The organism is Rhizobium sp. WSM409 (genome assembly GCF_057653825.1).
In genome coordinates this window covers 3920001-3975109 of sequence record NZ_CM172794.1, presented here as the reverse complement: position 1 = coordinate 3975109, position 55109 = coordinate 3920001, and the positions used below count along the sequence as shown (strand labels likewise).

The window sequence follows — 55109 nt, the reverse complement described above, 5'->3', positions numbered from 1 at the left end:
ATCAACGGGCAACTCAGTCTGTTGTGGGTTTCACCGCACGACTTGTTAACCAACACCGTTAACAGCCGGTAAATTTTGCTGGAAAGACGCCCGTTTGATGGCGATCTTTGCGAAGCATTAACCATTAAAATTTACGACTGAGCAGGATTCGTTTCAATGCCAAGATTTCCCCTGGCAGCGAAACCATGTGGACATCTGCGAGGCAGCCACCATGGAAGCATCCTCCTTCAGTCGCCGGACGCCGGGCCAGGCCTATGATTTCCTGCCGCCGGAACCTGCCAACCGTCAGTACCGCTCTGCGCGTCCTGCCGATATCTCCGACGCCGAATTCGTCACCCTCGGCAAAGTTCGGCCCAGGGAATTCAATGCAAGGACCTATAACGACAACCGCAAGCGTATGGCTGCCGCAAACGCTGCACCGCCGCCGTTCATGCTGGCAATCGCGAATTCCGTTCTGCAGACCGCGGAATCCTGGCTGCAGCGCGCGTCGATGCGGAGCTTCGCAGCGCTGGTGCTGGCGCTCGTCGTGCTTGTCTTCGGGCTAACGGGTGGCTTTTCCGGCGTTTCCGGCGAGCGAGCCACGTCCGGAGCGTCGCTGCATTTCACCCATGTCACGGTGACGCCGCGTGATGCGAACGGCATGCGCGTGCTGGTCATCAACGGCATCATCGAAAACGACAGCGGCACGACGCAGACGGTGCATCCGATCCGTGCCGATCTCGTGACCGACGAGCGGCTGACCGCAAGCATCGTCATCAACCCGCCGGCCGATGTGATCTATGGCGGCCAAAGCCGGGGCTTCTCGGCTCGCGTGCAGCATGCCGGCGGAAAGATGCCGGAGGTCCGGCTTTCCTTCCTGCCACAGACGTAACAGGACACGGGATGGGCCGACTTTCGCGCCACAGGTCGTGCCAATCGCGCTAATTTCATAGCCGGCGAGGCTGTTTCAAGCTCGCATATGTGCTAACGGCTTACCTTCTTTTTCATGGAGCAAGCCCTTATGCCTGTCGTGCGCGGAAAAAACATCGAGCCGCTCTTCACCGCCGAGCAGATTGCCGAACGCAATCATTCGATGGCGCGGGAGATCGCCAGCGGCCCGACCAAGGACCTGCTCGTCATCGCCGTGCTCAAGGGCTCATTCATTTTCGCCGCCGATCTGATCCGGGCCCTGCATGACAGCGGGCTTGCCCCGGAGGTCGAGTTCATCACGCTGTCGAGTTACGGCATCGGCACAGTTTCGCAGGGCGTGCGCATCGTCAAGGATATCGACAGCGACGTGCATGGCCGCGACGTCCTGCTGATCGACGATATCCTTGAATCCGGCCGGACGCTGCTCTTTGCCAAGGAACTGCTTTTCGAGCGTGGTGCGCGCAACGTCACGATCGCCGTGCTGCTCGACAAGCGCGTCAAGCGCAAGGAAAAGCTGGAGGCCGACTATGTCGGCTTCGAATGCCCTGACTATTTTGTCGTCGGCTATGGCATGGATGTCGCCTATGCCTTTCGCGAACTGCCCTTCGTCGGCGTGGTGACCGGGGACGCCTGAGCGACTGCAAAGTGTTGCAGCGCTTTTGCGCGTCTGAAAGACCCGTTGCGCTACTTTGCCGTTCGAGACGGGTTGTTAACCATCTCGTCCATCGCTTCCTCATCTTTACCGATCGAAAAGGAAAGTCTGGTGATTTCCGTCGCGGGGCTGATACGGAGCGATGCACATATGGCAAGAATTCTGATTACGGAAGACGAGGACTCCCTGCGGTCCTTCGTGGCCCGGGCCCTGCGGCTTGATGGCCACGAAACCGATGAGGCGGCCGATGGGGCCGAGGGGCTGGAGAAGCTCAAGGACGGGGTCTACGATCTGCTGCTTTCAGATATCCGCATGCCGGTGATGGACGGCATTGAACTCGCCCATCAGGCAAAAGACGCTTTTCCCAGTTTGAAAATCCTGCTGATGACCGGCTATGCCGAACAGCGCGAACGGGCCGACGATCTTGCCGAAAAGATCATCGATGTCGTCGCCAAGCCATTCGCGCTTCCCGAGATCCGCAAGGCTGTCGCCCGAGCGCTTGTCGCTTAGAGCCAGGATACCAAAAGGCGTGATTTGGAGCGAAATCATGCTCCATTTCTTTGATTGAGATCACGATTCAGATTCCAGGCCGGTTCGGCCTGGAGTGAATTTGTTCTAACGCGCCTGCTGTTGATCGCGTTGCGGTGAGTGGCCTACTGGATGTCCAGCAGTCGTTCGAGATAGCGCCGTTCCATTTCCTGCGGCGGATTGTTGCCGAGCTTTTCGCGGATCGCGTCAAGGATTTCTCGCGCCCGCTGAACGTCGATTTCGTCAGGCACCTTCACGCTGTTGTCGCCGAACTCCGGCCCCTGGGGGCGGCGCGGCCGGCCGAGCGGGTCGCGGCCGTTCTGGTCGCCCTGGCCCACCTGGCCGTTCGGACCTTGACCCTGCTGGCCCTGCTGCGCCTGCATCATCTGGTTCATCATGTCGCGGGCGCCCTGGCGAAGCGCTTCCAGGGCGCGGCCCTGGCCCTCGACGGCCGGTTGGCCACGTCCCTGGCCGAGTTCTCGGCCGGCGCCTTCCATTTCGCGCTGCGCCTGGCCAAAGCCGGGGCCGGGCTTCATGCCCATCTCGCCGAGGCTCTTCTGCAATTCGCCGAGCTGCTTGCCGAGCGCATCCTGCTGGGCGCGCAGCTGTTTCAACGCCTCCCGCAGCTGCTCGGCCGTCATCTGGTCGGAGGGCTGCTGGCCTTCTTTGCCTTGCTGGCCCTGCTGTTGATCCCGCGGCTCGCCGTTCTCTCCGGGGTTCATCTCGTCGAGCAGCGGATCGTTCTCGCCCATGTCAGGCTCGCCGCGCTGCATGCGGTCCCTGAGCTGCTGGTCGAGCCGGAAGGTCTGTTCCATCAGCTTCTGCTGGTCGCGCAGGATCTCACCGAGCTTGTCGATCTGCTTGCGGGCCTCGCTGTTTTCCTGGCCCTGCTGACCTCGCTGCGGGCGGCCCGCCTGCAGGTTGTTCATCATCCGCTGCAATTCCGACAGCATCTGCTGGGCGGCGTCACGATTGCCGGAGCGGGCGAGATTTTCGATCTGGTCCATCATCCGTTCCAGGTCCTGCTGACGCAGGATATTCTGCGCGTTCTGGTTCGGCTGCATCGGCGCGTTCTGCATGCGTTGGGCGAGCTCGGTCATATAGTCCTGCATCGCTTTGCGCAGCTCGTCCATCAGCTCCTTGATCTCCGCGTCGGGAGCGTTGCGGTCCAACGCGTCGGCAAGCTTCTGCTGGGCTTCGCGCAGCTTGCGCTCGGCGAGCGATAGATCGCCGTCCTCCATGCCGAGGGCGATTTCCCAGAGATATTGGGCCGTATCCTTCAGCGCATCCTCGCCCCTGGCGAGCTTCATGCGCGTCAGGGCGGATTCGAGCAGCAAGTAGTTGGTAAGCTTGGGGATCGTCTCCTCGGGGCGGATAGTCAGCGCCTCGTTCAGGGCGATTGCCTGCGGCATCTTGCGCGTATCGAGCGCGAAAACCTGCCGCTCCTCAGCTACGGCCGCGGCAAGCGGCTCGTTGAAGGGCCGCGACGGCAGCACCATCTCATGCGGCGGGCTGCGGCCGGTCTGGCCGGCGGCATCCTTGGCGACGAGGGTGATGCGCACGCGCTTGCCGGCAAGCGGATGTTCGGTCAAGTTCCGGCTGGTCACGCCCTTGGCGTCGCGGGCGTTGCGGCGGGGAATATCCAGCCGGTATTCCGGCAGCGGATAGAGCGGCGTTGCCGTCGGATCGGTTTCGACGGGGACGATCTCGGCATGCGCCTCCTGGACCCCGTAATCGTCCTTGACGGTGAAACCGATTTCGAGCGCGCCGTTGACGCTGGGCTTCGGCAAACCGTCGAAGGCAATCTCCGGCGCCTTGTCGGGGAGCACGTCGAAGCTCCAGCGGCGGCCGTTGACCTCGAGTGCACCGTTCTCCTGGAGCTTCATCATATGCGTCTGGGCGACGAGAGCCTGGCTGGCCGGGGCTGCTGTCTGCTGCTCGCTGCCTGATGCCGCCGTCTGCTGCGGCTTGGTATCCGCCTGCACGGCAATATCCTGGGCCTCGCCGTTCGCCTTGCGGAACACGACCTTTTCGGCGGTCTTTCCGCCGCTGACGCGGACGGTGAGGCCTGAAAACTGCGGAATGCCGATCGGCGCCTGCTCGCTGCCGTCGGCCGTCAGATAGATCGGGGCTCGGCCGGTATAGGAAGGCGGCGTCACCCAGGCGTCGATGCGCACTGCCGGATCGCTGACCACCTGCTCGGGTGCTGCCTGCAATGCGTCGCGGATCGAGCCGCCGTTGATCGACAGTGAATAACCGAAGGCCGTGACGAGCAGCAGCGCCGGGACGGCGCGCAACGCGAAACGGTCATGCGCGGCGATATCAGGCCGCGGCAGTCCGGTATCAAGCGCTGCGATCTTTTCGGCCATGCGCGCCTGGTGCTCGCGCCAGAGCGCCCGGCCGAAGGGCGTATCGAAGGCCGGCTCGTCTTCCTGGACGGTGACCGGCTGGTGCGGCAGACCGTTGCGCTCCTCCAGCATGCGGTCGGCTTCTGCGATCCTCGGCCAGCGCAGGGTGCGGAAGGGGAGGAGCGAAATGAGAAAAGCGGCGGCAAAGGCGATGAGCAGCAGAATGCGCAGCCAGTCCGGCACGCTGCGGAAGAGGCCGAACCAGGAGGCAGAGAGATAAAAGGCGATGACGGACAGTACCGGCATCAAAGGAGGCAGCAGTTGCTCGAAAAAGAGCACGATTCGCGCCAGCAGTCGTTTCGTCGTCACGAGCCGGGCAAGCGAGGGACGGTAGGCAAATGCGCCTTTCTTCTGCCTCGATGGGCTTGTCATCGGTCCGGTCTCCGCGATCTGGCGTTCTGGAACAGAGGGCGCTTCCGGCGATTGCAGGGCAATACGCTCATGAACGAAAGGATAACACTCTTTGTGGCGAAGGCGAGGGCGAGCGGCCGGCAATACCGGCTTTTCACGTTTATTCGCCAAAAAGTGATGGCTTGTTCAGTCGAGCCAGGCCGGAACGGAGTCGAGGCTGATCAGTTCGGCATAGGTTCTACGCGGTCGAATCGTGTGGAAATCGCTGCCCCTGACCAGAACTTCGGGCACCAGCAGCCGGCTGTTATAGGTGCCGGCCTGGACTGCGCCGTAGGCGCCGGCGGTGCTGACGGCCATCAGGTCGCCGGGCTTCGGCATCGCCATCTCGCGGTCGAGCGCCAGATAGTCGCCGGTCTCGCAAACGGGGCCGACGACATCGGCGCGGATGCGCGGCGCGTTGGCCGCCGAAATCGTTACCGGCCGAATCTCGTGATAGGCCTCGTAAAGCGTCGGGCGGATGAGATCGTTCATCGCGCCGTCGACGATGACGAAGGTCTTTTCGCCGCCATCCTTCACATAGAGGACCTCGGTCACGAGGATGCCGGCATTGCCGACGATCAGGCGTCCGGGTTCGGTGATGATCTTGCAGTTTAGACCGCGCAGCTGGTTCTTGACGATTGCCGCATAGGCGTCCGGCAGCGGCGGCGGATTGTTGTCGTCCTTGTAGGGGATACCGAGGCCGCCGCCGATATCGACGTGATGGATGGTGTGGCCGTCGGCGCGCAGCGTCGCGACAAGGTCGTGCAGCAGCTTGAAGGCGTCGTCGAAGGGCTGCAATTCGGTGATCTGGCTGCCGATATGCATGTCGATGCCGGTGACCTCGATGCCCGGCAGCTTGGCGGCATGGGCATAGATGGCGCGGGCGCGCTCCCAGGAGATGCCGAACTTGTTTTCCTTCTTGCCGGTCGAGATCTTGGAATGCGTCTTCGCATCGACATCAGGGTTGATGCGGAAGGAGACCGGCGCTTTCTTGCCCGCGCTGACGGCGCGCTGATTGAGGATCTCGAGCTCGGGCTCGGATTCGACGTTGAAACAGTAGATACCGGCTTCGAGGGCGAAATCCATCTCGGACGGCGTCTTGCCGACACCTGAGAACATGATGCGGCTCGCTGGAATGTCGGCGGCAAGCGCGCGGCGCAGTTCGCCCTCAGAGACGACATCGATGCCGGCGCCGAGGCGGCCCAGCGTCTTCAGCACCGCCTGGTTCGAATTCGCCTTCATCGCATAGCAGACCATGGAGTCCATGTCGGCGAAGGCTTCCGAAAAGACGCGGTAATGGCGCTCCAGCGTCGCGGTGGAGTAGACGTAGAAAGGGGTGCCGACCGCCTTGGCGATCTCGGGAACGGGGACGTTCTCCGCATGAAGGACGCCGTCGCGGTACTCGAAATGGTTCACGGATTTATGCCTTAAAGAAGGGGATCGAGAAGGAAGGGCTTGTCGACGGTTCCCGGCCGTTTCGTCGGCTTGGAAACGTCGCCTTCCTTGGTTGCCGCAGCGCTCGGCGGATCGAGGTCGCCCTTGCGCCCGCATCCGGCAACGGCAAGGCCGATGACGGCGAGAACCGCCGTCAGGCGGACGAGGTGCGGCAAGCTCTTCATGGATATCCTCTTCTGCGGCATGTGACGGGCATCATTCGTACCGAACGATGGACATCATTCATATCGGATGATGGACATCTTCATAGCGAAGTTTATTCGCCTTGTGCACCCTGATTGTTGGCGGTCTTTGCGCGCCCCGCAGGAAGGGCGCGGCGGCTTTTCGCCACGCCTGGTATCTCTTAGTTGCGGGCGCGCCAGAAGGCGATCTGCCTGCGCACTTCGGACGGCGCGGTGCCGCCGAAGCTCTTGCGGCTGGCGACTGAGGCCTCGACGGTCAGCACGTTGTAGACCTTGTCGGTGATGTCGGGATGGATCGCCTGCAGATCGGAGAGCGGCAGCTCGGCAAGGTCGCAGCCCTTGCTTTCGGCGAGCGCTACGGCGCGGCCGGTGACGTGATGGGCGTCGCGGAAGGGGAGGCCCGCTTCGCGCACCAGCCAGTCGGCAAGATCGGTCGCCGTCGAATAGCCGGAGCCGGCCGCAGCCTTCATGCGCGCGGTGTTGACGGTCATGTCGCGCACCATGCCGGTCATGGCGGCAATTGCCAGTTCCAGGCTCTCGGCGGCGTCGAAGACCTGTTCCTTGTCTTCCTGCATGTCCTTGGAATAGGCGAGCGGCAGGCCCTTCATGATCGTCAGCAGCGCCACCAGCGAGCCGTTGATGCGGCCGGTCTTGGCGCGCACCAGTTCGGCGGCATCCGGGTTCTTCTTCTGCGGCATGATCGACGAGCCGGTCGAGAAGGCGTCGGAGAGACGCACAAAACCGAATTGCGGGGTCGACCAGATGACGATCTCTTCTGCCAGACGCGACAGGTGCATGCCCGCAATCGCCGCGATCGACAGGAATTCGATGGCGAAATCGCGGTCGGAGACCGTATCGATGGAGTTGCGGGTCGGCTCGCGGAAACCGAGCGCCTTGGCCGTCATGTGGCGGTCGATCGGATAGCCGGTGCCGGCAAGTGCGGCGGCACCGATCGGGCTTTCATCCAGATGTTCGATGGCGTGGCGCACGCGCGAGCGATCGCGGCCGAACATTTCGACATAGGCCATGCAGTGATGGCCGAAGGTAACGGGCTGGGCTGCCTGCAGATGGGTGAAGCCCGGCATGACGCTTTCGGCATGTTCTTCGGCGCGGTCGAGGAAAGCCGCGATCAGGCCGGTCAGCATCTGCTCGGTCTTCTGCAGCTCTTCCTTCACCCAGAGACGGAAGTCGAGCGCCACCTGATCATTGCGCGAGCGGGCGGTGTGCAACCGGCCGGCGGCCGGTCCGATCAGCGTCGCCAGGCGTGCTTCGACATTCATATGGATGTCTTCGAGCTGGCGCGAGAATTCGAAATTGCCGCTTTCGATTTCTGACAGGATCGTGTTTAGCCCGTGAACGATCTTGTCCTTATCGTCAGCGGAAATGATCCCCTGATGGGCGAGCATCGTCGCATGGGCAATCGAACCGCGGATGTCCTGCGCGAATAGCTTCTTGTCGAAACCGATCGAGGCATTTATCTCCTCCATGATCGCGTCCGGGCCGGAGGCGAAGCGACCGCCCCACATCTGGTTGGAGGATTTGGTGTCCGTGGTGTCGTCGGCCATGAAGGTGTCCGCCTTGAGGATGCATGTCCAGGAGAATGAAATGACGACAAGAAAACCCCTCGGGCTGCCATCCCTGAAATGGATCGCGATGGCCGCCGTTGCGGGTGTCGTTGCCGGTGCGGCAGCGGTATACGTGAAGGAGACGGGGATTGGCAATGGCGGCGGCGAAACGGCGTCAGCCGAATGCAAGCTTGCCAGGGATCGCGTCGCCAGCGTCACACTGTTGATGAAAGGGCAGGTGGCCGCCATGGTCGCCGCCTACGAGCCGCGCAAGCTTACTGCAGTCTCCTTCAACGGGCCGGACGGCAAGCCGCTGACGCTCGATCATTTCGCCGGCAAGACCGTGCTTCTCAATCTCTGGGCGACATGGTGCGTTCCCTGCCGCGAGGAGATGCCGGCGCTGAACGCGCTCGAGAAGGAGATGGGCAGCGACAGGTTCCAGGTGGTGCCGGTCAATATCGATAGCGGCGACGACGAGAAGCCGAAGACCTTCCTCGCCGAGATCGGCGTCGATGCGCTGCAGCTCTATCGCGACAATACGATTTCGGTGTTCAACAATCTGAAGAAAGCGGGCCTCGCCATGGGGCTGCCGGTGACGCTGCTGATCGATGACAAGGGATGCCTGATTTCAGCGATGAACGGGCCGGCCGCCTGGGACAGCGAGGATGCCAAGGCGCTGATCAAGGGCGCGATCGGGTCCTGAAGCCACGATTGGCCACCCTCCTTCGCTGAAGAGGGGGCGCAGCAGAAGTTTACCGCGTCGGGACCGGCACTTCACCGCGATAGTCATAGAAGCCGCGGCCGGACTTGCGTCCGAGCCAGCCGGCTTCGACATATTTCACCAGCAGCGGGCAGGGACGATATTTCGAGTCCGCCAGGCCGTCATGCAGCACCTGCATGATCGAAAGGCAGGTGTCGAGGCCGATGAAATCGGCAAGCTGCAGCGGTCCCATCGGATGATTGGCGCCGAGCTTCATCGCCGTATCGATGGCGTCGACCGTGCCGACGCCCTCATAGAGCGTGTAGATCGCTTCGTTGATCATCGGCAGCAGGATGCGGTTGACGATGAAGGCCGGGAAATCCTCGGCGACAGTGATGGTCTTTTCCAGCGTGCCGACGAATTGCTTGGCGGCGGAAAAGGTCTTCTCGTCGGTGGCGATGCCGCGCACCAGTTCAACCAGCTTCATGACAGGCACCGGGTTCATGAAATGTATGCCCATGAAGCGCTCGGGGCGGTCGGTGGCGGCAGCAAGCCGGGTGATGGAAAGGGAAGAGGTGTTGGTGGCAAGCAGCGCTTCCGGCTTCAGGACCGGACAGACCTGGGTATAGATCTTGCGCTTGACCGTTTCATCCTCGGTGGCGGCCTCGATGACCAGATCGGAGGGAGCGAGATCATTGACATCCGACGAGCCTGTGATGAGCGACAAGGTCGACTTGCGCTCCTCTTCGGTCATCTTGCCGTTCGTCACCAGGCGGGCCAGGTTGCCGTTAATGGTGGCAAGGCCGGATTCGATGCGGTCCTGCGAAAGATCGTAGATGTGAACCCTATAACCTGCGGCGGCCGAAACATGCGCGATGCCGCAGCCCATCTGACCGGCACCGATAATACCAATATTCTTCAACACCGCATTCATCTCCAAACCCCCGCACGGCATTCGCCCCCGCGCCGCCGTATTTTTCTAGCAATACTGCCGGACGAAGGATCGCCCGGCAGCAGTAGTAGCCCGATAAAAGATAATTTTCCAGTCATTCGCAAGTGCGAAAGAAAAGCATTTGACGCGGTCAGAGCGCCTTTTGCAATTCCGGCAAGACATCGAAGAGATCGGCGACCAATCCGTAGTCGGCGACCTGGAAGATCGGCGCCTCCTCGTCCTTGTTGATGGCGACGATGACCTTCGAATCCTTCATCCCGGCCAGGTGCTGGATGGCGCCTGAAATGCCGCAGGCGATATAGAGCTGCGGCGCCACCACCTTGCCGGTCTGACCGACCTGCCAGTCGTTCGGCGCATAACCGGCATCGACGGCCGCACGGCTTGCACCGACGGCAGCACCGAGCTTGTCGGCAAGCGGCAGGATGACCTCCCTGAACTTTTCCGCCGAGCCGAGCGCCCGGCCGCCGGAAATGATGATCTTCGCCGAGGTCAGTTCCGGACGGTCGGAGGCCGACAGCGCGTCCCTGACGAAGGTCGACAGTCCCGGATCGGAAACCGCCGGGATCGCCTCGATCGTTGCCGAGCCGCCTTCCGGTGCAGAGGCGAAGGATGCGGTGCGCACGGTGATCACCTTCTTGGCATCGCTCGCCTGCACCGTCTGGATGGCATTGCCGGCATAGATCGGCCGCTTGAAGGTATCTGACGAGATCACCTCGATGATCTCGGAGACCTGGGCGACATCGAGAAGAGCGGCGACCCGCGGCAGCACGTTCTTGCCGACCGAGGTGGCGGCAGACAGGATCGTGTCGTAGCTGCCAGCCAGCGAGACGATCAGGTCGGCCAGCGGTTCGGCCAGATTGTTGGCGAGTTCATCGCTTTCGGCCAGCAGCACCTTGGAGACGCCGGCAAGCTTGGCGGCGGCATCGGCGGCAGGCTTGGCAGCTTTGCCGGCGACGAGGATGTGAATATCGCTTGCCTGTTCCTTGGCGATCTTGGCTGCTGCCGTCAGAGTTTTGGCGGTCTGATCGGACAGGCTGGCATTGTCGTGGTCAGCCAGAAGAAGAATGGTCATGATGATGGCTCCTGTTCCAGGCTGATTACAGCACGCCGGCTTCGTTTTTAAGCTTGTCGATCAGTTCGGCGACCGACTTGACCTTGACGCCGGCCTTGCGGCCCGATGGCTCCTCGGTCTTCAAGACCTTGAGGCGCGGCGTGGTGTCGACACCGAAATCATCAGGGCTCTTCTTGTCGAGCGGCTTCTTCTTCGCCTTCATGATATTCGGCAGCGAGGCATAACGCGGTTCGTTCAAGCGCAGATCTGATGTGATCACCGCCGGCAGCTTGATCTCGATCGTCTGCAGGCCGCCATCGACTTCACGGGTCACCTGAGCCTTGCCATCACCGATCTCGATCTTCGAGGCGAAGGTCGCTTGGGCGGTTCCCATCAGCGCTGCCAGCATCTGGCCGGTCTGGTTCGAATCGTCATCGATCGCCTGTTTGCCGACGATGATCAGCCCCGGCTGTTCGGCATCGGCGACAGCCTTCAAGATCTTGGCGACAGTGAGCGGCTCGATCTGATCGTCGGTCTCGACCAGGATCGCCCGGTCGGCGCCCATGGCAAGTGCTGTGCGCAGCGTCTCTTCGGCCTTGGCAGGACCGATCGACACCACCACCACTTCCTCGGCCTTGCCGGCTTCCTTCAGCCGCAGCGCTTCTTCCACCGAGATCTCGTCGAACGGGTTCATCGACATCTTCACATTGGCAAGCTCGACACCCGTGCCGTCCGGCTTCACCCGGATCTTCACGTTGTAGTCGACAACCCGTTTGACTGGCACGAGTATCTTCATGGGGTCCTTCCTTCAGGAGAAACTGGCTTCAGAGACTTTTTTAGAAAATGCGCGCTTGGGCGCCGCTCCGATTGTCGAATGGCGACATGGATACGCGTTTTTCCTCCAAATTCAACGCTTGCATGACGCCGGCAGGCGATTTGCTTCGGCAATATATGGACGTTTACGTTCACGTCAATATAGCTGTTTAGCGGCGGCCCCAGGGAAATCGCTGCGCCGTCCGTCCGTCCGTGCCGGCTGCGATGGCCGGGCCGGCGCCCGGGTCGTTTCTGACGGCGCGGGGCGTGACGATCTGCCGGTCGAAGAGCGGCACACCAGGCCGGCGCAACACCAGGATTAGGAAAGCCCCGGCAAGGATGCCGCCGACATGCGCGCCCCAGGAAACGTCGCCATCGGGTGCAATCGCCAGCATGAAGAACTGCTGCCCGATCCACAAAAGTAGCGGCACGAAGGCCGGCAGGGGCAACGGCACACGGAAAAACACCAGCACCCAGACCCTGACTCGCGGATGCAGCAAGACATAGGCGGCAACGACGCCGGAGACCGCCCCCGATGCGCCGACCAGCGGCGCTTCCGAGGTCATGGTCAGCAGGCCGTGGCAGAGCGCGCCGGCGGCCGCGCAAACGAAATAGAAGATCAGGAAGCGCAGATGTCCCATCGCATCCTCGACATTGTCGCCAAAGACCCAGAGGAAGATCATGTTGCCAGCCAAATGCCAGAAGCCGGTATGGACGAAGGCGTATGTAAGGTAGGTCAGCGGTTCCGGCACGATTTCGAGCCCCTGCGCCAGCATCGCATGGCCGAAGGCAATCGCCGGGATATAGCCGAGACCGACGGTCGTCGCCTGGGCTGCCTGTTCGCTCTCCAGGCTGGTCAAAAGCCAGACCGCGATGTTCAGCGCGATCAGTGCGAGCGTCACCCACTGAACCTTGATATGTTTCAGCGTATTGGCATCGTGAAGTGGTATGAACATAAAGGCCCCCCGGCGATCGTGAACGCGGCAAGCCTATCTGTTTTTTCCCGGAACCCAAAGTACATCCGCATGGCCCTGGTCATTTGCATGACGCGCGGCGACGAAGAGGAAATCGGAGAGTCGGTTGACGTATTTCATCGCCGGCTCGCCGACGATTTCGCCGTCGGTGCGAGCAAGCGCCACCATCAAACGTTCGGCGCGCCGCGCAATCGTGCGGGCAAGATGCAGATGTGCCGCGGCCGGACTGCCACCTGGCAGGATGAAGGATTTCAGCGACTCCAAACCGGCGTTCAGCTGGTCGATATCATGCTCGACGCGGTCGACCTGCGTCTCGGCGATCCGCAGCGGCTCGTAGGCCGGTGGCTCACCGGTGTCGGGGGTGGCGAGATCGGCGCCGAGATCGAAGAGATCGTTCTGGATCGACATCAGCATGGCGTCGAGTTCAGGCAAGTCGGCCGTGTGCAGCCGCGCCAGGCCGATCGCGGAATTGGCCTCATCGATGGTGCCGTAGGCCTCGACGCGCAGATCGTCTTTGAGCCGGCGCGGACCGGATACCAGCCCGGTCGTACCGTCATCGCCTGTTTTCGTGTAGATCTTGTTGAGCTTGACCATGGTTTCCCCCTTGAATCCCGGTCAGGTCGGGCGGCCGCCGCCGGTCAGCCACAGCGTCACCATGATCAGGATGACGGCGATCGCCTGCAACAGCACACGAAGCTGCATCAGCTTGTTGGAACGGTTGGGATCGCCGCCCTTCATCATGTTGAAGAGGCCGCGGATCAGGACGAGGGCGACGACGCCCATGACGATGATCGCGAGGATATAGGTGACCGTGGACATGGCGTTCAGCTTTCTCAGTCAGTCTGTCCAGCGCATCAGGCGGTAGAAGAGGTCTGCCGGAAGCAGCCGCTTCAGGAACATGCCCTGTTTAGCCGGAGTCGTTACGGGATAATGTGGCCTCGGATTTTTCGAGTTCAATGCGTGTTTCAACACGGAATAGACCGCTTCCGGGCCGAGTTTATGGCGGTTGACCGGCCCCGATCCGTCGAGTCTCGCCAATTGGCTGATGTAATCGACCGCGTGAGGCGAATTCTCGAGGTCGATATGTTCCTTGATCTTTGCGAGCGCATTGGCGGTGAACCGCGAGGCGATCGGTCCCGGCTCGATCAGGCTCACATGGATGCCGCTGCCCTGCAGCTCCATGCGTAGGGTGATGCTGAGGCCTTCGAGTGCAAATTTGGACGCGGTGTAGGCGCCGCGAAAGCGATAGGGGACGACGCCGAGGATCGACGAACATTGCACGATCCGCCCTTGGCCACGTTTGCGCATCGGCGGAAGGACCTGCCGCGTCAGTTCATGCCAGCCGAAGAAATTCGCCTCGAACTGCGCGCGCAGCGTTGCCGTCGACAGATCCTCGACAGCGCCCGGCTGGCCGTAGGCGCCGTTATTGAAGAGCGCGTCGATGCGACCGCCGCTGCGTTCCAGAACCGTGCCGACCAGCTCGGAAATCGTCTCGGTCCTGGCATAGTCCATCAGGAAGGCTTCGATGCCTTCCGCTTCCAACCCCTTGAGATCGTCCGGCTTGCGCACCGTTGCGAAGACACGCCAGCCATCGGCTTTCAGCGCCCGTGCGCAATGAGCGCCGATACCGGACGAACATCCGGTCACGACGATGGTGCGCGCTCCCGCCATGGAATGATTCCTGTACAAAATGGGACTCGTTTCCCATATTCGGCCAGAGGATACAATCTGGAAAGCCGGAGACGGAATGCCGAAGGTACTGCGCACGATCTACGACGTGGTCTATGACGCGATCTGTCACATGGTCGAGGACGACGGCTTCGCCATGGCAAGCCATGTGGCGCTGTCGAGCCTGCTTGCGGTTTTCCCCTTCCTGATCTTCGGCACGGCGCTTGCAAGCTTCCTCGGCGCCGATCAATTTTCCTCGACCGCCATCCACCTGATCTTCGACACCTGGCCCGAGGCGATCGCCAAACCGCTCGCCGACCAGGTGCTGCAGGTGCTGACCATTCCGCGCGGCGGGCTGCTGACGATCTCGGTGCTGGCGGCCGCATATTTCGCCTCGAACGGTGTCGAGGCGCTGCGCATTTCGCTCAATCGCGCCTATCGGGTGCAGGAGACGCGGGCCTGGTATTTCACCCGTCTCGCCAGCCTGGGCTACGTGCTGATCGCGGTCATCATCTTCACGGCGATCAGCATTCTGCTGGTCGCCCTGCCGCTGGCGCTCGATTATTCGAGGAAATGGTTTCCGCTGTTTGCCGATACGCTCGACATCGTCTTCAGCTGGCGCATCTACGGCACGCTGGTGGTTCTGACCGTCGGACTGCTGGTGATGCATCTCTGGCTGCCGGCCGGCAAGCGGCGGGTCTTCGACGTCATTCCCGGGGTGCTGCTGACACTGCTTCTCTGGCTCGCCGGCGCGCTGATCTTTGCCTATTATCTGGCGACCTTCGCCAACTATACGGCAACCTATGCCGGTCTCGCCTCCGTCATGATCGTGCTGATCTTCCTCTATATGGTCGGCGTCATCTTCATCATCGGCGCGGAGATCAATGCGGCGCTGATCAAATTCCGCGTCTTCCGGATGTTCTCCCGCACGCTTTCGATCGTCGGCAGAGAGCGTGTCGAAAGGCAATCAGAGCCCGACAAGGCGGCGAATATCCGCCCCTGACATGCCCTGGGCGCGCAATTCGCCAAGCCCGCTGTCGCCTTGGCTTTTCGAAAGCTTGCGGCCATCGGCGCCAAGAATGAGACGATGATGGTGATAGACCGGCTGCGGTAGGCCGAGCAGCACCTGCAACAGCCGGTGCACCGATGTCGCGTGGAAGAGGTCGAGCCCACGCACGACATGGGTGACGCCCTGCAGCGCATCGTCGACGACCACGGAAAGATGATAGCTCGACGGCGCATCCGAGCGCGACAGGATGACGTCGCCCCAGACGTCGGGCTCGGCGGCGATCTCGCCTGTCCTGCCGTCGCCGGTTTCCGTCCAGAACAGCAGTTCGCCGATCAGGTCGAGCGCTTTGCGCATATCGAGCCGCCAGGCATGTTTCTTCCCCGAGGTCAGCATGTCCCGCCGTTCGTCTGCCGGACGCTCGCGATCACTTGCGGGATAATGCGGGGTGCCGTCGGGATCGTGCGGCCAGGGTTCACCCGCCGCCTCGTAGGCAGCGATGCGCGCCTTCACCTCGCCCCGCGTCAGAAAGGCCGGATAGACCAGTCCGCGCTCGATCAGCGCATGCAACGCCGCCTGATATTCGGGAATATGTTCCGACTGGCGCCGCACCGGGCTTGCCCAGCCGATATCAAGCCATTCGAGATCCCTGAGGATGCCGGCCTCGAACTCGGGCGTGCAGCGCGTCTGGTCGATATCCTCGATGCGCAGCAGCAGGCGCGCTTGTTCGGCCTCCGCCATGTCGCGGTTCATGAGGGCCGAGAGGGCATGTCCGAGATGCAACGGTCCGTTGGGGCTCGGCGCAAAACGAAAGACAGGTTTTTGACGCTCACTCGTGGTCATGCTTTCTTCTGCCATGGATTCGGTTTTTGAACCACAGCGAGGCAAAGTGCAGATCATCCGCAACGAAGATGACGTCAGGCAGGGGCTCGAAGCGCTGCTTCGCCTCGATCCGCGCCTTGCGCCTGTAGTCACTGAGGCCGGGCCTATTCCGCTGCGGTTGCGCGAGCCCGGCTTTGCCGGTCTTGCCCATATCATCGTCTCGCAGATGGTGTCGCGCGCCAGCGCCGAGGCGATCTGGCGGCGCATGCTGCCGGCGGACGGTTCGCTGACGGCCGAAGGTTACGCACTGCTTCACGCCGAGGCGTGGCGCGAATTCGGTCTGTCGCGCGCCAAGGCCGAGACGCTGTCGCTGATTGCCGAAGCGGTCGCCTCCGGCCGTCTCGATCTCTCCGGGCTCTGCCTGAAGCCGCCGGGCGAGGCGCTTGGCGAACTGACAGCGCTGAAGGGCGTCGGGCCGTGGACGGCAGAGGTCTATCTGATGTTTTGCGGCGGCCACGCCGATGTTTTCCCGGCCGGCGATGTCGCGCTGCAGAATGCCGTCGGGGCGGCATTCGGTCTTGCCGCACGGCCGCAGGCGAAGGCGCTTGCTGAGCTTTCGGAAGTCTGGTCGCCGTGGCGCTCGGTGGCGGCACGGCTTTTCTGGGCCTACTATGCCACGAGGATGCGCCGTGACATGGTGCCGATCGGCTGATCGGCAACACTCTTCAAATTGCCTTTATCCTCTGAATTTATTGGACTTCACAATCCTGTAACAACCGGCCTAATATACAGGTGCAGATGCCGAATCGATCAGGAGAGTCCCTTGACGATTGCAGTCTCCCCACAGGCCCTGCCGGCGCTCGTTCTGAACGCTGACTACCGGCCGCTGAGTTATTACCCCTTGTCGTTGTGGTCCTGGCAGGACGCGATCAAGGCGGTATTTCTCGACCGTGTGAACATCATTGCAGAATATGAACATTCGGTTTCTTCGCCGAGCTTTTCGATGCGGCTTCCGAGTGTCGTGTGCCTGAAGACTTACGTTCAGCCGTCCCGCAATCCCGCGTTCACCCGGTTCAACGTCTTCCTGCGCGACCGGTTCGAATGCCAGTATTGCGGCGCCCATGACGACCTGACCTTCGACCACGTCATCCCGCGCGCCCATGGCGGCGAGACCACCTGGGAGAATGTCGTGGCAGCCTGCTCGCCTTGCAATCTGCGCAAGGGCAGCAAGCTTCCGAAGCAGGCAAGCATGTTCCCGGCGCAGAAGCCCTATCAGCCGACGGTGCAGGATCTGCACAATAACGGCCGGCTGTTCCCGCCGAACTACCTGCATGAAAGCTGGCTCGACTATCTCTATTGGGATACCGAACTGCAGCCCTGATCGAACGGCCCGCAGCGCCGCGCATCTTTTTCAGAGGCGGCAAGGACGCTGCGGCACTTCGAATGCTGCATAATTTTATGAGGCGGCCTTGCGAACGCCGACAAAGGCGAAGGCTGCGAGCAGGATTCCGGCAATCACGTTCCAGCCCGCAAAAGACAGGCCGAGCACGCGCAGTGCCGCGTCGGTGCAGGACGGGCCCTTGATGGTGTTGAGCTCGCCGAGCAGATCGCCGGCATTGGTCGTCATGCTGCTTGCCGTCGTCGAGCAGGTGGACGGGCCGGGCCAGAAGTGCCATTCCACACCGGCGTGATAAACACCCATGCCTGCCGTCACCAGCATCAGGATGCCGGCCGCGAGAATGAGCGCCCGGGTGATCCAATTCGGCAGTCCGACGAGCTCGGAGATCGCGGCCAGGATCGCGATCGGGATGGCGTAATAATAGGGCTGCCGTTGCAACAGGCAGAGCGCACAGGGAATATAACCGCCGATATACTGGAAGCCGAGCGCGGTGCCGACCGCCGCCGCCATGCCGATGGCGAGCAAAATGGAATAGACAAAGCCGGGGCGGGCGAGCGGCGAGGAAATAGTCATGGCGGAGCTCCGCGAGTTTAGTAGAGCATGAGATGCAGATTGAGATTTTAGGCCTGTTCGGCCGAAAACCATCCTCGCCTAGTGAGCGAAAGAGCGGTAGCCGACATATAGCACGATCACGGTAGCGGCACCGATGCCAACGATTTGGCCGAGGCGCTTCTCGATGAAGTCACGGATCGGCTCGCCGTAGCGGCGCAGCAGCCAGGCGAGGAAGAGGAAACGCGCGCCGCGTGCAATAATCGCCGAAACAATGAAAAGGCCCAGATTGACGTGAATGACGCCAGACAGAATCGTCACGATCTTGATCGGCGGCAGATGCGCAAGACCTGATGTGACAAGCAGCAGCAGGATCCACTCGTAGGTGACATAGGCCTTCATCTGCTCAAAGGCATCGAGCTTGCCATAGAATTCGAGAACCGGCCGCGCCACCGTCTCATAGGCGTAAAAGCCGAGCGCCCAGCCGGCGATGCCGCCGAATACAGAGGCGACGGTCGCGACCAGCGCGTAGCGATAGGAGCGTTCCGGCCTGGCAAGCGCCATCGGCAGGAATAGCACGTCGGCGGGGACGAGAAAGATGGAGCTTTCGACGAAGGCGATGACGGCGAGCCAGATTTCGGCCGATTTGCGCGCGGCCAGAGACATGGTCCAGTCGTAAAGTCTGCGGAGCATTCCGTTTCCTTCCTGTTGCAGTGCAAAAGAGCTTTAGGGGCCGTGCGCGGCGCTGTAAATGCTCGCCCGTGTCCTTCCTGCCACCGCCGTCAAAAAATTTTCGTGATGCGGGGTGTCAGCGCCTCTCCCAAGATTTCGGGAGATTGCGAATCGGCCATTCTGCGGCAAGCTAATTTAGGGTCGACGTGCAAGGTGGCATGAGAATGTTCAAAGTGATCGAAGGCGGCCGTGGGCGGGCCGTGCAAATGGATGACTGGTCCGAAGAGCGGCGCGGGCCAAGCAAAGAGGACGTGCGCCGGGAGGCTGCGCGGCGGATCAGCGAGAGCGGTTATCATCTGTCTCGCATCCGGGAATTCGCGACCGGCGTGCCAATGCTGGCGCCTCTTAAATACTTGTCGCTGCAGATCGATTTCGCAGCCGAGACGTTGTCGCGGCTCGACCCGATCCCGGAGGATTTCCGCTCAGATGGCTATTGGCCGGCGGGCTGAAGCCATCACGCTAGCGTGATTGCCGCTAAAATGCGGAGGTATTTGCGTCAGGACAGGTCCATCGACTTTTCCCATTGCTGACGCAGGACATTCATTTCCGTCCGCTTCTGGGCCATTTCGCTAACGGCGGCGCGCAGATGCGGATGGTGAGACATGAACATGTTGAAGTCGCGCCGTTCGAGCACCTCGAACTGGCAGAAATCGACGGCGATCACGTCGGCCGTGCGCCGTGCGCCAGTCAGCAGGGCCATTTCGCCGAAAAAGGCGCCCGGCTCCAGGCGGATCGCGCCACTGGCGAGCCGCACTTCCACCGCGCCCGAGGAGATGAAATACATGCTGTCGCCGCGGTCGCCGCGGCGGATGACGCGTTCGCCGGGCGGCGCGGATTTTGCCTTGAAGAGCAGTAGCAGTTCCTCCTGGGCGTCCTCGTCGACTTCGGAGAACAGCGGGAAAGTCTCGATCAGCTGTTGCATCTTCAGTTGATGCTGGCGCTCGCGCTCTTCGCCGAGCGCCCTGATCTTTTCCAGTTCTTTGCCGAGCGCCTTCTGCCTGCTCCTGCCGTAGCTTTCCCAGAGGGAGGGCCATTTCGAATGGATATATTTCTTCAGGCCGTCGGTTGCGAAGATCACGATCGGGTTGAGCGTGATCGACAGGATCGCGGCAGCCAGGATCAGATCCTGGCCCTCATGCGGCAAAAGCCCGAGTGAGACGCCGAGGCCGGCGAGGATGAAGGAAAACTCGCCGATCTGGGCGAGGCCGCCGGCCAATGTCAGTCCCATGCTGATCGGATATCTGAGCAGGATGACGATGAGGAAGGTGATGATGCCCTTGCCGAGGATGACGAGAGCCAGCGCGCCGATCACGGCCAGCGGCTGGCGCACCAGGATCGAGGGATCGAAGAGCATGCCGACGGAGACGAAGAACAGCACGGAGAAAGCGTTCTGCAGCGGCAGCGAGTCGGCGGCCGCCCTGTGGCTGAGCTGGGATTCGCTCATGACGACGCCGGCGAAAAATGCGCCGAGTGCAAAAGAGACGCCGAAGATCGCCGCCGAGCCGAAGGCGATGCCGAGTGCGATCGCCAGCACCGTCAGCGTAAAGAGTTCGCGCGAGCCGGTCCGGGCGATCATCGTCAGCAGCCAGGGCACGATGCGAGGCCCGAGGAAGATCGCCATGGCGGCGAAGGCCACAACCTTCAGCAGTGTCAAGCCGATCGTCAGCGCCAACGGCAGGTCACCGAGGCCATGGTTGGTCGTAGTGCTGGCGTTGCCACCCAGAAGCTCTGCCAGCGCCGGCAGCAGCACCAGTGCCAGCACCATCACCAGATCCTCGACGATCAGCCAGCCGACGGCGACGCGTCCGCTGGCCGCGTTGACGAGATTGCGCTCCTCCAGCGCCTTCAAGAGCACGACGGTGCTCGCCACCGACAGGCTGAGGCCGAGGACAATGCCGGCGCCGAGGCTCCAGCCCCAGAGTTTGCAAAGACCGATGCCTAACAGGGTGGCGAGGATAATCCGTCCGATCGCGCCAGGCACGGCGATGCCGCGCACGGCGAGCAGGTCGGAAGCGGAAAAATGCAGGCCGACGCCGAACATCAAAAGGATGACGCCCATCTCGGCGAGCTGGCCGGCAAGGGCGGTATCGGCGACGAAGCCCGGCGTGAACGGCCCCATCAGGATGCCCGCCATCAAATAACCGACGAGTGGCGGCAGCCGAAGCCGGTCGGCCCCATAGCCCAGGATCGCTGCGAAAACGAAACTGACGGCGACCGTCGCGATAAGTCCTACTTCCTGATGCACGTCCGCCCTCTCTTGTGATAGCGGCGGCCACTTTGGACGAAGCGCAAGCAAAATTAAACAGTTGATTTGGGAATGAGCTGCTGTTCGGGCTTTCGTTCTCAGTGCTGGCTGGTGTGGCGCAGACGTCGTCCGCGGCACGGTCGGGCCGTCACCGATGTTGGAACCACTTGCGTCTTGCCTCGTTGCCCTTTCATCAAGAAAGGAGAAACGACATGCGGAAGATGATCTTGAACTGTACTGTAGCGGCCCTTGCCGCCTGCTCGTTTGCAGCGCCTGTTCTTGCCGACAGCGTGTATGTCAGGGAGCGTTCCTATGATGACGGCTATCGCCACGAGCGGGTGCGACCCGGCATCACCATCAGCGAGCGTGGCGTCACTTTCGGTGCCGTGCGCGAACGCGAGCATCGCCGCTATCGCGATAGTGGCTGCGAAACCAGGAGCGTCACCCGACAGACCGACGAAGGCGAGGTCACCAAGACGGTCCGGCGCTGCAATTAACGAAAAAATGTGCGATAAGGACGAAGCCCGGTTCCGACGAGCCGGGTTTTCGCCTTTTGTGGCAAGAATATCTCAATGCAGTGGTGAAAGTCGTCTGTCGGTGTTATGAGCACGCCTTTGGTAACAGCGCGTTCCCAGCGCAAACACCGCCCGCACAGGATCTTTTAGTATGATTGAGCTTACGCCGTCCCAGATCGCCGCACTTAAACTCGCCAGGGATGGAGACCTTTATCCTCAGCCAGCCAATAAATGGACGCACGAGAACGCGACAGTGACTTATGCAAAAACTGACCGGTGGAAAGAGCGGCCTCAGAAAATAAAGTCGGTCACTGCCAAGACGCTGGGCGAGTTGAAGGAGCCGGGCTTTCTGGAGAGGCGGCACCTGGATGACGACGCAACAAAGGACGTCTACGGCATCACGATGGCCGGCAAGATGTGGCTGCTGAAGAACAAATAAGCTTCGCTTAGGCGCTGAGTATTTTCACAAGCCTCCCAGCCGAACGGGATATGACGGACCTCATATCCGACTTTTCGGGAGGGACTGGAGATCGCCGCCAAAGCGACCTGGCCAATAAGAATTCTATCGCGTACGGGCGGCGGTCGAGGCGGTGATGCAGCGTCGTCTTTCGCTGGCGCACAGCCGCCAGCGCCCCATCACGCGCAAGCCTTCATAGTGCCTTTGGATCGGAATTATGCGGCCTCACCTGCCTGCGCGCGAAGCCATGCGCAGAGCTGCCGCGGCGCTTGGCGCGGGTCATTGGCGCGGATGAGCGCAAAATGCCAGGCTGGCCCGCTCAGCACGTAGGGGAACGGCGCGATCAGCCGGCCCTCGGTCAAAAGCGGCCGAAACAGCGACGGTGACAACAGCGCCACACCCACGCCTGCCAGCGCCGCATTGGCATCCAACTCGTGCGTGGGGTAATCGACCGCCAAAAAGCGCAAATCCTGCGGGGCCGAGCATTGAGCCTCCTTAAACCATTGCTCCCAATCAGGGTGCGGCAAAAGCTCGAAGTCAGCCAGCGCCTCCGGCGCGGCAAGCGTCCGTGTTTCAAGCAGGGAAGGCGACAGCATCGGCGTCACTTCTACGGGAGCGAGCCGATATTCTTCCAGCCCGGCCCATCCACCGCGACCCGTCCTTATGGCGACGTCGAATGCGCCCGGATCACGTATTTCCGCCGAGACGTCGACCTCGATGACGGAAGCTCCAGGCGTAGGATAGCGCGCCAGACGCGGTGCAAGCCAGCGTGACGCGAAGGTCGGCGGCGCCGTGAGCCTGAGTGGCGGCGTCGCCGCCTGAAATTCTGCGAGCGCCTCACCGATCCCGGTTAACGCCTCCCGGACCCGCTTTGCGAGAACTGAGGCCGCGGCCGTCGGGACCACTCGCCGACCGGCGCGGATAAATAGCGGCTGACCGAGCTCAGCCTCCAGGGTGCGAATACGAAGGCTGACCGCCGCCGGTGTCAGAAACAAGCGTTCGGCTGCCCGCGCGAAGCTGCCGGCCGAGACACAGGCTTCCAATACGCGCAGAGACTCCAATGACGGCCGCATGATCAGCTTCCCTTCACGATCAATTTATCTTGTGGTGACGACAAGCAAAGCACGTTTTGAAGGCGGAACGCCCTGGTGCAGTTTTGGTGGACAGCCAAGAATAGGAGATTTACTGTGTCCCTGCAATCTCAGCACCTGTTTACACTCTTCATCGCGCTTCATCCGACGCTGGAGCTTGGGCAGACACCTGCCGGCGGCCGGCGCATTTTTCCTGTCTCAGGCGGACATTTCCAAGGGGAGCGCCTGAAAGGAAAAGTATCGTCGCTGATCGGCTCGGATCTCCTGCTCGCTCGTGGCGACGGCACATTTCAGCAAGATGTCAGGCTCCTCCTCGTCGCCGACGACGGGGAGCTCGTCCTCATGACCTATCGCGGCGTCAGGCGTGCGTCACAGGCCGTCGACGAGCGTTTGGTATGCGGCGAAACGGTCGACGCTTCGGAATATTATCTGCGCACGACACCGTATTTCGAGACCGCCGCGCCTGCGCATGCGTGGCTCAACAGCATTGTCGCGGTCGCAAAGGGCGGCAGGTGTCCGGGCGGTGTCGAATACGAAGTCTTTGAAGTTCTGTGACCACGATATTGTCTTCGCCGCTCTCTCACATTGCGGGCGGGGGCGTGACGACGCAGTCCGCTTGCGTTGCTTGAACTATCTGACAAAGAGCTTGAAGATTTTGGTGGTGCCCCATGCCGGAGTCGAACCAGCACTTCTTTCGAAACTCGATTTTGAGTCGAGCGCGTCTACCAATTCCGCCAATGGGGCAACGGATGCGAACGGGCGGCTGTCTAACATGCGAGCGCCCGGACGCGCAAGACGGGCAAGCGAAGTTATCGGATTGATCCGGTAGAGAGATCCGGCCTCGCTTAGAGGCCGAATCTAGTCTGATATCAATGGGCGGCGGCCGATGCCGGGTTGCTCAGGCCGGACTTCTTCAGCGTGATCGCCAGGATCGAGGCCAGCAGGCAGAAGGCGCCGGCGACGAAGAAGGCGGGCAGGTAGCTCGAAAGCTCGGTGCGGGAGAGGCCGGCGCCATAGGCGGCGGTGGCGGCTCCCAGCTGATGTCCGGCAAAGACCCAGCCGAAGACGAGGCCGGTCTTTTCACGGCCGAAGCGGTCGGCGGCGATCTTGACGGTCGGCGGCACGGTGGCAATCCAATCGAGGCCGTAGAAGATGGCGAAGATGGAGAGGCCGTAAAAGCTGAAATCGCTGAAAGGCAGGTAGAGCAGCGAGAGGCCGCGCAGGCCGTAATACCAGAATAGCAGCCAGCGATTGTCGAAGCGGTCGGACAGCCAGCCGGAACCGATGGTGCCGAAGAAATCGAAGATGCCCATGACGGCCAGCACGCTTGCCGCAGCCACCGGCACGATGCCGAAGTCGCCGCAGAGGGTGACGAAATGGGTCTGGATCAGGCCGTTGGTGCTGAGACCGCAGATGAAGAAGGTGGCAAAGAGGATCCAGAAGGTCGAGGTCTTCGAGATTTCCTTGAGGACGGTGATCGGCGTCATCAGCGCGGCGCCAAGCGAGGTGCTTGCCGGTGGCGGCGTCACCTGCGTCTCACCGAAGGCGGGCAGGTTGAGGTCGGCCGGGCGGTCGCGCATGAAAGCAAGCACGGCAAGGGCTGCGACCATGATCATGGCGCAGACGAAAAACACCGTCGAGCGCCAGCCATAACGTTCCGTCAGCTCCGCCATCAACGGTAGAAAGACGAGCTGGCCGGTGGCCGAACTTGCCGAGAGCATCCCGACGACGAGACCGCGATGCTTGGCGAACCAGCGGCTGGAAATCGTCGCGGCGAGCACCATGGCCGTCAATCCGGTACCGAAACCGACGACGATGCCCCAAAGCAACAGCAGTTGCCACAGCGTCGTCATGAACAGCGAACCAACGAAGCCGGCGCCAATCAGCGCTAAGGCGAAGACGATGACCTTGCGCACGCCAAAATAATTCATGAAGGCGGCGGCGAAGGGACCCATGAAGCCAAAAAGGATCAGTCGGATCGCAAGGGCCGAGGAAATCTGCGAGGTCTCCCAGCCGAACTCATCCTGCAGCGGCTTGATGAGAACGCCGGGTGCGCCCATGGCGCCGGCGGTGACCAGCATGGTGAGGAAGGTCGCGGCAACGACGACCCAGCCGTAATGGATGTTGCGCCGGGCAAGGGTGGAGGCGAGGGCTGTGGAAACCATGGGCAAGATTCCGTTTGAATTCAGGTTCTAGAAGATAGTGGACCATTTTACATGATGCTCATCATATTTCTTGCATATTGATGATGGACGTCATATATTTTGTCAAGCGACTATTTCTGGAGATGACAAATGCGGGTCAGCCGCGAAAAATTTGCCGAAAACCGCGAAAGGATCCTGAGCGTTGCCGGCGTGCTTTTCCGCGAAAACGGCTTCGACGGGGTCGGCGTCGCCGACATCATGAAGGCGGCGGGGCTGACGCATGGCGGCTTTTACGGTCATTTCGGTTCGAAGGACGACCTGGCGCTTGAGGTCAGCCGCAAGCTGATCGACAGGGTGGAAGAGCGCTGGAAGGAGCATATCGCCGAATCGCCGGACCGGCCGCTGGCAGCCCTTCTCGACCATTATATCCACTGGCGCACAGTTGACGATCCGGGCGGCAGCTGCGTCTTCGCAACGCTGATCCAGGAAGTCAGCCGCAGCCGCGGCGCGGTCCGTGCGGTCTTCAGCGATGGGCTGTCCGTGCTGGTCGACACGCTTGCCGATATCGTTCCCGGCGAAACGGAAGAGGAGCGCCGCGCCAATGCGACGACGACACTCTCATCGATGATGGGTGCCGTCATTCTTGCTCGTGCTGTCGAGGACAAAGCGCTTGCCGAGCAGTTTCTGGTGACGATGCGCCGGCAGCTCGATCCTGAAAGCCCGAAATAATCTCAGTCGCGAATGGCCATGGTTTCGATCTCCCTCTCCAAGTGGAGAGGGATCTGCCTTGCAGGTGCCTGAGGACCGAAAAGCCAGCGGCTACTTGAAGCCGGCGATGGCGTGCGGGATGTAGGGTGCTTCCAGCGCCGCGATCTCCTCGGCGGTGAGCTTGACCGAGAGCGACGCAACGGCGTCTCTGAGGTGGTTCGGTTTGGACGCGCCAATGATCGGGGCGGTCACCGCACTCTTCTGCAGGATCCAGGCGGTTGCGACCTGGGCGCGGGAGACGTTGCGGGCCTTGGCGATTTCGGCCACGGCCCCGACGATTTTGCGGTCGGCATCGATGGACTGGGTGTAAAGCGTCTTGCCGAATTCGTCGGTTTCGCTACGTGCCGTCGTCTCCTCCCAGTCGCGGGTCAGGCGGCCGCGGGCAAGCGGGCTCCAGGGGATGACGGCGATTTTCTGATCCTCGCAAAGCGGCAGCATTTCGCGCTCTTCCTCACGGTAGAGCAGGTTCAGGTGGTCCTGCATGCTGACGAATTCGGTCCAGCCGTTCAGCCTGGAGACGTAAAGCGCCTTGGCGAATTGCCAGGCATACATGGAGGAGGCGCCGATATAACGCGCCTTGCCCGATTTGACGACGTCGTGCAGCGCTTCCAGCGTTTCCTCGATCGGCGTCGTGTAGTCGAAGCGATGGATCTGGTAGAGATCCACGTAGTCGGTGCCGAGGCGACGCAGACTATTGTCGATCTCGTCGAAGATCGCCTTGCGCGACAGGCCGGCGCCGTTCGGGGCCGGCCGCATGCGGTTGAACACCTTGGTCGCCAGCACGATGTCTTCGCGTTTGGCGAAGTCTTTTATGGCACGGCCGACGATCTCCTCTGAGGAACCATTGGAATAGGTGTTGGCGGTGTCGAGGAAATTGATGCCGAGGTCGATCGCCTGCTTGATCATCGTCCGGCTTTCTTCTTCCCGCAGGCTCCAGGCATGATTGCCGCGGCCGGGATCGCCGAAGGTCATGCAGCCCAAGCAGATCTTCGACACTTCGAGGCCGGTCTTCCCAAATTTTGTGTATTCCATGAAACGACTCCGTGATGAATTTAATAACCCCAGACGGCCTTCCATGATTTAGCGCGAGATGGCCAAAGTCGCAGGGTGGCACATGAAAAATTATGCTGCATGCGCACAATGATCCGTGATCGAGACCTCTGAAGCCGCTCTCTTCGCTATCGATTCCGGCTGCAGCTTGCACATTCCCGCCGCAAGATGTTAGCTGATGCAGCATTTTTACCGGAATCCGACCATGCAGCTGCCGTCCCACGATCGCTATGACGATCTCTATTGCAATTTCTCCTGGCAGATCACGGAGGATTTCAATATCGGCCGCGCCGTCAGCGACGACTGGGCCGCGAGAGAACCCGAGCGCGTCTGCCTCGAGCATTTCAGCCCCGACGGCAATCATCGCGCGATGACCTATCGCGCGCTCGCCGACCGTTCCTCGGCCTTTGCAAATGCGCTCGTTTCACTTGATATCAAACGCGGCGATCGCGTCGCGCTGCTCTTGCCGCAATCCTTCGAAACGGTGATCGCGCATGTGGCGATCTACAAGACCGGCGCGATCGCGCTGCCACTGGCGCTGCTTTTCGGCGTCGAGGCGCTGGAATACCGGCTGAAGGCGGCAGGTGCTGTGGCCGTCGTCACCAATGGTTTCGGTCTCGAACGCATCCGGCAGATCCGCGGACGCCTGCCGGCGCTGAAGCATATCGTCAGCATCGACGGGGCGAGTGGCGATGCGACTGCTTTCGCCGAACTGGTGGATGGCTATCCCCCTGTCTTCGACATCGCCAAAACCGGTCCGGACGATCCGGCGCTGATGATCTTCACTTCGGGAACGACGGGGCCGCCCAAGGGCGCGTTGCACGGCCACCGCGTCCTGCCCGGCCATATTCCGGGCATGCAGTTCGCCCATGAGGGGTTTCCGCGGCCGGGTGATAAGGTCTGGACGCCGTCCGACTGGGCCTGGGCCGGCGGGCTGCTCAACGCGCTGCTGCCGAGCCTTCTGCTCGGGATTCCTGTCGTCTCTTCGCCGGCGCAGAAATTCGATGCCGACATGGCCTATCGCATCATGGCCGAGATGAAGGTGCGCAATGCCTTCATTCCGCCGACGGCGCTAAGGCTGATGAGATCCGTTGCCGATCCGCGCTCGAAATATGATCTGGCGCTGCGCACCATCGGCTCGGCCGGGGAGGCGCTCGGCCGCGAGACCTATGAATGGGCGCGGCATGTGCTCGGCATCACCGTCAACGAATTCTACGGCCAGACGGAGTGCAATTTCGTGCTTGCGTCGAGCGCTGCCTATGGCGTCACCAAAGCGGGCGCCATCGGACGGGCAGTGCCCGGGCACCGCGTCGCGATCGTCAGCGAGACGGGCGACGAGTTGCCCGTCGGCGAACCGGGCCAGATTGCCATCGCCAGTCCCGATCCTGTCATGTTCCTCGGCTACTGGGACGATACGGCAGCGACGGAACGAAAATTCGTCAAAGGCTGGCTGCTCACCGGCGATATCGGCCGGCAGGACGCCGAGGGATATGTGACCTTCGAAGGCCGCGACGACGACGTCATCACCTCGTCGGGATATCGCATCGGCCCGGCCGAGATCGAGGACTGCCTGATCGGTCATCCCGCCGTGCAGCTTGCCGCCGCCGTCGGCAAACCCGATGCCGTGCGCACCGAGATCGTCAAGGCCTATATCGTGCTTTCACCAGGCCATCGGCCAAGCGAGACGCTGGCCACCGACATCAGGGAATGGGTGAAGACGCGGCTTTCGATGCACGAATATCCGCGCGAAGTGGAATTCATCGATGCATTGCCGCTGACCACCACCGGGAAGGTCATCCGACGGCTGCTACGCGAAAGGGCCGCTGGCGAGGGATAGAACTGCTACGCATTTTGCTGGAATGCTTAGCCCCGGCCGGCAAGCGACATGATCTTTTCGCGCAGCATCTTCGCCATATTGCGGGTACTGCGGTACATGTGCAGCTGGGCGGTGACCTGGCGCATGTCGCGGTCGCTGTTCTGCGTCAAGCCGATTACCAGCGTTCCCATCTCCTCGCGCTCCTGCCAGAAGCGGCTCATGATCGGATGATCCGAGACCGCGCAGGAATCGGAGCGGATGATATTGGCGTCGTCGAGATGCCATTCGGTGAGTTCGCTCATCAGCAGCTTGCCAGGCGAATAGCGGGCATAGTTTTCGTCGTAGGCAGTCTTCCAGGTATAGGCCTCGCCGCCCATCATCAGCACGACGATGGCGGCAATCGCCTTGCCGTTGAGATCGATCGTGTGAATACGCACGGCATCGACGGCGGCAAGGTTCGATACCGCCTCGCGGGCGAAGGCCGTGTGATAACGATCGGTGACGAGAGCGCTTCGCCGCTTGCCCTTCCAGCCACCGGCTTCCATCGCCAGGAATTCCTCGAAGCGGATATGGATTTCGCGCGGTTGGCGGGCGACGGTATAGACCGTCGTTCCCCGTTCCTCCAGCAGCCGCCACTGGCGGCGCATCTCGCGCATATGCGAGGAGGCGATGGTTTTGCTGAGATAGGCCGGCGCCTCTTCCTCGCTCTGCAGCATCGGGCGCAGGTAGGGATTGGTGACGGTGACGGGAAGATTGCGGCTGAGCGCCACGGCCTTGACCATGCGCACGAAGATACCGTTCAGCCTGAGATCCGGCAGAACCAGTATGCCGGGCAGATTGAGATCACGGGCGGTCAGTCCCTCGAAGAGATTGTCGAGGGTCTCGGCGGCATCCTCGCCATCGACGAGCGGCGTGCCGAGCGGACCGAAACTGTTCGACCAGCCGCGGATGATCGACGGGCCGACGGCAAAACCCGGCTTGTCGACCGAAAACGGCAAAAGGAAGCGCATGCGGCTGCGGCCGGCACTGTGGTCGCGGATCAGGGCGAAGTTCACCTGCCGGTCTTCGAGCCGCGGCATGGCGGGGGCGAGGAAGCGGCCGGAGAAAAAGACGTTCGGTTCCATCGCCCGGTTGGAAAGGAAATCGAGCTCATCCTGAAGCTCATAGCCGAGCTTACCCGGATAGAGGCAGAGCTCGCGCCCCGGCCGGCCGATCTCGGCGCGAGCCTCGGCTTGCGGCGCTTCGAAATGCAGTGCTGCGAGATCATGCACCATGCGGTTCGCAGCGCTGTCGGTGCTTTCGGTAACGGGGGGGATACGCACCATCTATCGAACTCTCATTTCTGGCGTTGCGGCGGAGGGGCTGGCGAAAGCGAAAAGGACGATGCCAAGCGTGCGGCGCACGGCGAGATGCAACAGGATCGCCTCGACTGCCATGGCGGAGGCCGTGGCGATCGCCGTGCCTTCGATGCCGTAATGCGGGATCAAAGCGAGGTTGAGGCCGACATTGGCCGTCAGTGCGCCGGCATAGAGCGCGACGCAGAGGTTCTGTTTGCCTGCCATCATCAGCAGCGTTTCGGCCGGGCCGACCAGCGATTTGGCGAGGATGCCGGCGAGCAGGATCGCCATGACCAGATAGCCTGATGTAAAAGCGCCGCCGAAGAGCGACAGCAGCAGATGGCCGGCCGCAAGCACGACAAGGCCGACCCCGAGCGCTGGCCAGAAGGTCCAGCGCGCGGCGTCGATGGCAGCGGCTGCCAGCTCTCCGTGGTTGCCTTCGGCGATGATCGAGGAAAAGCGCGGGCCGGAGGCCGCCTTGACCGAGAAATTGATGAAATGCACCAGCGCCATCGTTTTGGCAGCGGCGAAGTAGATGGCGACATCGTGCGGCTCGAGGAAGATGCCGACGACGACGACATCGGAATTGGTGAGCAGGAAGCTCACGCCCTCGATCAGGAAAATCGGAAAGGCGACGCTGAACCAGGCGAGGAAATCGACCTTGCGCGGGCCGTCGTCATAATGCCGGCGAAGGCGGTAGAGCGTTGCGGCATATTGGCCGAGGGCGGTGACGTAGGTCGCAACGAGCGCTGCCTGCATCGCGGTGACGGCAGTGTGATCGGCGCCGATGGCAATCGCAATCAGCATGAAGAGGATGATGAGGATCGGGCGGACGATATAGACGGGGCTCAGTGCCATCACCGGCCAATGGTTTGCCCGCGACGTCCCTTCCAGAATGTCGCCGAGCGCGATCATCGGCATGGCGAGCAGACCGATGAAGATCGGGACGAGATAATAGACCTGGATCATATCGCCGAAGAAATGCAGCCCGAGCATGCCGGCAGCGAGCACCGCCGTACCTGATAGCAGCGCAAAGATGCGCGCCGTGCCGGTCAGGCCGCGGATTTCTTCGAAAGCGCCCGCTGCCCTGTATTGCGGCAGGAAGCGGACGATTGCGGTGTGGAAACCGAGGCATGAGAGATCGCCGAAGACGACGACCAGCACCCAGACGAAAACGAAGATGCCATATTCATATTCACCCATCAGCCGGGCGAGCACGATCTGCGAGACGAAGGCGAGTGCGGCGCTGAGGATGCGGATCGAAAAGGCCGTCAGCGCCATGCGCTGGGCGGCCGCCCTCTCGCCGCGTTCGGTGAGCACGGCCGCAAGCAAACGCAGCGTCCGGCCGCCGATCGGGCGCAGGCCGGCGGGCAGCATCTTCTCCGCTGTTTCTATGACCGCCATGATGAACACGCAAAACTCTGAGGTCAGGCAAATCGCCCCTGAAGTCTTGCCAGAACAGGGTTAAGAAACGGTTCCGGATCAAGCTTGAGTCCGATGCTAGAATTCCGAATTTCCGGCGTTGCCGCAGAAAAGAAAATGCCGCCCGGAGGCGGCATTTTCGCGGATCTTTGCGGGCTTGCCTCAGACCTGCTCGAAGGCGCCGTGGCAGTGCTTGTATTTCTTGCCGGAGCCGCAGGGGCAGGTCTCGTTGCGGCCGACCTTGCCCCATGTGGCCGGGTCATCCGGGTTGCGGTTTTCAGGAGAAACGATGACTTCCGACGCCTGGTAGATCGCCGGGGCGAAATCATCCTCGCCGGTCGTCGGATCCAGGTGATGGGCCTGCATCAGCGGTGGTTCTGGTTCGGCAGGGGCCTGCTGCACCAGTTCGACGCGCATCAGCTGGGCAGTAACGGCCTCGCGCAGGTTGTTGAGCAGCGCGGTGAAGAGCTCGAAGGCCTCCGACTTGTATTCCTGCAGCGGATCGCGCTGAGCATAGCCACGGAAGCCGATGACGGAGCGCAGATGGTCGAGGTTGACGATGTGCTCGCGCCAGAGATGATCGAGCGTCTGCATGACGATCGAGCGTTCGACATAATGCATGATGTCGTCACCGAAACGCTCGGCCTTTTCCGTGAAGGCGGCATTGGTGGCTTCCGTCAGGCGCTCGCGGATATCGTCTTCGCCGATACCTTCTTCCTTCACCCAGTCCTCGATCGGCAGGTCGAGATTGAGAATGTTCAACGCGCCGGTCTTCAGGCCGGCGGCATCCCATTGTTCGGCATAGGCACGTTCGGGGATATGCTTTTCGACCATGTCCTCGATCACCTCACGGCGCATATCGGAAACGGTCTCGGAAATATTGGTCGATTCCATCAGTTCGAGGCGCTGCTCGAAGATCACTTTGCGCTGATCGTTGAGAACGTCGTCATACTTCAGGAGGTTCTTGCGGATGTCGAAGTTGCGGGCTTCGACCTTCTTCTGGGCGCGCTCCAGGGCCTTGTTGATCCAGGGATGGACGATCGCCTCGCCCTCCTTGAGGCCGAGCTTGGTCAGCATGCTGTCCATGCGATCGGAGCCGAAGATGCGCATCAGGTCGTCCTGAAGCGACAGGTAGAACTTCGAGCGGCCAGGGTCGCCCTGACGGCCGGAGCGGCCGCGCAGCTGGTTGTCGATGCGGCGGCTTTCATGGCGTTCGGTCGCGATGACGTAGAGGCCGCCGGCTTCGAGCGCCTTCTGCTTGAGTTCCTTGATCTCCTCGATGATCGCCTGGATCCGGGCGTCACGCTCCGGACCGGCTTCGACTTCGCCGAGCTCGCGCTCGATGCGCATGTCGAGGTTGCCGCCGAGCTGGATGTCGGTGCCGCGGCCGGCCATGTTGGTGGCGATGGTGATGGCACCGGGCACGCCGGCCTGAGCGACGATATAGGCTTCCTGCTCGTGGTAGCGGGCGTTCAGCACCTTGAAGTCGTCGAAGCCCTGCTTGCGCAGGCGCTCGGCGAGCAGTTCCGATTTCTCGATCGAGGTGGTGCCGACCAGCACCGGCTGGCCGCGCTTGTGGGCGTCGAGGATCTCCTCGATGATCGCCTTGAACTTCTCGTCGAAGGTCCGGTAGACCTCGTCGTCCTCGTCGAGGCGCTTGATCGGCAGGTTGGTCGGGACCTCGATGACATCGAGATTGTAGATATTGGCGAATTCTTCCGCTTCCGTCTGCGCCGTGCCGGTCATGCCGGCGAGCTTGTCGTACATGCGGAAGTAGTTCTGGAAGGTGATCGAGGCCAGCGTCTGGTTTTCCGGCTGGATCTGCACCTTTTCCTTGGCTTCGAGCGCCTGGTGCTGGCCTTCCGAATAGCGGCGGCCCGGCATCATGCGGCCGGTGAACTCGTCGATGATGACGACTTCGTCGTTGCGGACGATATAGTCCTTGTCGCGCTGGAACAGCTTGTGGGCCTTCAGCGCGTTGTTGACGTGGTGGACGATCGCAACGTTCTCGATGTCGTAGAGCGCGTTGCCTTTCAAGAGGCCGGCCTGGCGGAGCAGGTTTTCCAGCTTTTCGGTGCCCTCTTCGGAGAAGTTGGCCGAGCGCTGCTTCTCGTCGATCTCGTAATCGCTCGGCACCAGCAGCGGAATGTAGGCGTCGATCGTATTATAGAGTTCGGAGCGGTCGTCGAGCGGACCGGAGATGATCAGCGGCGTGCGCGCCTCGTCGACGAGGATCGAGTCCACTTCGTCGACGATTGCGAAGTTGTGGCCGCGCTGGACCATCTGGTTCTTCTCGTACTTCATGTTATCGCGCAGATAATCGAAGCCGAGTTCGTTGTTGGTGGCGTAAGTGATGTCGCAGGCATAGGCCGCGTGGCGTTCCTCGTCGGAAAGGCCGTGGACGATGACGCCGGTAGTCATGCCGAGGAAGCCGTAGACACGGCCCATGGTCGCGGCATCGCGCTGGGCGAGGTAATCGTTGACGGTGACGACGTGCACGCCCTTGCCGGAAAGCGCGTTCAGATAGACCGGCAGGGTGGCGACGAGGGTCTTGCCTTCGCCGGTCTTCATCTCTGCGATCGCATTTGAATGCAGGATCATGCCGCCGACCAGCTGTACGTCAAAAGGTCGCAGGCCGAGAACGCGGCGCGAGGCTTCGCGCACGACGGCAAAGGCCGGGATCAGAATGTCGTCGAGCGTCTTGCCCTCGGCGAGCAGGGCGCGAAACTCCACGGTCTTTGCCGCGAGCTGCTCGTCCGTCAGGGCCTTCGTCTTCTCTTCGATAGAGTTGATGGCAGTGACGTTCGGCTGGTAGGACCGCACGCGGCGGTCGTTGGAAGACCCAAATAACTTGCGGGCTATACCGCCAAAGCTGACCATATGACTGGCCCTTTCTCAATATTCATCCCCGGCGTTTCTTGTCCGCGGCCCAGCCGAAAATCAGGCGCGCGCCTTAAAACGCCCGGAAACTGTTCTGGACGCGAGGTTGCGTGACAGATAAGAGGGGGGTCGAATGATGTCAACGGATTTGGCGGATACAGAAAGGCCACAATCCGGTGTTGATGGCTATTTTGGGCTGGATTCAGGGGATGCTGAAACCGGCAATGTAACTGTGAAGGGTATTTCATGTTGAGCACCAACAAACTTGCCGTTCTGGCGTTTGCAACTTTTGTTGCGCTCCAGGCCCCGGCCTATGCCGATGACGCCGTCATCGCCAAGGTCGGCACCCTGGAAATCCACCAGTCGGAACTCGACCTCGCCGTCGCCAATCTCGACCCCCAGCTGGCGCAGCTTCCCGATGACCAGAAGAAGGTCGCAGCCCTTTCCGCCGCCATCGACGTGAAACTGCTCGCCGCCGACGCTGCGGCCGAGAAGCTCGATCAAACCGACGAATTCAAGAAGCGCATGCAATACCTCACCGACCGCGAGTTGCACAATGCCTACTTCAAAAAGCATGTCGTCGACATCGTGACGCCTGACGAAGTCAAGGCCCGTTACGACAAGGAAGTCGCCGCCCTGCCGAAGCAGGAAGAAGTCCACGCCCGTCATATCCTCGTCAAGACCGAGGACGAAGCCAAGGACATCATCAAGCAGCTCGACGCCGGCAAGGATTTTGCCGAACTCGCCAAGGAAAAGTCCACCGATCCGAACAAGTCGGAAGGCGGCGATCTCGGCTATTTCTCGCGCGGCCGCATGGTCAAGGAATTCGAAGACGCAGCCTTCGCGCTTGAGAAGGGCACCTATTCCAAGACACCGGTTAAGACCGATTTCGGCTTCCACGTCATCAAGGTCGAGGATAAGCGCGACGCTCCGCCGCCGCCTTTCGAGCAGGTGCAGGATCAGGTTCGTCAGCTCGTCATGCGCGACAAGTATCTTGAGCTTCTGAACAAGGCAAAGGCCTCCGCCAAGATCGAGATCACGGACGAGACGCTACGCAAGGGTTACGACCAGGCCAACAAGCAGCCGGAGCCGGGCAGCGAGCCCGTCGCCCCGGCGCCGAAGCAGTAAAATTCGCATCAGGGCCCGGTTCTTCCGGGCCCTTCATTAGATCCCGGATGATCTTGGGGCCTGATCGGTCTAAAGTCTGACATCCAGATCTAAATCAAAGAATTTGAGCATGATGTCGTTCGAAAACCGCTGACACTTTTCGGCATCATGCTCTGGCATCGTTTGTTGTCGCATTTCCGGACGGCGAACCGGTTTCCATTTCGCCTGGAAATGCTCATTGGCAGGTCTCATCATGTCCGGTTCCGTCTCTCCGCTCGCTCCGAAATCCTTCGTCTCGATGCCACCGTTGCGCGGTGTGCGCATGGCGACGGCTTCCGCAGGCATCAAGTACAAGAACCGGACCGACGTGCTGCTGATGGTCTTCGACAGGCCGGCGGCTGTTGCGGGCGTTTTTACCCGCTCGAAGTGCCCGTCGGCGCCGGTGGATTTCTGCCGGGCCAATCTCTCCCATGGCAGCGCCCGCGCCGTCGTCGTCAACTCAGGCAATGCCAATGCCTTCACCGGCCTGAAGGGCCGCCAGGCGACCGCGCTGACGGCGAAGTCGGCTGCCGGTGCCGTCGGCTGCGCCGAAAACGAGGTCTATCTGGCCTCGACCGGGGTCATCGGCGAGCCGCTCGATGCCACCAAATTCGCAGGCGTTCTGGATGGGATGCAGGGCGAAGCGACCGGCGATTTCTGGTTCGAGGCCGCCAAGGCGATCATGACGACCGACACCTATCCGAAGGTTTCGACCCGCAGCGCCGAGATCGGCGGCGTGGCCGTGACGATCAACGGTATCGCCAAGGGCGCCGGCATGATCGCGCCCGATATGGCGACGATGCTCTCCTTCGTCGTCACCGATGCCGACATCGCGCCTGCCGCGTTGCAGGCGCTTCTGTCTGACGGCGTCGGCCCGACGTTCAATTCCATGACCGTCGATAGCGACACCTCCACCTCGGACACACTGATGCTGTTTGCGACGGGTGCTGCGGCCGAGGACGGTCAGGCCCGCATCGAACGCGCCGACGACCCGCGCCTTGCCGCCTTCCGGGCCGCACTCAACGAAGTGCTGAAGGATCTGTCGCTACAGGTGGTGCGCGATGGCGAGGGCGCCACCAAGATGCTCGAAATCACCGTGACGGGTGCCGAGAGCGATGCCGCCGCCAAGCGCATCGCGCTGTCGATTGCCAATTCGCCACTGGTCAAGACCGCGGCCGCCGGCGAAGACGCCAATTGGGGCCGTATCGTCATGGCCGTCGGTAAATCCGGCGAGATGGCCGATCGCGACCGGCTCGCCATCTGGTTCGGCGATATCCGGGTCGCCGTCAACGGCGAGCGTGATCCCGATTATTCCGAGGCGGCCGCCTCGGACGTCATGAAGGCGCAGGATATCCCCGTCAAAGTCGATATCGGGCTCGGCGCCGGCACGGCAACGGTCTGGACCTGCGACCTCACCAAGGAATATGTTGCCATCAATGGCGACTATCGGAGCTGATCGTTCATTGGCGCAGGCATCCATTTCCTCACACAATCTGCCGCTGGTGCGCAGGCTGGAGGCCGTCGGCTTCCGCGCCTGGCCGGCGGCATCCGTGCAATATGATGGCAGCTGGCAGGTACGGCTGACGGCCGGTCACCCGTCCAACCGGCTGAACTCGATCGTGCCGCTCGATCCTTCGGATCATCGCGACGTCGAAATCCGCCTGGAAAAGGCGAGCCGGAAGTTTGAAGCCTATGGCCGCGCCGCCGTGGTCCGCCAGACGCCGCTTGCCTCGCCGGTGCTAATCGAACTTCTGCGCGCGCAGAACTGGACGCGCTTCGACGATACGGTGGTGATGACCTGCGACCTTGCCGAGGCAGAGCTGCCGGATACGCTCGATCACCTGCCGACCCATGATGTCGGCCGTTTCGTCGACGCCAACCTCGCCGTCGACCAGGCGCCACCGAGGCTGAAGCCGGCGCTTGCCGAGATCATTTCGGCGATCAAGCCGCCATCCGGCCTGTTCATGATCGAGAACGCGGCGGACGGCCCGCTTGCGACCGTGCTCTGCGTCCAGGACAACGACCTCGCCGGCATCATGTCGCTTTCGGTCTCCGAGGCGCGGCGGCGCGAGGGGCTCGGCATCGAAATCCTGACCTCGGCGCTACGCTGGGCGCGCATGCGCAGCGCCCGTTCGGCCTGGCTGCAGGTGAAGCTGTCCAACCGCCCGGCCATCGCACTTTATGAGCGCCTCGGTTTTCGCGACGCCTATCATTATTGCTATTGGCAAAAGGAGCCGCGATGAGCGAGGCGGGCCGGAAGATATTGCTGGTCGCCGCCTGTGCGCTGATCGATGCCGACGGGCGTATCCTGTTGGCACAGCGCCCCGAGGGAAAGTCGCTCGCCGGGCTCTGGGAGTTTCCCGGCGGCAAGGTCGAGCCGGGTGAGACGCCGGAGGAAACGCTGGTGCGCGAGCTCGAGGAAGAACTCGGCATCAACACCAAGATCGCCTGCCTGGCGCCGCTGACCTTCGCCAGCCACTCCTACGAGACCTTCCACCTTTTGATGCCGCTTTATATCTGCCGGCGCTATGAGGGCATTCCCCAGGGCCGCGAGGGTCAGGCGCTGAAATGGGTGCGCCCGCAGGCGTTGCGCGATTATCCGATGCCGCCGGCCGACGAGCCGCTCATCCCGATGTTGCAGGATTTACTTTAGCATTGTCTGATTATTATTGTGCCACGCCATTTTCGGCTGTGGATATTAATGGATCGTTTAACACCTTCTGCCAAAGATCGGCCTCAATCAAGCATCTGGCGTGCGTGTATTAAAAGGCTTGACGTCATGGACGATGATTTCTGGAAAGCTGTCCGGGAAAAGGAACGGGCCTCGTCTGCCTCGCGCAGGACGGGTGCGCTGAATATCGCCCTTCTGTTCGGCACGGCAGTGGTCGCGTTGACGCTCATCCTGACGCCAATGCTTGCGGATTCCTCGAAGAAAAGCGTCTTTGCCAGTGCTCCGGCGGATTTCGATACGATCACGACAGGATCGATCCCGAAGAGCGAAAGCGGCAAGCGTTATACGATCCGCCGCAGCGTCCTCCAGGATACGCCCGGCTCGGTCTGCGTCGTCCAGGGCTACGGCGTCGGCGCCGGTTGCTGAAAAATGCCGGCCATCGTCCCGATGGTCGTGGAATTGGTCGTTTGTTGTCGGTTTCGCGCAGCGGGTGGGGTCATGCGTCTTTTGAAAGCATTTGTTGCAGATAACAGAGGTGCGACGGCGATCGAATACGGCCTCGTCGCCGCCCTCATTGGTGGCGCACTCGTCTCCGCTCTAGGAATCTTCAGCGGCAGCCTGCAGGACGTCTTCAACGTGATCAACAATAATCTGACCGTCAATTGAGAAGCAACCGGCCATTACTGCCTGAGCTTGTGCTCGTCCACCTTCAGCGCATCGGCGAGGCGCGCCTTGGCTGAACCGGGCTTCAGCGGCTTTTGCTGGCTCTCGTGCGCAGCCCATCCCGAGACATAGATGATCGAGAAGGTGGCGCGGATGCGTCCGTCGGGATCGGCATAGCGTTCGGCGTAGATCTCCGCTGCGCGCAGGAAGAAAGCGCGCGTCAGCGGCATGCGGCCGCGGGCTGCAAGCGGATTGCTCATGCCCATCGCTCTCAGATCCCGCATCAGCGGAAAGAGCGAATCATAACGTACCGTGTAGTTCTCCGCGTCGATCACCGGCAGCGTGAAGCCGGCGCGTTGCATGAGATTGCCGACATCGCGCACATCAGCGAAGGGAATGACACGCGGGCTTGCGCCACCCGTCATCTCGACCTCGGCGGCCAGCAGCACCTCGCGCAGTTCCTGCAACGTGCCGGCGCCGGGGATCGCCGCCAGAAACAGGCCATCCGGCTTCAGGGCGCGGCGGATCTGGATGAAGACGCCCGGCGTATCGTTGGTCAGATGCAGGCTGAGCGGCGCAAGGATGAGATTGACCGATTGCGGTTCGAGCGGCACGTCCTCGAGCGGCGCCTCGATCAAGTTTTCGCCTGGCCCGGCATAGGCCTTGTCGCTTTCGACGCGGATCATCGTGCCGATCTTGCCCGTCGCCAGTGCGGCCCGGGCGGCAGCACCGGTCGCGCCATGCAGTTCGACGGCGGTCTCGAAAGTCCGCTCGACCACGGAAAGCCTCTCGGCCATTTCCTCAGCGGCGATGTCGAGCAGGAAGGCGGCTTTCGGGTCGTTGTTTACAAGCGCGCGGCGGCGATGTGCGGCGATCAGGGCTCTGTCGAAGATCGTTTCCATGGCGATGTCCTTAGTCTCGTGCCGCCTGTGCGGCAAGACGATTTTCCTTTCGCGAAGAACACGCTAGTCTCTGCGGCATGGGCCTGATCAACATCGAAAAACCGTCAGAGTTCCTGCGGACGCATCTCTTGCGGCCGTTTTCGGCGCTTGCTGATTTCTTTTATCCACCCGCCTGCTCGGTCTGCGGCATTTCGACCGGCGGCCATCGCGGGCTCTGCGCGAAATGCTGGTCCGGTATCCGCTTCATCGAACGGCCCTATTGCGAGGTGCTCGGCATTCCCTTCTCGCATGATCTCGGCGCCGGCATCCTCAGTGCTGAGGCGATCGCCAACCCGCCGCCCTTCGACCGGCTGCGGTCGGCGGCGACCCACGACCGTGCCGTCCGCGATCTCGTTCATGGGCTCAAATATCGCGATCGCACCGATCTGGCGCCGATGATGGCCGCCTGGATGCTGCGCGCTTCCGACGGGACGGTCGAGAGCTGCGATGCGCTGATCCCGGTGCCGCTGCACCGTAGCCGTATGCTGACGCGCAAGTTCAACCAGGCAGCAGAGCTTGCCCGCCATATGGCAAGGCTCTCGGGCAAGCCGCTGCTTGCCGCCACGCTTATGCGCGTCAAGCGCACCAGCCAGCAGGTCGGCCTTGGCGCCAAGGCGCGCGAAGACAATGTCAGGGGCGCTTTTGCGATCGCCAAGGGTTGCGAAAACGACATTTTCGGCAAGCGCATCGTCCTTATCGACGACGTCTATACAACGGGGGCGACGGTCGCCGCGGCAAGCCGGACACTGCGCAAGGCGGGTGCGACCGACATAACGGTTTTGACCTTTGCAAGGGCTCTCTCCGAGCCTATATGACAGAAATACCCGGCATCGGTCTGGAGAGATTATGGTACGCGTCACCATCTATACACGGCAGTTCTGCGGCTATTGCACCCGCGCCAAGTCCCTTCTCGAAGAAAAGGGTGTCGAATATGTCGAGCACGACGCGACCTTTTCGCCGGATCTTCGCCAGGAGATGATCGGCAAGTCGAACGGGCGTACCACTTTTCCGCAGATCTTCATCGGCGCCGATCATGTCGGCGGTTGCGACGATCTCTTTGCGCTCGATCGGGCCGGCAAGCTCGACCCGTTGCTGGCGGCTTGAGGAAGAACCGATGAGCTTCAAGGCCGCCGCTGTCCAGATGTGCTCCGGGGTCGATCCGGTGAAGAACGCCGCCGCCATGGCGCGGCTGGTGCGCGAGGCCGCTGGCCAGGGCGCGACCTATGTGCAGACTCCCGAGATGACCGGCATGCTGCAGCGCGACCGTACAGCGGCACGCGCCGTGCTTGCCGACGAAGCGCATGATATCATCGTCAAGACCGGCTCAGAGCTCGCCATAGAACTCGGCATCCACATGCATGTCGGTTCGACGGCGATTGCCCTTGCCGATGGCAAGATCGCCAATCGCGGTTTCCTGTTCGGTCCCGACGGCAGGGTTCTCAATCGCTACGACAAGATCCACATGTTCGACGTCGACCTCGACAATGGCGAGAGCTGGCGTGAAAGTGCGGCCTATACGGCCGGCTCGGAGGCCCGCGTCCTGTCGCTGCCTTTTGCCGAAATGGGCTTTGCGATCTGTTACGACGTGCGGTTTCCCGCGCTCTTCTGCGCCCAGGCGGTGGCCGGCGCCGAGGTGATGACAGTTCCTGCCGCCTTCACCAAGCAGACCGGCGAGGCGCATTGGGAGATCCTGCTCAGGGCACGCGCGATCGAGAACGGGGTCTTCGTCATCGCCGCCGCGCAGGCCGGCCGGCATGAGGACGGGCGCGAGACCTTCGGCCATTCGATGATCATCGATCCCTGGGGCACGGTTTTGGCGTCGGCCGGCGCCACCGGCGAGGCGGTTATCGTCGCCGAGATTGATCCCGCCGCGGTCAAGGCCGCACATGACAAGATCCCGAACCTGAGGAATGGTCGGGAATTCTCGGTCGAGAAGATTGCGGGGGCAATCGCCGGAGGCGTCGCCGCTTGATCCGCTATTCCCTCACCTGTGACAATGCCCATGAATTCGAAGGCTGGTTTTCGGAAAGCGCCGATTTCGATCGTCAGGTCGAAACCGGTTTCCTGACCTGCCCGGTCTGTCATTCCGCCGCCATTTCCAAGCTGTTGATGGCGCCTTCGGTGTCGACCGCGCGCGGGAAGGACGAGAGGCAGACGCTGGCGATGGATGCCATGCGCCGCGAGGCCCTGCAAAAACTCAAGGAGGCCGTTGCGGCGGTCAAGGCCAATTCCGAGGACGTCGGCACGCAGTTTCCCGAGGAAGCCCGCAAGATCCATTACGGCGAGGCGGATGCCCGCGGTATCATCGGCCACGCGACGGTCGACGAGGCGCAGGCGCTCTTGGAAGAAGGCATCGAGATCGCGGCCATTCCCGTTTTGCCGGAGGACGTGAACTGACATGCAGTCGGCGCGTCTGGCCGCCTATCTGCATCTCGCGCTGCTGAAAGTCTAGCCGGCTTATTGACGGCGCGAACTATGCCGACCGCTTCGCCAGCAGCATATAATTCACGTCCATATCCTTGGACAGGTTCCATTGGTTCGACAGCGGATTGAAGAAGACGCCGGTGCGGTCGCTGATCTCAAGGCCGCTTGCCACCAGCGGCTTTTCTAGTTCTTCCGGACGTACCAGTTTTTCGTACTGATGTGTGCCGCGCGGCAGCCAGCGCAGAATGTTCTCGGCGGCGAAGATGGCAAGCGCTGCCGCCTTCATCGTGCGGTTGATGGTGGCAACGAAGATCAGGCCGCCGGGGCGGACCATTTTCGCGCAGGTGGTCATGAAGAATTCGACATCGGCGACGTGCTCGACAACCTCCATGTTCAAGACGATATCGAAGGTCTCGCCAGCCTCAGTGAGTTCCTCGGCGGTGACGGCGCGATAGTCGACCGAAACGCCGGAGGCCTTCGCATGGGTGGAGGCGATGCCGATATTCTTCTCGGACGGATCGGCGCCGACGACGGAGGCGCCCATGCGGGCGACCGGTTCGGACAACAGGCCGCCGCCGCAGCCGATATCGAGCACGCGCAGGCCTTCGAGCGGGCGCGCGCTTTTCGGATCACGGCTGAAATTCTCGCAGGCTTTGTCGCGGATATAGGAGAGCCGGACGGGATTGAATTTGTGCAGCGGCTTGAACTTGCCGGTCGGGCTCCACCATTCCGCCGCCATCGCCGAGAAGCGGTCCACTTCGCCCTGGTCGATCGTGCTTCTGGCGCCTTCCGTCATCGTCCGCTCCTTCATTCGTGACATGTGAAGTCGGACGATCGGGGGCATAAGTCAAGAGGCGCAGATCAGGGGACTGACAAGCACGGAGCCGCTCGCCAATAGCTTTTGTCGCGCGCGCTTGCCTCCCCCCGCCAAACTCGCTAAGAGACGCCGCAACTTGGGGCCTTTGGGGCCTGGGCTTTTAGAGCGATTCCAGAAGTTGGGAATCCGGCTCTCTGGCCCAAACGGTCTGCCCCAGAGCTTTCGTGATGCCGGGTCCGGTTTTCCGCTTCCCGGCGCCAGTCGTGGTAGAGGCATATGGCACGCATTGTAATGAAATTCGGCGGCACGTCCGTCGCTGACCTGGACCGCATCAAGAACGTTGCCCGCCATGTAAAACGCGAAGTCGATGCCGGGCACGAGGTGGCGGTGGTGGTGTCGGCTATGTCCGGCAAGACCAATGAACTGGTCGGCTGGGTCCAGGGCACGCCGAAGGTGATCGGCGCCAATTCTCCGTTCTACGATGCGCGGGAATATGATGCGGTGGTCGCATCGGGTGAGCAGGTGACCTCCGGTCTGCTGGCGATCGCATTGCAGGCGATGGATATCAATGCGCGTTCCTGGCAGGGATGGCAGATCCCGATCCGCACCGACAACGCGCACGGCGCGGCACGGATCATGGAGATCGACGGTTCCGACATCGTCAAACGGATGGGCGAGGGGCAGGTCGCCGTGATCTCCGGCTTCCAGGGGCTGGGACCCGACAACCGTATCGCGACGCTCGGGCGCGGCGGGTCGGACACTTCGGCCGTCGCAATCGCGGCAGCTGTCAAGGCGGATCGCTGCGATATCTATACCGATGTCGACGGCGTCTACACGACCGACCCGCGCATCGTGCCAAAGGCGCGCAGGCTGAAGAAGATCGCCTTCGAGGAAATGCTGGAAATGGCCTCGCTCGGCGCCAAGGTACTGCAGGTGCGCTCGGTCGAGCTTGCCATGGTACACAAGGTGCGCACCTTCGTGCGCTCATCATTCGAAGATCCCGATGCTCCGGGCATGGGCGATCTGTTGAACCCGCCCGGAACGCTGATTTGTGACGAGGAAGAAATCGTGGAACAGGAAGTAGTCACCGGCATCGCCTATGCCAAGGATGAGGCTCAGATCTCGCTTCGCCGTCTTGCCGACCGGCCGGGCGTTTCCGCGGCGATCTTCGGGCCGCTCGCCGAATCCCATATCAATGTCGACATGATCGTCCAGAATATTTCCGAGGACGGGTCGAAGACCGACATGACCTTCACCGTGCCATCAGGCGACGTCGAGAAGGCGATCAAGGTGCTCGGCGACCATAAGGAGAAGATCGGCTACGATGTCGTGCAGAACGAATCGGGGCTGGTGAAAGTATCGGTCATCGGCATCGGCATGCGCAGCCATGCGGGCGTTGCCGCTACCGCATTTCGTGCACTTGCCGAAAAAGGCATCAACATCAAGGCGATCACCACCTCCGAGATCAAGATTTCCATCCTGATCGACGGTCCCTATGCAGAACTCGCTGTCAGGACTTTGCATTCCTGCTACGGTCTGGATAAGAATTGATTCCCAGTGGGCGGCCTGCCCCTTCAGGTTGAGGAGACGAGGGCCGGCCCGCCGGGACTGAGTGCGTTGTTTCGGGAGCTTGAGACGCCATGAGAGACCTTTCCGGCGGTCCGCGCGTGCTGCTCAGGCGGCTGCGCGAGTTGATGGCGGAGCCGCTGGAGCCGCAGGATCGTCTTGACCGGATCGTCCGCCAGATCGCCGGCAACATGGTGGCGGAGGTTTGCTCCGTCTATGTGCTGCGCGCCGACGGTGTCCTCGAACTCTATGCAACCGAAGGCCTCAACCGCGAGGCCGTGCATCTGGCGCAACTGAAGATGGGGCAGGGCCTGGTCGGCACGATCGCGGCCTCGGCCCAGCCGCTCAACCTTTCCGACGCGCAGTCGCACCCTGCCTTCCGCTACCTGCCGGAAACGGGCGAAGAGATCTACCATTCCTTCCTCGGCGTGCCGATCCTCAGGACCGGGCGCTCGCTCGGTGTTCTCGTTGTGCAGAACAAGGCGAGCCGCAATTATCGCGAGGAAGAGCTGGAAGCGCTCGAGACGACGGCGATGGTGCTTGCAGAGATGATCGCCACCGGCGAGCTCAAGAAGATCACCAAGCCAGGCCTCGAACTCGACCTGACGCGTTCGGTCACCGTCGACGGCGACACTTATAATGACGGCATCGGCCTCGGTTACGTCGTGCTGCACGAGCCGCGCATCGTCGTCACCAACCTGCTGAACGAGGATGCCGAGAAGGAAATCCGGCGGCTGGCCGAAGCCATGGGCTCGCTGCGGATCTCGATCGACGACATGCTGTCGCGTCGCGACGTGTCGATGGAGGGCGAACACCGCGAGGTGCTCGAAACCTATCGCATGTTTGCGCATGACCAGGGCTGGGTGCGCAAGCTCGAGGAGGCGATCCGCAACGGCCTGACGGCGGAAGCAGCAGTCGAGAAGGTGCAGAGCGACACCAAGGCGCGGATGATGCGGTTGACCGACCCTTATCTGCGCGAACGCATGCATGATTTCGAGGATCTGGCGAACCGTTTGCTCAGACAGTTGACCGGTTATACCGGCCGGACGTCCGGCGAAGGTTTCCCCAGCGATGCGATCATTCTGGCGCGCGCCATGGGAGCAGCCGAACTGCTAGATTATCCGCGTGCCAATGTCCGCGGGCTGGTGCTGGAAGAAGGGGCGGTAACAAGCCATGTGGTGATCGTCGCGCGCGCCATGGGCATTCCGGTCATAGGTCAGGCGGCGGGCGTGGTGGCGCTCGCCGAGAATGGCGATGCCGTGATCATCGATGCCGACGAGGGACATGTGCATCTGCGGCCGATGGCCGATCACCGGCGTTCCTACGAGGAGAAGGTTCGCTTCCGTGCCAGGCGGCAGGAGCAGTTCCGGGCGCTGCGCGCCGTCGAGCCGGTGACCAAGGATGGGCAACGGATCGCGCTGATGATGAATGCCGGCCTGCTGGTCGACCTGCCGCAGCTTTCGGAATCGGGCGCCGAGGGCATCGGCCTTTTCCGCACCGAGCTGCAGTTCATGATCGCCTCCACCATGCCGAAGGCGGAGGAGCAGGAGCAGTTCTACCGCAATGTGATAAAGCAGGCGGCGGGCCGCACTGTCACCTTCCGTACGCTCGATATCGGCGGCGACAAGGTCGTGCCCTATTTCCGTGGCCATGAGGAAGAAAATCCCGCCCTCGGCTGGCGCGCCATCCGGTTGTCGCTCGACCGGCCGGGTCTGTTGCGCACCCAGTTGCGTGCTCTGCTGAAGGCATCGGCCGACACCGAGCTGAAGCTGATGGTGCCGATGGTGACCGAGGTTTCCGAGCTGAAGATGGTGCGCGAGCTCTTGCAGAAGGAAGTGCAGCATCTGTCGCGCTTCGGCCACGGGCTGCCGCGCAAGCTGCAATTCGGCGCGATGCTGGAGGTGCCTGCATTGCTCTGGCAGCTCGATGAACTGATGGAGGCGGTCGATTTCGTCTCGGTCGGTTCGAACGACCTCTTCCAGTTCTCGATGGCGGTCGATCGCGGCAATGCGCGGGTTTCGGACCGCTTCGATCCGCTCGGCAAGCCGTTCTTACGCATCCTGCGCGACATCGTACGCGGGGCGGACCGGAACAAGACACCGGTGACGCTCTGCGGCGAACTCGCCAGCAAACCGATCTCGGCGATGGCGCTGCTCGGCATCGGCTTCCGCTCGATTTCGATGTCGCCGGCCTCGATCGGGCCGGTGAAGGCGATGCTGCTCGGGCTGGATGTCGGGGCACTGACGAAGGCGATGGACGAGGTGCTGGACGATCACCACGCCTTGATGCCGATGCGCGAGGTGCTTGCCCGCTTCGCCGAGAGCCACAATATTCCCCTTTAGACAGAGATTAAGAAGAATCGGAGTGAAGGGTGGCGAAGCTTCCCGTTGAAAAGATGCGCGAGCTGGAACGTCGTTTCGGCGAGATCGAGGCGCGCATGTCGGCTGGCCCGGCTGCCGATGTCTATGTGAAGCTCGCATCCGAATATTCCGAGCTGCAGCCTGTCGTGACGAAGATCCGCGTCTATGAGAAGGCGGTCGCCGAGCTTGCCGATCTCGAAACGCTGCTCGAGGACAGGTCGGTCGACCGCGAGATGCGCGAACTCGCCGAGCTGGAGCTGCCCGAGGTGAAAGAGCAGATCGAGGTGCTTGAGCAGGAGATGCAGATCCTGCTTCTGCCGAAGGACGCAGCCGACGAAAAGAGCGCGATCCTCGAAATCCGCGCCGGCACGGGCGGCTCGGAAGCGGCCCTTTTCGCCGGCGATCTCTTTCGCATGTACGAGCGTTTTGCAGCGGAAAAGGGCTGGAAGGTGGAGGTGCTCTCGGCGAGCGAGGGCGAAGCCGGCGGCTACAAGGAAATCATCGCGACGATCACCGGCAGGGGTGTCTTTGCCAAGCTGAAATTCGAATCCGGCGTGCATCGTGTGCAACGCGTGCCGGAAACCGAGGCGGGTGGGCGTATCCATACGTCGGCCGCAACGGTTGCGGTGCTGCCGGAGGCCGAGGAGATCGACATCGAGATCCGAGCCGAAGACATCCGCATCGACACGATGCGCTCTTCGGGTGCTGGCGGCCAGCACGTCAATACGACGGACTCGGCAGTGCGCATCACCCATCTTCCGAGCGGCATCGTCGTCACCAGTTCGGAAAAATCGCAACACCAAAATCGCGCCAAGGCGATGCAGGTGCTGCGCTCCAGGCTTTACGATGCCGAGCGGCAGAGGGCCGATAGCGAGCGCTCTGCCGATCGCAAGAGCCAGGTCGGCTCCGGCGATCGCTCGGAACGTATCCGCACCTATAATTTCCCGCAGGGGCGGGTAACGGACCATCGCATCAATCTGACGCTCTATAAGCTCGACCGGATGATGGAAGGCGAGATCGAGGAGGTCGTCGACGCGCTGATGGCCGATTACCAGGCCAGCCAGCTGGCGCAGCTCGGCGAGCAACAATGAGCTCGACGGTCGCCGATATGCTTGCCGATGCGCGCCGCCGCTTCACCGAAGCAGGTATCGTCGACCCGGCGACCGATGCGCGGCTGCTGGTCGCGGGCCTTCTGAAACTGTCGCCGACCGAGCTGTTGACGCGATCGGCCGAGAGGCTTTCTGCTGAGCAAGCCGAAGCGATTTTCAGGGCGCTGGAGCGGCGCCTCGGTCATGAGCCGGTGCATCGCATTCTCGGCGAGCGGGAATTCTATGGCCTGCCACTTCGGCTCTCGGCGGAAACGCTGGAACCGCGGCCGGATACGGAAATCCTGGTCGATACGGTTCTCGTCTATCTCAAGGACCTTGCAAAGGTGCAAAGCCGTCTCCATATCCTTGACATGGGAACCGGGACGGGGGCGATATGCCTTGCGCTTTTGAGTGACTGTCCTGATGCGTCAGGTGTCGGCAGCGACATATCGGCGGATGCACTTCTGACGGCAAGATCGAATGCAGAAAGAAACGGATTGCAGGATCGTTTTCAGGTCGTACAGTCGAGTTGGTTCGAGAACATCCAGGGATCCTTTCACGCGATTGTCTCAAATCCGCCCTATATTGCTTCCAATGTCATTCACGATCTCGCTCCCGAAGTGACCAAATTTGATCCGGCTGCGGCTCTGGATGGCGGCCCGGATGGGCTTGACGCTTACAAAGCCATAGCCAAGGATGCGGCAAGGTTCATCAGGCCCGATGGGGTCGTCGGACTGGAGATCGGCTACGATCAGCGAAACGACGTGACGGCGATCTTTGAAGCGAAGGGCTTCAGGTGCCTCAAATCCGTAAAAGATTATGGTCAGAACGACAGGGTGCTCGTGTTCGCGCTCGCGTGAGAGACGATAATGCGGCATTGAACAGGACATTATTGTTATTGCGAAGAAAAGGCTTGGATTTCCCGGTGAAGCAATATAGGTTGCGGTCACGTGTTGGGCAGATAGGAATGAACGAGATTCGTTCGGTACTTGGTTTGCCTCGGGGGTCCGCTCTTTTAAACGAGAGTTTCAACGGTTGAACACGACCCAATGCGTGAATCAGTCAAACTGACTTGAGAACCAAGCGGCAGGTCGGCGCAAAGGCGCAGTATGCTCGCGGCACAAAGGTCCTGACCCGGTTTTCCGGTCATGGCGGTTGGTGCCATGTATCCATCACAAACAGAGAATTCAGGTGAACGATCTATGAGGCCAGGACAGCAGAACAAGCGCGGTCGAGGGCGTGGCAACAATAACAACGGCGGCGGTGGAAATAACAATAACAACAATTTCAACCGCAAGGGCGGCAATCCGCTGACCCGGACCTATGACAGCTCCGGCCCCGATGTGAAGATTCGCGGTACTGCGCAGCATATCGCCGAAAAATACGCACAGCTCGCCCGCGACGCCCAAAGCTCCGGCGACCGCGTGATTGCCGAGAATTATCTCCAGCACGCCGAACATTATAATCGTATCATCGCCAGCGCCCAGGCGCAGATGCAGGAACGCTTCCAGCGCGACGATCGCGGCGAGTACAATGATCGCGACGGTGCGGACCGCGACGGCGACGACATGGACAACAATGACAATGAGAATGACAATGACGGCGACGATGTCGTTATCGTCCAGCCGCCGCAGAGCAGGCCGCACCAGCCGCAGCAGAGCAGACAGCACCAGCCGCAGGCACAGCCGAAGCCGGTAGCCGCTCAGGCGCCTGCGCCGGCACCCCAGTCCGAGGTCATCGATGGAACCGGCCCGCAGCCGGAGATCGAAGGCATTCCGGCCGAAGTCGCCATGGACGAGGAAGGTGCCGGCGGCCAGCCGCGCGAACGCCAGCCCCGCCGCCGCAGCACCGGCAGCCGCCCCCGTCGCCCGCGTCGGGGTGCCGAGGGCGAAGAAGCAGCCGCTGAGGGCGAAGGTGCCTCTGCCGAGGCGCCAGTGCTGGCTGACGTCACATCGGAATGAGGATTTCGCTTCCCCTTCAGGGAGAGCGTGACGCTCATGCCATCTACTCGAATTAGCTTGAAAATCCCCGGCCTTGTGCCGGGGATTTTCATTTTATGGGCTCTTTAAACTCGCTGAACAGGCTACCATATTCTCTTCGAACTGCTTCGCCCGAATCCCAGCCGGGCAAAGCGCGACCTGCCTTTTCAGGGGGTCGATCTCAATCATCGGTCTGCGCCTCGTCAGGGCAGGGCGATCCATGGAGGCAGAATATGAATATCGAGAAATATTCGGAGCGGGTGCGCGGTTTCATCCAGTCCGCCCAGACCTATGCGCTGGCGCAGGGTCACCAGCAATTCACGCCCGAACATGTGCTGAAAGTCCTGCTCGACGACGATCAGGGCATGGCGGCGTCGCTGATCGAGCGCGCCGGCGGCGATGCCAAGGCCGCCCGCCTGGCCAATGACGCGGCTCTCGCCAAGTTGCCGAAGATCTCCGGCGGCAACGGCAACATCTATCTGGCACAACCGCTCGCTAAGGTCCTTTCGACCGCCGAAGAAGCGGCGAAGAAGGCCGGCGACAGCTTCGTAACCGTCGAGCGCCTGCTGCAGGCGCTGGCGATCGAATCCTCGGCCTCGACCTTTTCGACGCTGAAGAACGCAGGCGTGACGGCCCAGGGCCTCAACCAGGTCATCAACGACATCCGCAAGGGCCGGACGGCGGATTCCTCCAATGCCGAGCAGGGTTTTGACTCGCTGAAGAAGTTCGCACGCGATCTCACCGCCGAAGCCCGCGAGGGCAAGCTCGACCCGGTGATCGGCCGCGACGACGAAATCCGCCGCACCATCCAGGTGCTTTCGCGCCGTACCAAGAACAATCCAGTGCTGATCGGCGAACCCGGCGTCGGCAAGACGGCGATCGTCGAGGGCCTGGCGCTGCGCATCGTCAACGGTGACGTGCCGGAATCGCTCAAGGACAAGAAGCTGATGGCGCTCGACATGGGCGCGCTGATTGCCGGTGCGAAATACCGCGGCGAATTCGAGGAGCGGCTGAAGGCCGTGCTCAATGAAGTCCAGGCGGAAAACGGCGAGATCATCCTGTTCATCGACGAGATGCACACGCTGGTCGGCGCCGGCAAGGCGGATGGGGCGATGGATGCCTCCAACCTCCTGAAGCCGGCTCTTGCCCGCGGTGAGCTGCATTGCGTCGGCGCGACCACGCTCGACGAATACCGCAAACATGTCGAGAAGGATCCGGCCCTTGCCCGCCGCTTCCAGCCCGTCGTCGTCGATGAACCGACGGTCGAAGACACGATCTCGATCCTGCGCGGCTTGAAGGAAAAATACGAGCAGCATCACAAGGTGCGCATCGCCGATGCGGCGCTGGTGGCTGCGGCGACGCTTTCCAACCGCTATATCACCGATCGTTTCCTGCCGGACAAGGCGATCGACCTGATGGACGAGGCGGCAGCGCGGTTGCGCATGCAGGTGGATTCCAAGCCGGAAGAGCTCGACGAACTCGACCGCCGTATCATGCAGCTGAAGATCGAGCGCGAAGCGCTGAAAAAGGAAACGGACGTCGCGTCTGCCGACCGTCTGAAGCGGCTTGAAACCGAAGTGACCGATCTCGAGGAACAGGCCGATGCGCTGACGGCCCGCTGGCAGGCGGAAAAGCAGAAACTCGGCCTTGCCGCCGATCTCAAGAAGCAGCTCGATGATGCCCGCAACGAACTGGCGATCGCCCAGCGCAAAGGCGAATTCCAGCGTGCCGGCGAGCTGACCTACGGCGTCATTCCCGATCTTGAAAAGCAGCTCGTCGATGCCGAGAAGCAGGATGGCGACCGCGGCGCGATGGTGCAGGAGGTGGTCACCCCCGACAATATCGCCCATATCGTTTCCCGCTGGACCGGCATTCCGGTCGACAGGATGCTGGAGGGCGAACGTGACAAGCTGCTTCGGATGGAAGACGAACTGGCGAAATCGGTGATCGGCCAAGGCGATGCGGTTCAGGCCGTGTCGCGCGCCGTCCGCCGCGCGCGCGCCGGCCTGCAGGATCCGAACCGGCCGATCGGCTCGTTCATCTTCCTCGGCCCGACCGGCGTCGGCAAGACGGAGCTCACCAAGGCGCTCGCCCGCTTCCTCTTCGACGACGAAACGGCGATGGTGCGCATGGACATGTCGGAATATATGGAGAAGCACTCCGTTGCCCGGCTGATCGGTGCACCTCCCGGCTATGTCGGTTATGACGAAGGCGGAGCGCTGACGGAAGCCGTGCGTCGCAGACCCTATCAGGTCGTGCTGTTCGACGAGATCGAAAAGGCGCATCCCGACGTCTTCAACATCCTGCTGCAGGTGCTGGACGATGGACGCCTGACCGACGGTCAGGGCCGGACGGTCGATTTCCGCAACACGATGATCATCATGACCTCGAACCTCGGCGCCGAATATCTGACGCAACTGAGGGATGGCGACGACAGCGACACGGTTCGCGAGCAGGTGATGGAGGTCGTGCGCGGGCATTTCCGGCCGGAATTCCTGAACCGCATCGACGAGATCATTCTGTTCCATCGCTTGAAGCGCGAGGAGATGGGCGCGATCGTCGATATCCAGCTGAAGCGGCTGGTGGCTTTGCTGTCCGAGCGCAAGATCATCATCGATCTCGACGAGGAAGCCCGGCACTGGCTGGCGAACAAGGGTTACGATCCGGTCTACGGTGCAAGGCCGCTGAAGCGGGTGATCCAGAAGTTCGTGCAGGATCCGCTGGCCGAGCAGATCCTGTCCGGCCAGGTGCCGGATGGATCGACGGTGACGGTGACGAGCGGTTCGGACCGGCTGCAGTTCAGGACGAGGCAGACGGTGAGCGAAGCAGCGTAAATCCAGTTTGCCGGATGAATGAGAAATGGCGGCTTCGGCCGCCATTTTTCGTTGGATGGTCGGGGCCGTTTGTTGGAGGGGAAGCAGCGTAGATGGACGCTACTTGCTCGCCACCTGGTCCGGCGTCTGGTTGTTGAGCAGCGTATCGATGCGTTTGCGCTCGTCTTCGAATTTCGCCAGCGCCTCGCCCTGCAGCGATTTGCCGCCCGGCAGGCGGATGCGCAGCGGATCGACCTTGGTGCCGTTGACGATCAGCTCGTAATGCAGGTGAGGGCCGGTGGATTCGCCCGTCGTACCGACCCAGCCGATCACCTGGCCCTGGCGGATCTTGGCACCGGGGACGACGCCCTTGGCGATGGCGCTCTGGTGATTGTAGGAGGATTCATAGCCGTTGGCATGGCGCACGATCGTCTGGTTGCCGTAACCGCCGGAATCCCAGCCGGCTTTTTCGACCGTGCCGTTGCCGGCGGCGATGATCGCCGTGCCGCGCGGTGCAGCCCAATCGACGCCGGTGTGCATGCGGGCAAAACCGAGGATCGGATGGCGGCGCATGCCGAAGCCCGATTTGAAGATGCCGTTCGGAACCGGGTTACGCAGCAGGAACTGGCGGATGCTCTTGCCGTTCTCGTCGAAATAATCGACCGTGCCGTCTTCGGGGTCCTGGAAGCGGTAGAAGCGCGTCTGCGTATCGCCGAAACGGGCGTTGACATAGAGCAGTTCGGAATCCTCGGTCGCCTGACCAGCGCTGTCGGCGACGGAGAAGAAGACTTCGAGACTGTCGGTCGGCCTCAACTGCGCCTGAAAATCGACATTGCTGGCGAGCAGCTTGATGATCAGCGCCGTCATATCCTTGGTCATGCCGTAGGAAAGGGCAGCACGATAGATGCCGTCATAGACGCGCGGCAGGTTCTGGCCGGGGGGCGGTGCGAACGAATTGTCATCGAAGGCGGTGGCGATGGCATCCAACATCGGCGGCTCGCTGCCGGGCACATATCTGCCCTTGTCGTCGACGGCTACGGTGACGAGATGGCGCGTGCCGCGATAGACGCTGGCTCGGATGATCTTTGCCTGTTCGCCCTTCTGAATGATGCCGATGCGCAGCACATCGCCCTTGTCGAGATCACCAGAACCCAGTTGCTGCGCGATATAGCCGGCGATGCCATCGGCATATTGCTGCGGATAGCCTGAATCCGTCAGCGCCTTGGCGATGGGCGTGTCGACGCGCACCGGCAGGATGTCGTCGGCGAATTCTTCGGTCTGCGGCGTGATCGATTCCGATGCGGAGACCGTCATGTTCTGTTCGAGCACGCGGGCGGACAGACCGGCGGTCAGATCGACATCGGCATCCTCGTTGGAGAAACGACGCGGATCGACGTAATAAAGGGCTGCGAGCTGCGTGTTGCCGTCGGTCAGCACCGAGCCGTTGGAGCGCACATTCTCTTCGACCTCCTCGAGCGACAGGCCGGATGCCATCTGCATGCTGGTCTTGCCGGTCGGGAAGGGAATGGTCTTCAGGCTGACTTCGGATTCGACGTCGGAGCCGTAAAGCGCGCCTGTGCGGCTTTGCGGCGCGGGCTGCGGCTCGTCGGCGGAAAAGATCGCCAGAGGATCGAAGTCCGGATAGTCCTCCGTCGCCACATGGTTGGCGGCCAGCGTCATCTTCACATGCGCGAAGGGCTGGCGGCGGACGACTTCCTTTTCGCCGTCGTGGACGACGGTTGAGACTTCCATAATGGCACGGTCGGACGGTTTTGCGGCGATGGCGGGCGCGATCAGCCGGCCACCGCGGACCACTGTCGTATCCTCATGCGCGTCCGCCGCAACACTTGCATAGGCTTCGGCGGGGATCGCCAATTGCTGGCGGCCATCAAGGGCGGCAAAAAGGGCGACACCCATCAGGACGGATGATGTAATGCCTGTGAGGAACGTGCCCGAGAGCCAGCGCAAGGAAACTTCGCGCCGGTCGGGCGCGCGTCTGCCGTCTGCCAGAAGCGGAGGCTCGTTGCCCAACGAGCGGATCATCATTTTCTCCGTCATCATGGCAGTCGGGTCCGCGTCCTTACATCAGGCGTCTGTGGGAGCATGTATCGGCCATCCTGGCTGGGGCGAAAGATGTGCATATTTTGGGCATGGAAGTCAA

The 55109-nt window shown here is 61.7% G+C and carries 55 protein-coding genes and 1 tRNA gene (1 of these 56 only partly in view); 29 read left to right on the top strand and 27 right to left on the bottom strand.

Features of this window, described 5'->3' with window-relative positions; translation table 11 throughout:
* Positions 1-5 carry the 5' portion of a cell division ATP-binding protein FtsE gene (gene ftsE, locus AC25BC_RS19590; RefSeq protein ID WP_003543317.1) on the bottom strand. Its footprint begins 655 nt before the window's first position, so the window shows 5 of its 660 coding nt (coding positions 1-5); its start codon is at positions 3-5; the stop codon falls past the left edge of the window.
* Between the two features lie 206 nt (positions 6-211).
* On the opposite strand from ftsE, the gene AC25BC_RS19585 reads away from it, so the two are divergent.
* From AC25BC_RS19585 to AC25BC_RS19575, 3 genes are all read left to right on the top strand, one after another.
* Positions 212-871, top strand: coding sequence for a membrane protein (locus tag AC25BC_RS19585; RefSeq protein WP_012759177.1), 660 nt, complete (start codon positions 212-214; stop codon positions 869-871).
* Positions 872-1000: 129 nt separating this feature from the next.
* Entirely contained in the window at positions 1001-1543 is a 543-nt protein-coding gene (gene hpt, locus AC25BC_RS19580) for a hypoxanthine phosphoribosyltransferase (protein WP_003543314.1), read from the top strand.
* Between the two features lie 168 nt (positions 1544-1711).
* Entirely contained in the window at positions 1712-2071 is a 360-nt protein-coding gene (locus AC25BC_RS19575; RefSeq protein WP_012759176.1) for a response regulator, read from the top strand.
* Positions 2072-2214: 143 nt separating this feature from the next.
* On the opposite strand, the gene AC25BC_RS19570 is transcribed toward AC25BC_RS19575, so the two are convergent.
* The 4 genes from AC25BC_RS19570 to argH form a co-directional block, all read right to left on the bottom strand.
* The gene (locus AC25BC_RS19570; protein WP_012759175.1) at positions 2215-4869 is read right to left on the bottom strand and encodes a TIGR02302 family protein; all 2655 of its coding nucleotides are present in this window, start codon (positions 4867-4869) and stop codon (positions 2215-2217) included.
* 165 nt (positions 4870-5034) lie between these two features.
* Positions 5035-6303 (bottom strand): diaminopimelate decarboxylase, encoded by a 1269-nt coding sequence (gene lysA, locus AC25BC_RS19565; RefSeq protein ID WP_012759174.1) that lies wholly within the window; start codon positions 6301-6303, stop codon positions 5035-5037.
* Positions 6304-6314: 11 nt separating this feature from the next.
* Positions 6315-6527 carry an LPS translocon maturation chaperone LptM gene (gene lptM / locus AC25BC_RS19560; RefSeq protein ID WP_017995323.1) on the bottom strand — a complete coding sequence of 71 codons (213 nt, stop codon included), beginning with the start codon at positions 6525-6527 and terminating at the stop codon, positions 6315-6317.
* A 158-nt stretch (positions 6528-6685) separates the two neighbouring features.
* The gene (gene argH / locus AC25BC_RS19555) at positions 6686-8089 is read right to left on the bottom strand and encodes an argininosuccinate lyase (protein WP_128438287.1); all 1404 of its coding nucleotides are present in this window, start codon (positions 8087-8089) and stop codon (positions 6686-6688) included.
* 40 nt (positions 8090-8129) lie between these two features.
* Here argH and tlpA point away from each other — a divergent pair, with 40 nt between their 5' ends.
* Positions 8130-8792 (top strand): thiol:disulfide interchange protein TlpA, encoded by a 663-nt coding sequence (tlpA, locus tag AC25BC_RS19550; RefSeq protein ID WP_012759171.1) that lies wholly within the window; start codon positions 8130-8132, stop codon positions 8790-8792.
* Between the two features lie 49 nt (positions 8793-8841).
* On the opposite strand, the gene AC25BC_RS19545 is transcribed toward tlpA, so the two are convergent.
* The 7 genes from AC25BC_RS19545 to AC25BC_RS19515 all read right to left on the bottom strand — a co-directional run bounded on the left by AC25BC_RS19545 (position 8842) and on the right by AC25BC_RS19515 (position 14250).
* Complete coding sequence (locus AC25BC_RS19545) at positions 8842-9723, bottom strand: 3-hydroxybutyryl-CoA dehydrogenase (RefSeq protein ID WP_012759170.1); 882 nt, start codon at positions 9721-9723, stop codon at positions 8842-8844.
* A 148-nt stretch (positions 9724-9871) separates the two neighbouring features.
* On the bottom strand, positions 9872-10813 hold the full coding sequence (locus AC25BC_RS19540) for an electron transfer flavoprotein subunit alpha/FixB family protein (protein WP_487778525.1): 942 nt from the start codon (positions 10811-10813) through the stop codon (positions 9872-9874).
* 25 nt (positions 10814-10838) lie between these two features.
* Positions 10839-11588 (bottom strand): electron transfer flavoprotein subunit beta/FixA family protein, encoded by a 750-nt coding sequence (locus AC25BC_RS19535; RefSeq protein ID WP_128408011.1) that lies wholly within the window; start codon positions 11586-11588, stop codon positions 10839-10841.
* A 187-nt stretch (positions 11589-11775) separates the two neighbouring features.
* Positions 11776-12561, bottom strand: coding sequence for a rhomboid family intramembrane serine protease (locus tag AC25BC_RS19530; RefSeq protein ID WP_012759167.1), 786 nt, complete (start codon positions 12559-12561; stop codon positions 11776-11778).
* A 33-nt stretch (positions 12562-12594) separates the two neighbouring features.
* Positions 12595-13173, bottom strand: coding sequence for a cob(I)yrinic acid a,c-diamide adenosyltransferase (locus AC25BC_RS19525; protein ID WP_012759166.1), 579 nt, complete (start codon positions 13171-13173; stop codon positions 12595-12597).
* Positions 13174-13194: 21 nt separating this feature from the next.
* Positions 13195-13398, bottom strand: a complete 204-nt coding sequence (locus AC25BC_RS19520; RefSeq protein WP_012759165.1) for a twin transmembrane helix small protein — start codon at positions 13396-13398, stop codon at positions 13195-13197.
* A gap of 18 nt (positions 13399-13416) precedes the next feature.
* Positions 13417-14250 carry an SDR family oxidoreductase gene (locus AC25BC_RS19515; protein WP_012759164.1) on the bottom strand — a complete coding sequence of 278 codons (834 nt, stop codon included), beginning with the start codon at positions 14248-14250 and terminating at the stop codon, positions 13417-13419.
* 76 nt (positions 14251-14326) lie between these two features.
* Here AC25BC_RS19515 and AC25BC_RS19510 point away from each other — a divergent pair, with 76 nt between their 5' ends.
* Positions 14327-15250, top strand: a complete 924-nt coding sequence (locus tag AC25BC_RS19510; RefSeq protein WP_012759163.1) for a YihY/virulence factor BrkB family protein — start codon at positions 14327-14329, stop codon at positions 15248-15250.
* Here AC25BC_RS19510 and gluQRS read toward each other — a convergent pair.
* Positions 15215-16096 (bottom strand): tRNA glutamyl-Q(34) synthetase GluQRS, encoded by an 882-nt coding sequence (gluQRS, locus tag AC25BC_RS19505; protein ID WP_012759162.1) that lies wholly within the window; start codon positions 16094-16096, stop codon positions 15215-15217. The two genes, AC25BC_RS19510 and gluQRS, sit on opposite strands and share 36 nt — an antisense overlap.
* Here gluQRS and AC25BC_RS19500 point away from each other — a divergent pair.
* Complete coding sequence (locus tag AC25BC_RS19500) at positions 16095-16787, top strand: DNA-3-methyladenine glycosylase family protein (protein WP_041935582.1); 693 nt, start codon at positions 16095-16097, stop codon at positions 16785-16787. The genes gluQRS and AC25BC_RS19500 overlap by 2 nt on opposite strands.
* A gap of 111 nt (positions 16788-16898) precedes the next feature.
* The gene (locus AC25BC_RS19495) at positions 16899-17456 is read left to right on the top strand and encodes an HNH endonuclease (RefSeq protein WP_012759160.1); all 558 of its coding nucleotides are present in this window, start codon (positions 16899-16901) and stop codon (positions 17454-17456) included.
* A 75-nt stretch (positions 17457-17531) separates the two neighbouring features.
* Here AC25BC_RS19495 and AC25BC_RS19490 read toward each other — a convergent pair whose 3' ends face one another.
* Both AC25BC_RS19490 and AC25BC_RS19485 read right to left on the bottom strand, forming a co-directional pair.
* On the bottom strand, positions 17532-18047 hold the full coding sequence (locus AC25BC_RS19490) for a disulfide bond formation protein B (RefSeq protein ID WP_012759159.1): 516 nt from the start codon (positions 18045-18047) through the stop codon (positions 17532-17534).
* 78 nt (positions 18048-18125) lie between these two features.
* Complete coding sequence (locus AC25BC_RS19485; RefSeq protein ID WP_012759158.1) at positions 18126-18716, bottom strand: YqaA family protein; 591 nt, start codon at positions 18714-18716, stop codon at positions 18126-18128.
* A gap of 197 nt (positions 18717-18913) precedes the next feature.
* Between AC25BC_RS19485 and AC25BC_RS19480 the strand changes: the two genes are divergently transcribed.
* A complete protein-coding gene (locus AC25BC_RS19480; protein ID WP_041935581.1) occupies positions 18914-19204 on the top strand; it encodes a hypothetical protein in 291 nt (96 codons plus the stop codon).
* A 47-nt stretch (positions 19205-19251) separates the two neighbouring features.
* Here AC25BC_RS19480 and AC25BC_RS19475 read toward each other — a convergent pair whose 3' ends face one another.
* On the bottom strand, positions 19252-21000 hold the full coding sequence (locus AC25BC_RS19475) for a cation:proton antiporter domain-containing protein (RefSeq protein ID WP_012759156.1): 1749 nt from the start codon (positions 20998-21000) through the stop codon (positions 19252-19254).
* Between the two features lie 212 nt (positions 21001-21212).
* Here AC25BC_RS19475 and AC25BC_RS19470 point away from each other — a divergent pair, with 212 nt between their 5' ends.
* Positions 21213-21497 carry a hypothetical protein gene (locus AC25BC_RS19470; RefSeq protein WP_012759155.1) on the top strand — a complete coding sequence of 95 codons (285 nt, stop codon included), beginning with the start codon at positions 21213-21215 and terminating at the stop codon, positions 21495-21497.
* Positions 21498-21666: 169 nt separating this feature from the next.
* Positions 21667-21954, top strand: coding sequence for a hypothetical protein (locus AC25BC_RS19465; RefSeq protein WP_012759154.1), 288 nt, complete (start codon positions 21667-21669; stop codon positions 21952-21954).
* Positions 21955-22187: 233 nt separating this feature from the next.
* On the opposite strand, the gene AC25BC_RS19460 is transcribed toward AC25BC_RS19465, so the two are convergent.
* The gene (locus tag AC25BC_RS19460; protein WP_012759153.1) at positions 22188-23045 is read right to left on the bottom strand and encodes a LysR family transcriptional regulator; all 858 of its coding nucleotides are present in this window, start codon (positions 23043-23045) and stop codon (positions 22188-22190) included.
* 114 nt (positions 23046-23159) lie between these two features.
* Between AC25BC_RS19460 and AC25BC_RS19455 the strand changes: the two genes are divergently transcribed.
* Positions 23160-23618 (top strand): DUF3237 domain-containing protein, encoded by a 459-nt coding sequence (locus AC25BC_RS19455; protein WP_012759152.1) that lies wholly within the window; start codon positions 23160-23162, stop codon positions 23616-23618.
* A gap of 104 nt (positions 23619-23722) precedes the next feature.
* Here AC25BC_RS19455 and AC25BC_RS19450 read toward each other — a convergent pair.
* Together AC25BC_RS19450 and AC25BC_RS19445 are read right to left on the bottom strand one after the other, a co-directional pair.
* Positions 23723-23807: transfer RNA gene (locus AC25BC_RS19450), tRNA-Leu, on the bottom strand.
* A gap of 125 nt (positions 23808-23932) precedes the next feature.
* Complete coding sequence (locus AC25BC_RS19445; protein ID WP_012759151.1) at positions 23933-25228, bottom strand: MFS transporter; 1296 nt, start codon at positions 25226-25228, stop codon at positions 23933-23935.
* A gap of 129 nt (positions 25229-25357) precedes the next feature.
* Between AC25BC_RS19445 and AC25BC_RS19440 the strand changes: the two genes are divergently transcribed.
* Positions 25358-25936 carry a TetR/AcrR family transcriptional regulator gene (locus AC25BC_RS19440; protein ID WP_012759150.1) on the top strand — a complete coding sequence of 193 codons (579 nt, stop codon included), beginning with the start codon at positions 25358-25360 and terminating at the stop codon, positions 25934-25936.
* Between the two features lie 90 nt (positions 25937-26026).
* Here the strand turns inward: AC25BC_RS19440 and AC25BC_RS19435 are convergent, their stop codons facing one another.
* Complete coding sequence (locus AC25BC_RS19435) at positions 26027-27007, bottom strand: aldo/keto reductase (RefSeq protein ID WP_012759149.1); 981 nt, start codon at positions 27005-27007, stop codon at positions 26027-26029.
* A 223-nt stretch (positions 27008-27230) separates the two neighbouring features.
* Here AC25BC_RS19435 and AC25BC_RS19430 point away from each other — a divergent pair, with 223 nt between their 5' ends.
* The gene (locus AC25BC_RS19430; protein ID WP_012759148.1) at positions 27231-28862 is read left to right on the top strand and encodes an AMP-binding protein; all 1632 of its coding nucleotides are present in this window, start codon (positions 27231-27233) and stop codon (positions 28860-28862) included.
* A gap of 26 nt (positions 28863-28888) precedes the next feature.
* On the opposite strand, the gene AC25BC_RS19425 is transcribed toward AC25BC_RS19430, so the two are convergent.
* The 3 genes from AC25BC_RS19425 to secA form a co-directional block, all read right to left on the bottom strand.
* On the bottom strand, positions 28889-30166 hold the full coding sequence (locus tag AC25BC_RS19425; RefSeq protein WP_012759147.1) for a GNAT family N-acetyltransferase: 1278 nt from the start codon (positions 30164-30166) through the stop codon (positions 28889-28891).
* Positions 30167-31582, bottom strand: a complete 1416-nt coding sequence (locus AC25BC_RS19420) for a lipopolysaccharide biosynthesis protein (protein WP_012759146.1) — start codon at positions 31580-31582, stop codon at positions 30167-30169.
* Positions 31583-31762: 180 nt separating this feature from the next.
* Positions 31763-34480 carry a preprotein translocase subunit SecA gene (secA, locus tag AC25BC_RS19415; RefSeq protein ID WP_012759145.1) on the bottom strand — a complete coding sequence of 906 codons (2718 nt, stop codon included), beginning with the start codon at positions 34478-34480 and terminating at the stop codon, positions 31763-31765.
* 246 nt (positions 34481-34726) lie between these two features.
* Here secA and AC25BC_RS19410 point away from each other — a divergent pair, with 246 nt between their 5' ends.
* Entirely contained in the window at positions 34727-35608 is an 882-nt protein-coding gene (locus AC25BC_RS19410; protein WP_012759144.1) for a peptidylprolyl isomerase, read from the top strand.
* A gap of 69 nt (positions 35609-35677) precedes the next feature.
* On the opposite strand, the gene AC25BC_RS19405 is transcribed toward AC25BC_RS19410, so the two are convergent.
* Entirely contained in the window at positions 35678-35911 is a 234-nt protein-coding gene (locus AC25BC_RS19405) for a hypothetical protein (protein WP_171815669.1), read from the bottom strand.
* Here AC25BC_RS19405 and argJ point away from each other — a divergent pair.
* The 5 genes from argJ to AC25BC_RS19380 all read left to right on the top strand — a co-directional run bounded on the left by argJ (position 35841) and on the right by AC25BC_RS19380 (position 38963).
* On the top strand, positions 35841-37082 hold the full coding sequence (gene argJ / locus AC25BC_RS19400) for a bifunctional glutamate N-acetyltransferase/amino-acid acetyltransferase ArgJ (protein ID WP_012759143.1): 1242 nt from the start codon (positions 35841-35843) through the stop codon (positions 37080-37082). The two genes, AC25BC_RS19405 and argJ, sit on opposite strands and share 71 nt — an antisense overlap.
* Positions 37063-37869, top strand: coding sequence for a GNAT family N-acetyltransferase (locus AC25BC_RS19395; protein WP_012759142.1), 807 nt, complete (start codon positions 37063-37065; stop codon positions 37867-37869). Before argJ ends, AC25BC_RS19395 begins: the two co-directional genes overlap by 20 nt.
* Complete coding sequence (mutT, locus tag AC25BC_RS19390) at positions 37866-38279, top strand: 8-oxo-dGTP diphosphatase MutT (RefSeq protein WP_012759141.1); 414 nt, start codon at positions 37866-37868, stop codon at positions 38277-38279. Before AC25BC_RS19395 ends, mutT begins: the two co-directional genes overlap by 4 nt.
* Positions 38280-38405: 126 nt before the next feature.
* Complete coding sequence (locus AC25BC_RS19385) at positions 38406-38723, top strand: hypothetical protein (RefSeq protein WP_003543245.1); 318 nt, start codon at positions 38406-38408, stop codon at positions 38721-38723.
* A gap of 72 nt (positions 38724-38795) precedes the next feature.
* Positions 38796-38963, top strand: a complete 168-nt coding sequence (locus AC25BC_RS19380) for a Flp family type IVb pilin (protein ID WP_012759140.1) — start codon at positions 38796-38798, stop codon at positions 38961-38963.
* A 14-nt stretch (positions 38964-38977) separates the two neighbouring features.
* Here AC25BC_RS19380 and AC25BC_RS19375 read toward each other — a convergent pair whose 3' ends face one another.
* Entirely contained in the window at positions 38978-39862 is an 885-nt protein-coding gene (locus AC25BC_RS19375; RefSeq protein ID WP_012759139.1) for a methyltransferase domain-containing protein, read from the bottom strand.
* 77 nt (positions 39863-39939) lie between these two features.
* Here AC25BC_RS19375 and AC25BC_RS19370 point away from each other — a divergent pair, with 77 nt between their 5' ends.
* From AC25BC_RS19370 to AC25BC_RS19355, 4 genes are read left to right on the top strand one after another with little or no spacing between them, the layout of a single operon-like run.
* Positions 39940-40716, top strand: coding sequence for a ComF family protein (locus AC25BC_RS19370; protein ID WP_128406141.1), 777 nt, complete (start codon positions 39940-39942; stop codon positions 40714-40716).
* A gap of 31 nt (positions 40717-40747) precedes the next feature.
* Positions 40748-41005, top strand: coding sequence for a glutaredoxin 3 (gene grxC, locus AC25BC_RS19365; protein WP_012759137.1), 258 nt, complete (start codon positions 40748-40750; stop codon positions 41003-41005).
* Between the two features lie 10 nt (positions 41006-41015).
* Positions 41016-41873 carry a carbon-nitrogen hydrolase family protein gene (locus AC25BC_RS19360; RefSeq protein WP_012759136.1) on the top strand — a complete coding sequence of 286 codons (858 nt, stop codon included), beginning with the start codon at positions 41016-41018 and terminating at the stop codon, positions 41871-41873.
* Complete coding sequence (locus AC25BC_RS19355) at positions 41870-42298, top strand: DUF1178 family protein (RefSeq protein WP_012759135.1); 429 nt, start codon at positions 41870-41872, stop codon at positions 42296-42298. The genes AC25BC_RS19360 and AC25BC_RS19355 overlap by 4 nt, the downstream gene beginning before the upstream one ends.
* 76 nt (positions 42299-42374) lie before the next feature.
* Here the strand turns inward: AC25BC_RS19355 and ubiG are convergent, their stop codons facing one another.
* The gene (gene ubiG / locus AC25BC_RS19350) at positions 42375-43121 is read right to left on the bottom strand and encodes a bifunctional 2-polyprenyl-6-hydroxyphenol methylase/3-demethylubiquinol 3-O-methyltransferase UbiG (RefSeq protein WP_012759134.1); all 747 of its coding nucleotides are present in this window, start codon (positions 43119-43121) and stop codon (positions 42375-42377) included.
* A gap of 297 nt (positions 43122-43418) precedes the next feature.
* Here ubiG and AC25BC_RS19345 point away from each other — a divergent pair, with 297 nt between their 5' ends.
* The 6 genes from AC25BC_RS19345 to clpB all read left to right on the top strand — a co-directional run bounded on the left by AC25BC_RS19345 (position 43419) and on the right by clpB (position 52969).
* On the top strand, positions 43419-44693 hold the full coding sequence (locus AC25BC_RS19345; RefSeq protein WP_017995292.1) for an aspartate kinase: 1275 nt from the start codon (positions 43419-43421) through the stop codon (positions 44691-44693).
* A gap of 89 nt (positions 44694-44782) precedes the next feature.
* Positions 44783-47050, top strand: coding sequence for a phosphoenolpyruvate--protein phosphotransferase (ptsP, locus tag AC25BC_RS19340; protein ID WP_012759132.1), 2268 nt, complete (start codon positions 44783-44785; stop codon positions 47048-47050).
* 29 nt (positions 47051-47079) lie between these two features.
* Positions 47080-48159, top strand: coding sequence for a peptide chain release factor 1 (prfA, locus tag AC25BC_RS19335; RefSeq protein ID WP_012759131.1), 1080 nt, complete (start codon positions 47080-47082; stop codon positions 48157-48159).
* Positions 48156-49016 carry a peptide chain release factor N(5)-glutamine methyltransferase gene (gene prmC, locus AC25BC_RS19330; RefSeq protein WP_012759130.1) on the top strand — a complete coding sequence of 287 codons (861 nt, stop codon included), beginning with the start codon at positions 48156-48158 and terminating at the stop codon, positions 49014-49016. Before prfA ends, prmC begins: the two co-directional genes overlap by 4 nt.
* A gap of 342 nt (positions 49017-49358) precedes the next feature.
* Positions 49359-50117, top strand: a complete 759-nt coding sequence (locus AC25BC_RS19325) for a DUF4167 domain-containing protein (RefSeq protein WP_012759129.1) — start codon at positions 49359-49361, stop codon at positions 50115-50117.
* Positions 50118-50368: 251 nt separating this feature from the next.
* On the top strand, positions 50369-52969 hold the full coding sequence (clpB, locus tag AC25BC_RS19320; RefSeq protein WP_012759128.1) for an ATP-dependent chaperone ClpB: 2601 nt from the start codon (positions 50369-50371) through the stop codon (positions 52967-52969).
* A gap of 99 nt (positions 52970-53068) precedes the next feature.
* Here clpB and AC25BC_RS19315 read toward each other — a convergent pair whose 3' ends face one another.
* On the bottom strand, positions 53069-55009 hold the full coding sequence (locus tag AC25BC_RS19315) for a M23 family metallopeptidase (protein WP_128440345.1): 1941 nt from the start codon (positions 55007-55009) through the stop codon (positions 53069-53071).
* Between the last annotated feature and the right edge of the window lie 100 nt (positions 55010-55109).

Excerpts from the sequence above, each read along its gene's own strand:
- AC25BC_RS19585 (WP_012759177.1), top strand. The coding sequence starts at position 212 with ATGGAAGCATCCTCCTTCAGTCGCCGGACGCCGGGCCAGGCCTATGAT.
- hpt (WP_003543314.1), top strand. The coding sequence starts at position 1,001 with ATGCCTGTCGTGCGCGGAAAAAACATCGAGCCGCTCTTCACCGCCGAG.
- AC25BC_RS19575 (WP_012759176.1), top strand. The coding sequence starts at position 1,712 with ATGGCAAGAATTCTGATTACGGAAGACGAGGACTCCCTGCGGTCCTTC.
- AC25BC_RS19570 (WP_012759175.1), bottom strand. The coding sequence starts at position 4,869 with ATGACAAGCCCATCGAGGCAGAAGAAAGGCGCATTTGCCTACCGTCCC.
- lptM (WP_017995323.1), bottom strand. The coding sequence starts at position 6,527 with ATGCCGCAGAAGAGGATATCCATGAAGAGCTTGCCGCACCTCGTCCGC.
- argH (WP_128438287.1), bottom strand. The coding sequence starts at position 8,089 with ATGGCCGACGACACCACGGACACCAAATCCTCCAACCAGATGTGGGGC.
- tlpA (WP_012759171.1), top strand. The coding sequence starts at position 8,130 with ATGACGACAAGAAAACCCCTCGGGCTGCCATCCCTGAAATGGATCGCG.
- AC25BC_RS19545 (WP_012759170.1), bottom strand. The coding sequence starts at position 9,723 with ATGAATGCGGTGTTGAAGAATATTGGTATTATCGGTGCCGGTCAGATG.
- AC25BC_RS19540 (WP_487778525.1), bottom strand. The coding sequence starts at position 10,813 with ATGACCATTCTTCTTCTGGCTGACCACGACAATGCCAGCCTGTCCGAT.
- AC25BC_RS19535 (WP_128408011.1), bottom strand. The coding sequence starts at position 11,588 with ATGAAGATACTCGTGCCAGTCAAACGGGTTGTCGACTACAACGTGAAG.
- AC25BC_RS19530 (WP_012759167.1), bottom strand. The coding sequence starts at position 12,561 with ATGTTCATACCACTTCACGATGCCAATACGCTGAAACATATCAAGGTT.
- AC25BC_RS19525 (WP_012759166.1), bottom strand. The coding sequence starts at position 13,173 with ATGGTCAAGCTCAACAAGATCTACACGAAAACAGGCGATGACGGTACG.
- AC25BC_RS19520 (WP_012759165.1), bottom strand. The coding sequence starts at position 13,398 with ATGTCCACGGTCACCTATATCCTCGCGATCATCGTCATGGGCGTCGTC.
- AC25BC_RS19515 (WP_012759164.1), bottom strand. The coding sequence starts at position 14,250 with ATGGCGGGAGCGCGCACCATCGTCGTGACCGGATGTTCGTCCGGTATC.
- AC25BC_RS19510 (WP_012759163.1), top strand. The coding sequence starts at position 14,327 with ATGCCGAAGGTACTGCGCACGATCTACGACGTGGTCTATGACGCGATC.
- AC25BC_RS19500 (WP_041935582.1), top strand. The coding sequence starts at position 16,095 with ATGCTTTCTTCTGCCATGGATTCGGTTTTTGAACCACAGCGAGGCAAA.
- gluQRS (WP_012759162.1), bottom strand. The coding sequence starts at position 16,096 with ATGACCACGAGTGAGCGTCAAAAACCTGTCTTTCGTTTTGCGCCGAGC.
- AC25BC_RS19490 (WP_012759159.1), bottom strand. The coding sequence starts at position 18,047 with ATGACTATTTCCTCGCCGCTCGCCCGCCCCGGCTTTGTCTATTCCATT.
- AC25BC_RS19485 (WP_012759158.1), bottom strand. The coding sequence starts at position 18,716 with ATGCTCCGCAGACTTTACGACTGGACCATGTCTCTGGCCGCGCGCAAA.
- AC25BC_RS19480 (WP_041935581.1), top strand. The coding sequence starts at position 18,914 with ATGAGAATGTTCAAAGTGATCGAAGGCGGCCGTGGGCGGGCCGTGCAA.
- AC25BC_RS19470 (WP_012759155.1), top strand. The coding sequence starts at position 21,213 with ATGCGGAAGATGATCTTGAACTGTACTGTAGCGGCCCTTGCCGCCTGC.
- AC25BC_RS19465 (WP_012759154.1), top strand. The coding sequence starts at position 21,667 with ATGATTGAGCTTACGCCGTCCCAGATCGCCGCACTTAAACTCGCCAGG.
- AC25BC_RS19460 (WP_012759153.1), bottom strand. The coding sequence starts at position 23,045 with ATGCGGCCGTCATTGGAGTCTCTGCGCGTATTGGAAGCCTGTGTCTCG.
- AC25BC_RS19445 (WP_012759151.1), bottom strand. The coding sequence starts at position 25,228 with ATGGTTTCCACAGCCCTCGCCTCCACCCTTGCCCGGCGCAACATCCAT.
- AC25BC_RS19440 (WP_012759150.1), top strand. The coding sequence starts at position 25,358 with ATGCGGGTCAGCCGCGAAAAATTTGCCGAAAACCGCGAAAGGATCCTG.
- AC25BC_RS19435 (WP_012759149.1), bottom strand. The coding sequence starts at position 27,007 with ATGGAATACACAAAATTTGGGAAGACCGGCCTCGAAGTGTCGAAGATC.
- AC25BC_RS19430 (WP_012759148.1), top strand. The coding sequence starts at position 27,231 with ATGCAGCTGCCGTCCCACGATCGCTATGACGATCTCTATTGCAATTTC.
- AC25BC_RS19425 (WP_012759147.1), bottom strand. The coding sequence starts at position 30,166 with ATGGTGCGTATCCCCCCCGTTACCGAAAGCACCGACAGCGCTGCGAAC.
- AC25BC_RS19420 (WP_012759146.1), bottom strand. The coding sequence starts at position 31,582 with ATGGCGGTCATAGAAACAGCGGAGAAGATGCTGCCCGCCGGCCTGCGC.
- secA (WP_012759145.1), bottom strand. The coding sequence starts at position 34,480 with ATGGTCAGCTTTGGCGGTATAGCCCGCAAGTTATTTGGGTCTTCCAAC.
- AC25BC_RS19410 (WP_012759144.1), top strand. The coding sequence starts at position 34,727 with ATGTTGAGCACCAACAAACTTGCCGTTCTGGCGTTTGCAACTTTTGTT.
- argJ (WP_012759143.1), top strand. The coding sequence starts at position 35,841 with ATGTCCGGTTCCGTCTCTCCGCTCGCTCCGAAATCCTTCGTCTCGATG.
- AC25BC_RS19405 (WP_171815669.1), bottom strand. The coding sequence starts at position 35,911 with ATGCGCACACCGCGCAACGGTGGCATCGAGACGAAGGATTTCGGAGCG.
- AC25BC_RS19395 (WP_012759142.1), top strand. The coding sequence starts at position 37,063 with ATGGCGACTATCGGAGCTGATCGTTCATTGGCGCAGGCATCCATTTCC.
- mutT (WP_012759141.1), top strand. The coding sequence starts at position 37,866 with ATGAGCGAGGCGGGCCGGAAGATATTGCTGGTCGCCGCCTGTGCGCTG.
- AC25BC_RS19385 (WP_003543245.1), top strand. The coding sequence starts at position 38,406 with ATGGACGATGATTTCTGGAAAGCTGTCCGGGAAAAGGAACGGGCCTCG.
- AC25BC_RS19380 (WP_012759140.1), top strand. The coding sequence starts at position 38,796 with ATGCGTCTTTTGAAAGCATTTGTTGCAGATAACAGAGGTGCGACGGCG.
- AC25BC_RS19375 (WP_012759139.1), bottom strand. The coding sequence starts at position 39,862 with ATGGAAACGATCTTCGACAGAGCCCTGATCGCCGCACATCGCCGCCGC.
- AC25BC_RS19370 (WP_128406141.1), top strand. The coding sequence starts at position 39,940 with ATGGGCCTGATCAACATCGAAAAACCGTCAGAGTTCCTGCGGACGCAT.
- grxC (WP_012759137.1), top strand. The coding sequence starts at position 40,748 with ATGGTACGCGTCACCATCTATACACGGCAGTTCTGCGGCTATTGCACC.
- AC25BC_RS19360 (WP_012759136.1), top strand. The coding sequence starts at position 41,016 with ATGAGCTTCAAGGCCGCCGCTGTCCAGATGTGCTCCGGGGTCGATCCG.
- ubiG (WP_012759134.1), bottom strand. The coding sequence starts at position 43,121 with ATGACGGAAGGCGCCAGAAGCACGATCGACCAGGGCGAAGTGGACCGC.
- AC25BC_RS19345 (WP_017995292.1), top strand. The coding sequence starts at position 43,419 with ATGGCACGCATTGTAATGAAATTCGGCGGCACGTCCGTCGCTGACCTG.
- ptsP (WP_012759132.1), top strand. The coding sequence starts at position 44,783 with ATGAGAGACCTTTCCGGCGGTCCGCGCGTGCTGCTCAGGCGGCTGCGC.
- prmC (WP_012759130.1), top strand. The coding sequence starts at position 48,156 with ATGAGCTCGACGGTCGCCGATATGCTTGCCGATGCGCGCCGCCGCTTC.
- AC25BC_RS19325 (WP_012759129.1), top strand. The coding sequence starts at position 49,359 with ATGAGGCCAGGACAGCAGAACAAGCGCGGTCGAGGGCGTGGCAACAAT.
- clpB (WP_012759128.1), top strand. The coding sequence starts at position 50,369 with ATGAATATCGAGAAATATTCGGAGCGGGTGCGCGGTTTCATCCAGTCC.
- AC25BC_RS19315 (WP_128440345.1), bottom strand. The coding sequence starts at position 55,009 with ATGATGACGGAGAAAATGATGATCCGCTCGTTGGGCAACGAGCCTCCG.